Origin of the sequence: Thermincola ferriacetica (assembly GCF_001263415.1) — a bacterium.
GTDB lineage: Bacteria > Bacillota > Thermincolia > Thermincolales > Thermincolaceae > Thermincola > Thermincola ferriacetica.
Genome location: NZ_LGTE01000009.1, coordinates 57,672 through 100,471 on the forward strand (window position 1 = coordinate 57,672; position 42,800 = coordinate 100,471).

Consider the following 42,800-nt stretch of genomic DNA (forward strand, 5'->3'; position numbering starts at 1 on the left):
GACAAATATGCCCTGATTTTGTATCATCTAATTAAGATAAGAATTGCGACAATATTCGAGTAAATTCGAAAAACTTAAACAAAATTTGCGCATTGATTGGAGGGGGTGCCATGTCGGATGGGCTGGTCAGGAAGGATAAAACACTAAGCCGGGTAATGGGGATACTGGCGGTTGTGTTTGTTTTGGCTGGTTCAATTTTTCCTCAACGCATGAATCAGGCTTTGCAGAATGCCCTGCAGTTCATTACCGGTAACTTTGGCTGGTCCTTTTTGCTTATTGTTTTGGGATTTGTTGCTTTTTGCCTGATTTTGGCCTTCAGCAAATATGGTAACGTTAAACTTGGTCGGCCGGAAGATGAGCCCGAGTACAGCACCTTTTCCTGGTTTGCCATGCTGTTTAGCGCGGGTATGGGAATTGGGCTGGTTTTCTGGAGTGTGGCCGAGCCCCTGTCCCATTACAGCAATCCTCCCTTTGGCAAACCTTATTCCGATGAGGCCATAGAAATTGCGATGCGTTATACCTTTTTTCACTGGGGAATTCATCCCTGGGCAGTCTACGGAATCGTGGGTTTGGCCCTGGCTTATTTCGGGTTCAGAAAAGACCTGCCCATGCTGATCAGTTCAACTTTTCAGCCCATTCTCGGTGAGCGGATTAAGGGACCGGTAGGCAAAGCGCTTGATGGGCTGGCCGTTTTTGCCACGATTTTTGGCGTGGCCACTTCCTTGGGCTTAGGTACCATGCAGATTAATAGCGGTCTGAAATACCTTTTTAATATACCTAATTCAATTTGGACTAATATTGGGATTGTAGCAATAATCACAATTTTGTTTACTCTTTCGGCCTTATCGGGAATCGGCCGGGGCATTAAAATACTGAGCAATACTAACGTGGCCTTGGCTGTTCTGCTGCTGATTTTTATGGCCATAATAGGGCCGACGCGTTTTCTGGTTAACCTTATGACGGCTACTGTCGGTCAATATATGCAAAGTTTTTTATCGATGAGTCTGAATACTGATCCCGTAAAGCAAACCGGATGGGTGAACAGTTGGACCGTCTTTTATTGGGCCTGGTGGATTGCCTGGGCGCCCTTTGTTGGGGGATTTATTGCCAGAATATCAAAAGGGAGAACCATCAGGGAGTTTGTTTTGGGTGTTTTGATTGCGCCGGTAGTATTCTGTTTCCTTTGGATGGGCGTGTTCGGCGGGACAGCCCTGCATTTAGCCGGAATCCAGCGGCAGAATATTGTCCCTGCAGTTCTGAAGGATATTGCTTCCGGACTGTTTATGGTGTTCCATTATTACCCCTTAACGGGCTTACTGTCAGGGTTAGCCCTGATATTAATAATAACATTCTTTGTTACATCGGCAGATTCGGCGACATTTGTTGTCGGAATGCTGTTGTCCCATGGGAGTCTGGAGCCTGCAGCTTCAACAAAAGTATTTTGGGGGGTGATACAGGGAGCCATAGCTGTTGTACTCCTGATAACGGGAGGCCTGACGGCTTTACAGACGGCTTCAATTGTTGCCGCTTTTCCTTTCATGTTTGTGATGGTTTTAATGGCCTATTCCATGATCATGGATTTGCGAAGAGAAAAAACGGAGGTGTATTGATTAGTGTTCAGATTTACAACCGAACAGCATGTATATGACATCAACGGAGTAAAGATCGGAGGTCAGCCGGGCGAATACCCTACTGTGTTAATCGGCAGTATGTTCTACCGGGGACACAAAATAGTAAAGGACCCGCAGAAGGGTATTTTTGATGAGGATGCAGCTAAATCCCTGCTTGACCAGGAAGCTGAATTGAGCGCTGAAACAGGTAACCCAAGAATTGTTGATGTTATCGGAGACAGCATTGAAGCTTTGACCCGGCATGCGGAATTCGTTCTCAAGCATACCGATTGCCCTATCCTGCTGGATAGTGTAAGTCCGGAAATTCGTATTGGCGCTCTGAAGAACTTTGCCAAGGACCCATCGGTTATTAACAGGATTATTTATAACTCAATTGAAGAGAACTATACCGAAGAAGAATTGGCGGCCATTAAAGAAGCAGGAGTAAAAACTGCAGTAATACTTGCTTTCAGCAAGAAACACCTGAAGCCTTCTAAGAGGCTTGAACTACTGACCGGTGATGATAAGCATGAAGGCCTTATCGCGGCTGCCAAGAGAGCCGGGATAGAACAGTTCCTTATCGACCCGGGTGTTCTGGACGTGGCCAGCAACAGCTGGACTACTAAAGCTATTTACGATGTGAAAGAGAAGTTCGGTTATCCCGGTGGCTGTGCACCGTCTAACGCTCTTTACCTGTGGAAGAAGATGCGCTCTAAAGGCACGCCGTACTTTGAAGTTGCCGGTGCGTCCGTATTCACTTATCCCATCACCCAGGGCGGAGACTTTATCCTTTACGGTCCAATAGCAAACGCTCCGTGGGTATACCGCGCCGTAGCCACCACCGATGCCATGATTGCTTATGCCAATAAAGTGGTTGGCACCAAGTTAGGTACAACTGAACACCCATTACTAAAAATATTCTAAAAGTGAAGGGGGGGTATTCTAATTTATGTCAATAGGAAACGGCTCGAAAAATAATACAGTTTTATATGTTTCTGCAGCCATAGTCCTGTTGTTCGTAGCCTTCGGTATGTTCCTGCCCAACCAGATGGGTGAAGTAGTTAATAGTGTATTTGCATTTCTGACAACTAATTTTGGCTGGTTGTATTTGCTGGCGGTTGTTATTTTCATTGTTGTTGCTTTCGGCATTGCCTTCAGCCGCTACGGGAACATAAAGCTGGGGAAAGAAGACGACAAGCCGGAGTTCACCAACTTCCAGTGGTTTGCTATGCTTTTTGGCGGGGGCATGGGTATCGGTCTTGTCTTTTGGTCAATTGCCGAACCAATAATGCACTACCTATCCCCTCCCTTTGGCAAAGGCGGTACTCCCGAGGCTATGCATACAGCTATGCGGATTGTGTTCTTCCACTGGGGTATCCATGCCTGGGTTATCTTCGCCATAGGTGGGTTGGCCCTGGCATACTTCCAGTTCCGTAAAGGACTACCCTTCCTGATCAGTTCGGCTTTTTATCCGCTCATTGGCGACCGGATTTACGGACCAATCGGCAAAGCCATTGATATCCTGTCCGTATTTGCTACCGTATTCGGCGTAGCTACCAGTCTGGGTCTTGGTTCCAGTCAAATTGCCACCGGTTTGGAGTATATCTGGGGTATCAAGGCGACACCTGTTACCATTTCTATTATTATCGCGGTAATTACTGTCATTTTTACCCTGGCCACCGTTTCCGGGCTGCATAAAGCCATGCAGGCCGCTGCCAATATCAAGGTCTGGCTCTCCGTTGCCTTTATGGTATTCATCTTTCTCTTCGGCGGTACGGTCTTTATTCTGAATAACTTCACCGATACCCTTGGCGCCTATTTCCAGAACTTTATCGGGCAGAGTTTATGGATGGGCAACATGGATTGGATAAAGGGCTGGACAGTATTTTACTGGGCATGGTGGATTGCCTGGGCTCCTTTTGTCGGACAGTTTGTAGCCCGTGTTTCCAAGGGCCGGACCATTCGTGAGTTTATCCTGGCCGTAACTTTGCTGCCCGTTGGGTTCTCCTTCATCTGGTTGTCCATATACGGCGGGGCGGCCTTCAACCTGGACAAATTGTCCAATGGAGCCATTCAGGCTGCTGTTAATGCGGACTACACTACAGCACTGTTTGCGACCCTGAAACAGTTGCCGGTATATTCACTTACTGCTCCCCTGGCAATTGTCTTGATTGTTGCTTCCTTTATCGGGGCTGCAAACTCTGCAACTTACGTGCTGGCCATGCTCACTTCGGGCGGAGATATGAACCCCAGTGAAAAACTGCGTGGTTTCTGGGGGATCGCGCAAGGTGTTTTCACCATTATGCTGATCCTGGTTGGTGGTACCGCTGCGTTAAAGGCCCTGCAGACAGCTTCCATAGCCGCTGCGTTTCCATTTATGCTCATCATGTTAGTAATGTGTTACAGCATTTACAAAGCCTTGCGGGAAGACAGTGCAGCAATCTAGCCTGGGTATATGCAAGTTTCTAATTTATAATTGAGCAGCCGGGGTAAAAGTATCGGCGGATAGAAGGAAAATTAATAAAAGAGAGGTGTTCATTATGCTACCAAAATTTAATATTTTAACCCCTGAACAAGTGCAGGCCGTACACGATCACACCATGAAAATATTGGAGGAAATTGGTGTCGAGTTTTTGTACGAACCTGCCCTGGAGGTGTTCAGAAAACACGGCCAAAAAGTAGACGGCCACAGGGTGTACTTCAAACGGGAATTTGTTGAAGAACAGGTGAAGAAGGCCCCTGCCCAGTTTACCCTGCATGCCCGCAATCCGGAAAACAATCTGATTTGCGGCGGAGAGCACATTATTTATATGCCCGGTTACGGCGCTCCCTTTATCCATGAGGCTGACGGGACGCGGCGGAATGCTACCATGGCTGACTATGATAATTTTGTTAAGTTGGCGGGCGCCAGCAAAAACATGCACATGACCGGCGGCACTGTGGTTGAACCAACTGATGTAGATGACCGTATCCGTCACCTGAAAATGATATACAGCCATATTAAAAACTCTGATAAGTGCTTTATGGGTAGCGCCTCGGGACGGGAAAGAGCCGAGGATTCCATTGAAATGGCTGCCATGCTCTTCGGGGGAAGGGATGTAATAAAAGAAAAACCCGCTTTGATTTGCCTGATCAACTCAGTGACTCCTCTGAAATATGATGACCGCATGCTGGGAGCATTAATGGCTTATGCCGAGGCCGGACAGGCCATGGTCATTGCTTCCCTGGTTATGGCAGGTTCAACAGGACCGGCTACCCTGGCCGGAGCCTTAGCTTTGCAAAATGCCGAAGTACTGGCGGGCATTACCCTCGCTCAATGTATAAACCCTGGAACTCCGGTGGTTTACGGCTCAACTTCCGCCATCACTGATATGGCCACAGGTTCACTGGCCATCGGCAACCCTGAATGTGCCCTCTTCACTTCGGCCAGCGCCCAGCTAGCCAGGTTTTATGGAGTACCGAGCCGTGGGGGTGGCGGTTTATCGGATGCCAAGATTGCCGATGCCCAGGCCGGCTATGAATCAATGATGACTTTACTGGCGACCAGTGCAACAGGCATTAACTTTGTACTGCATACAGCGGGCATACTCCAGTACTTTATGGCTATGTCCTACGAAAAATTCATGATTGACGACGAGATAGCCGGTATGGTTTTGCGGTACCTTAACGGTATTGACTTTGCTGAAGAAAAGTTTGCCTTTGACGTAATTGCTGATGTAGGCCCCGGCGGTCACTTCCTGACCCAGAAGCATACCAAGAAAAACCATAAGTTCGAAATGCGGCGGGCCCTGTTAAGCGACAGGCAGTCTTATGACGGCTGGGCCAAAGAAAAACTTGATACCAATGCGCGCGCAAACAGGAAATGGCAGGAAGTTTTGGCCAACTACGAACCACCGGCTCTTGATGCGGGGCTTGACGAAGCATTAAAGAATTTTATCGAAAAACGTACAGCAGAACTTCTTAAGTAGTTTTAAACTATAAACAATTTAAACAACGGAGGGATAGGTTATGAGCCAATTATTTGAAGAAATCAAAGAAGCGGTTATTGATGGTGATGAAGATTTGGCGGCTGAACTGGCACAAAGGGTGTTGGATGAAAACATCAACCCTGTTGAAGCCGTAAAAAACGGTTACATTAAAGGAATTGAAGAGATCGGTAACAGTTGGAAAGCCGGTGAGGCATTCCTGCCCGACGTTATGATGGCTGCCGACGCCATGAAAGCAGGAATGGCTGTTCTGGAACCTGCTATTGCCGAGATGGGTAGTGCTGAAGATGAAGCAGCCGGAAAAATTGTTATAGGAACCGTTGCGGGAGATATCCATGATATCGGGAAAAATATAGTCGCAGCTCTTCTTACGGCTGCCGGTTTTAAGGTATATGACCTGGGTATCGATCAGAAACCCGAGAATTTCCTGGCCAAAGCCGAAGAGGTTGGCGCTCACATTATTGCTGCCACTGCTTTATTAACCACTACCATGAATGCCCAAAGAGAATTAATCGAATATCTGGAAGCCCAAAACGTGAGAGACAAATATAAGGTAATTGTCGGCGGTGGGCCCACCAGCCAGGCTTGGGCCGATGAAATAAAGGCCGATGGTTGGGCAGAGACCGGCGATGAAGCAGTTGAATTATGCAAAAAACTGCTTGCCTAATAGGCTCTATGGATAATGTAAGAATATAAAGAAAATATAATAAAATTATTCATATTCTGAATATCAGCAAGATAGTACAAGAATGGGGCAATATTAGTTCTGTTTTTAGCCGGTGGTTAGTGGTATAAATAAACTAGACAATTTGTTCACAATTTTGTTAATGTCAAATATCTTGACATTAACTTTACCCTCCCTCATATCTCCTTAAAGGCTAAGGCAAAGCAAAAAACCCAGAGTAAATTCTGGGTTTTTTGCTATAATAAAATTAATTTTATCATTGAATTTAGCGAAGGAGTAGAAAAATGAAAATTAAGCTTATCGGCTGCGCTTCTTCAAAAAATGAAGTGGAGTGGCTTGGCGCCACTGACAATATCGACTGCGAATTTCTTGATTACTCATATCATGCCAACCCCAAAAAATTGCATAACAAACTGCAGGAGATTATAGACAGGAGCCAGGATTACGACCTCATAATTTTGACTTACAGCCGGTGTTCAAATGCGGTAGTAGGCCTGGTTTCTCCCAGGGTGCCAGTGCTTTTACCGGCGACCCATGACTGTATAGGCCTTTTAATTGGCTCCAACGAGAAACATGAAAGAATAGCGAAAGAAAACGTGGACGCTTACTATTTTAGTCAAGGGTGGCTTGATTATGGCCGTACGCCTTATGCGGAATACCTGGAGTACGAAAAAAAATACGGTGAAAAGCAAGCCCGGCATTTGATAGAAAGCTTATACGGGCGTTATTCAAAGGCGATACTGATAAAGACTCCTGGTATGAAGAATGTCGACTATTACCGCCGTAAAGTAAAAGAAATTGCAGATTTTTTTGGGTGGCAGGTCGATGAGATAGATGGAGATACAAGGTTGTTGGAGTCTGTTGTAAAAGGGTGCAGGGTTCCCGGTGTTATTTACGTTCAGCCCGGTGAGAAAGTGACCGAGAGCCATTTCCGGTCTGCTGCCGGAAACTGTTAGCAAGCCATATTCCAATAAAGCGGAGTGTGAAAATATGGACAAAAACATAGCTCTAGTAATTGCCTGTGAAGCATTCAGGGGCGAGCTGGATTATTTTAAGGATTCCATAGATGTGGAAGTTTTATGGGTTCGGCATTCGTTGCATAATACGCCTGACCAACTTAAACTGGAGCTGATGAAAAAAATTGAAGAAGCTGAAAAAAAGCTAAAACCGGGAAGTACCGTATTACTAATGTTTGGGAACTGTGGAGGAGCCTTAAACGGTCTGAAATCGCGGACCCTTACCTTGATATATCCTGACGTAGCAGATTGCATTCCGGTTATCCTGGGTTCTATGGACAGATACAAGCAACTGCAAAGGGAAAAACCAGGCACTTTCTACCTCAACAAAGCCTGGATAGATTCCGGTGAGGATCCTTTGGGCTCCAGTAAAAAATATATCAATATCTACGGTGAGGAAAAAGGGTGGAAAGTCACCAAAAGAATGTACAAAAACTATACCCACTTCACACTTATTGATAATGGCTGTTACGACCTGGAAAAATACAGGCAATATACTATGGCTGCCTGCGAGAAGTTTGGTAAGGCTTACTCCGAGGAAAAGGGCGATCTGAGTTTTGTGGAGGCCATTTTGAACAGGCAATGCCCGATGGTCAGCATACCGCCCTGTAACAGTGAAACAACCGTTGCTCCAACTTATTGATTCACCGCACAGCGGCTACACCTGCAATTTCGGAGCAACGGTTTTTTGCTACATAAAACTTTGTTTGAAGATGGCGAAGGCCGCCGGGAAGTCCGGCACTCAACTCAAGTTGAGTGTTTTGGACGCCAATCCTTTTTTTATTTTCCCAGCATTTTTGGTAAATCTTTTTCTACGGTATCAATGAGCTGTACGTTAAAGGTATCCTGCAGAACTTTTACCACGCCGGGGGTAAGGAATCTCGGCAATTTTGGTCCGATGTACATATTTTTCACTCCCAGGCTAAATAGGCCAAGTAGAATAGCCACAGCCTTTTGCTCGAACCAGGACAGTACGATGGTTAACGGTAGGTCGTTTACGGTACAGTTAAAGGCATCGGCCAGGGCCAGAGCTACTTTTACTGCTGAGATGGAGTTGTTGCATTGACCGAAGTCGATAAAACGTGGAATTTCTGTTCCCTCAATGGTACCAAAGTCTATGTCGTTAAAGCGGAATTTACCGCAGGAAGTGGTAATCAGAATGCAGTCTTTTGGCAGCGCCAAAGCTAATTCCCTGAAATAATCCCTTCCCGGAGTAGGAGAATCGCATCCGGCGATAACAAAAAACCTTCTGATTTTGCCTGCTTTCACAGCCGCGATAATTTGTGGCGCCAGCGCCAGTACTGTTTCATGGTGGAACCCGGTAATCATGAATTTGTCAGAGTTGACATTTGCTGCCGGTAATGATAAAGCTTTTTCGATAAGCGGAGTAAAGTCGTTGTTTTCAATTCTTTGCACGCCTTCCAAACCGGCAACACCGTAACTGAAGAAACGGTCTGCATAGGAGCCCCGGATAGGCATTACACAGTTGGTAGTGCCGAGAATGGCGCCAGGGAATTCTTCAAAGAGCTTTCTCTGGTCGTACCATGCTTTGCCGATATTACCTTTGAGGTGCGGATATTTTTTCAGTTCAGGATAACCGTGAGCCGGCAGCATTTCGGAGTGGGTGTATACATTTACTCCCTTGCCTTCACTTTGTTTCAGCAATTCTTCCAGCGCGAAGAGGTCGTGGCCGGTAACTAAGATGGCTTTGCCTTCAATTTTATCGGAAGTCACTTTCACGGGCTGTGGAATGCCAAATTTTTCGGTATGGGCTTTGTCCAGCAATTCCATGGCCTTTACCGTTGCTTTACCTACTTTCAGCGCTGTATTAATAGTTTCATTAACATTGAAGTTTACGTTGGTAAGAGTAGTAAATAAAGCTTCGTGGGTGATAGCATCGATTTCCGGGTCAGTATAGCCCAACTCCCTGGCATGGTGCGCGTAAGCAGCAAGGCCTTTCAGGCCGAAGATAATGGTATCCTGCAGGCTGGCCAGGTCTTCGTTTTTACCACATACACCCACTTTGGTGCAGCCGGTCGGGGGAGTCTGTTCACACTGGTAGCAGAACATCTTTCTTTCCTCGTTGGGGGCCTCATTTTCAGGTTTTTTAAAAAGCTTACTAATCATTCCTATCGTCCTCCTTAATGTGTTTTTTTCAAAATTTGTACCCGGGCACGAATTTCGTTTCGTTATGATTTCATTTTACAGTTATCCGTTCGTAGCAGATATGATATAAATCACTTTTGGGTGTGTAATAACCCACATTTAGGTGTGAGAAGTTTCCTGATTCATACATAACTGGACGTTATTTCAGGAAACAATAAGCACAAAAAGAGAGGTTAAAGTTACTTTGAATAATCAAGAAGTGATAGCAAAGTTAAACTGGTTTTATTCCTTGGAAGTACACCAGGTAGACATTTATAAGACACAAAGTAATTTGGTGAATGACGAATATCTGTCAAGGGCATTGCGGAAGTTTTCAGATATTGAGCAAACCCATGTTGAAAATATAGCACGCCTCATAGAACGTTTGGGGGGAACGCCCACGGTAATAGGTGAAGTTGTTGGAGAAATTTTTGGCAAAATATCAGGGAGAATTGTCACCATAACAGGCCTGGAGAACCAGCTAAAGTTCAATATAGCTCTGGAGAAAAAGGCCATGGAGGATTATAAAGATTTAATCCTTAAGGCGGGCCGGGAAGATATTTTCGAGACCCTTTGGAACAACCTGCTTGATGAAGACCTTCATACAGCTTGGATGGTTAACAAAATAGAAGAATTGGCCAAAAATCAATCGTTGAAAGTATAAAACCTGTCTTCGGTAACAAAATAAAAACACGGTAAAAAACAGTAAAATCGTTGAAATCCAGGTAATGAAGGGACGGTCGCGATGAAAAACAAAAAGGTGTTGATATTGTCAATAGTGCTTGCAACCCTTTTCAGTGGCACGCTTTTTTGTGTCCATTTATTTGCCCAGCCGGCAACTTTGTACTGGGGGAGCAAAGGCTCAGATGTAATTAAGCTGCAGACTCGTTTGAAGGATTGGGGTTATTTTAAAGGCCCGGTAGATGGCGTTTTTGGTGCAGCGACGTCCAGGGCCGTAAAGAATTTCCAGAGAAAACACGGTCTTACTCCTGATGGGGTAGTAGGGCCGGCCACCTGGCGGGCGTTGGGTATTTCTGCTTTTTCCAGAGGCAGCAACTATACTCCGTCGCGTGGGGTATCCAACCGTGACGAAATAACCTTGTTGGCCAGAGTTATCAACGCCGAAGCCGGAGCGGAGCCTTATGAAGGTAAAGTGGCTGTGGGCGCTGTAATATTAAATCGGGTGGAAAGCCCTTCGTTTCCCAATACGCTGGCTGGCGTAATATATCAACCAGGGGCCTTTGAATCGGTTTCTAACGGAACTATCAACAAGCCGCCCAGCAAAGAATCTTTAAGGGCAGCGCAAGATGCCATGAATGGATGGGACCCCGTTTATGGCGCCCTTTACTTCTGGAATCCTGGCAAACCGGTGAATAAATGGATTTGGTCCAGAAAAATTATTCAAAGAATCGGCGACCACGTCTTTGCCCGGTAAGGGGAAGGAGGATATAAATTGAGGGAAATTTCACGTCGGACATGGTTATTAACGGTTTTGACAGCAGGCCTTTTGGTGGTTGGAACGGGTTATTGGGGATATACACAACACCAATATAAACAAAGGCTGCTGACCTATCTTAACAACCGTAATCAAAAAGCCTTTTTTGAAATGGTCAGTCAGGTGGAAAACATGGAAGTCCTCCTGGCCAAAAGCATAGCCAGCGGATCGCCGCACCAAAGAAGCCTATTGTTTTCCAACCTCTGGATGCAAGCCAACGGAGCCCAAAACAACCTGGGCACCTTGCCCCTAGCGCATTTCCAGGTTGCTAGGACAGCGAAATTTTTGAACCAGGTTGGCGATTTTGCCTATGCTCTGGCTAAAAAAGACCCGGATAAACAGCAAATTACCGCCAGTGAAGAAAGAAAGCTGGCTCAACTGCACAGGGAAGCGGGTTACCTGGCCGTTGAACTCCAGCGAATAAGAGCTAAGGCGGTAGAAGGGCTGCTGACCTGGGGTGAAGTTGAAAACCAGGCGCCCAAGTTGAAGAAAGCCGGTCTGACCGGCATTAGTGCCGGTTTTGAGAAAATAGATGGGCAGATGCAAAAATTCCCCACTTTAATTTATGATGGTCCCTTTTCAGACCACATAGAACAAAAAGCGCCAAAGGGACTGACGGGAGCGGTTGTTTCAGCGACGGAAGCCAAGAACATCGCTGCACAGTACCTGGCCAAAGGGAATAAACCGCTATTTAGGCCTGTCCGTGTCAGAAGCGTAACAGGAAAAATTCCTGCCTACCGGGTTTATTTTGACCCGGCTGCCGGGACAGGCCCAAATGCCGTAGTAGATGTCAGCAAAAAAGGCGGCCATGTGGTTATGTTGATGGTTAATCGGGACACCGGAGGTAAGACTTTTTCACTCCGACAGGCGGAAAATAAAGCGGATGGTTATTTGAAAAGCAGAGGTTTAATCGACATGGTGCCTACTTATTCATTAGTGCAAGGAAACAATGCAGTAATTTCTTACGCGTACCGGCAGAAAGGCGTGTTAATTTACCCGGACCTGATAAAAGTTAAAGTGGCTCTGGATAATGGCGATATACTTGGGTTGGATACGCTGGGATTTCTAATGTCTCATCATAAGCGCAACCTGCCGCAACCTAAAATTAGTCAGGCGGAAGCTCGAAGGGCGGTAAACCCCAATTTAAAAATCCGGGAAGCGAGGCTGGCGGTTATACCGACAGATACTCTTGGCGAGAAGCTGGTTTACGAATTCAAAGGAAAACTTAACGGCGACACTTTTATAGTTTATATAAATGCCATGGACGGTACGGAAGAAAAAGTATTGAAAGTAATAGAAACCAAAGACGGTCCTATGACCATGTAATGGAGGTTGATCAAAAAGCCTGATTAAAGAACCATTCCAGGAACTTTCTGCCTCTGGGGAAGCGTCTGGGCATTTGGAAAAAGTCTTCTACATTTTTTTCTTCCTGTTGTTTGCCGCCAAAAGGCAGGTTTTCTGTCAACCCTCCGTGAATTGGGCAATATTGAGTGGGTTCCGTGCCCTGGATAAAAAATGCTTTAATTGTTTTTTCCGAGTAAGGGGTGGCCAGGAGCCCTGTATCTGCGCAAATTGTTTTTTCCACAACACCGGGAGGTTTTGGAAAGTCTTGGACCGGTCTGTCCTTCAGGGCCCTTGCGGCAAACTCGGCCCATATGGGAGCAGCGAGGCGGCCCCCTGTACTGCCGACGGATTTACGGTTGTTATCGTAACCAATATAGACAGCCGCTACTAATTCCGGCGTGTATCCGACAAACCAGGCATCGGCGTAGTTTTGGGTGGTACCTGTTTTTCCGGCTGCCGGCCGGGGCAGGATGGAACTGACGATACTGGCTGTTCCGCCGGGCTGGACAACACTTTTTAGCATATCGGTCATTATATAAGCAATCTTTTCATCGAGAACACGGGTCCTGGAAGGCAGGTTCTTTTCCAATACCCGGCCCTGGCTATCAGTAATTTTTTTAATGAAAACCGGTTTGATTCTAAAGCCGCCGTTGGCAAAGGCCGCATAAGCCGCAGCCATTTCCAGCGGGTTTACTTCGGAAGTGCCCAGGGCGATGGAGATATAAGGCCGTAAAGAACTGTTAATGCCCATTTTTTTGGCCACATTTACCGCATTTTGAGGGCCTACCTGGCCGGCCAGTTTGACTGCGATTACATTATCGGAGACGGTAACAGCCTCTTTTAAAGTAAAGGGTCTGTAGTGGTACTGCTGAGAACCAAAATCTGTCGGTTTATATATCCCGCTGTTTGTACGGAATTCCACCGGTTCGCAGGTAAGGGTGGTTGCGGCCGTGTAACCCTGTTCCAAAGCGGCTGTGTAAACAAAAGGCTTGAAGGCCGAGCCCGGCTGCCGCAAAGCCTGCAGAGCCCGGTTGAATTTAGAAGTTGCATAGTCTTTGCCGCCTACCATAGCCAGGACATACCCGGTTTTAGGGTCTAAAGCAACCAGACCTCCTTCAAGGTCCGGATCCCGACCTTGCAAGCGCTTTAAAAAAGCAGTTTCTGCAGCTTTTTGCGCTTCAAGGTCCAGCGTGGTTTCAATCTTCAGTCCCCCGGTATACAACAGTTTGGCGCCGTCTTCGTATTTGTCAGTAACATATTTAACAATTTCATTGATAAAGTAAGGCGCCCGGCTGGCTGGTTTCCGGTTGCTGTTTAAGTGCAGTTCTTCTCTGTAGGCTTCGTCAGCCTGTGTTTGATTGATAACCTTCGTTTCAACCATCCTGCCTAAAACGATTTTCTGCCTGTTTTTGGCTGCTTGCCAGTTAACAAAGGGAGAATATTTGCTGGGAGCTTTCGGCAATCCCGCCAGCATGGCGCTTTCGGCAAGGTCCAGTTGACTGGCCGGTTTGCCGAAATAGGTTTGCGCCGCTTCTTCGATTCCGTAAGCGCCTTCACCGAAATAGATCTGGTTGAGATACATTTCCAGAATTTCATCTTTCGAATACTTTCTTTCCAACTGAATTGCATACCAAAACTCCAGGAATTTGCGACTAAATGTGCGTTCATTACCCAGAAAGAGATTTTTAGCTGTTTGCTGGGTTATTGTGCTGCCGCCTTCTATAACTTCGCCGGCCCGGAGGTTTTTCCAGGCAGCCCTGGCAATACCGGTAAAGCTAATGCCGTGATGTTGATAAAACCGGCTGTCCTCAACGGCTATAATAGCTTGGCGGGTAATCGGAGAGACTTCCTTCAGTTTGACGGTAGTTCTTTTTTCCTTAAAAAGAGTGGTAATCAGCTTACCGTTGGTATCATAGACCTTGGAACCCTGGTTAAACCTGGGTTCCGGCAACCGTGGTCCGACGGTGCAGCCAGAGAGAAATAAGAAGAGTAAAGTCATTAAGGATAAAGTTAGGAATAGTAGTTTCTTAATTTTCAAAATCAGCACCGGCCTTTTTCGGATTTTCTTTTATTATACCAGACCGCGTCAAGCATAGTGAATCGAATAATGGCGGTTGTTGGGGAAAATAATTTTAGAAAATTTCGTATATTTATGCAGGAAAAGTTTCCAGCATGACGAATACTCCATTGTATATTTTTTCACAATGCAATTTGCCTTAATTCCAACATATGGTATTTATGATGCCTTGGGAGGGGATGTTTCTGTTTCAGTCTCCGGAATCGCACTGCTTATATGGAGTTATGAAGGGTGTGCCTGCTTTGAAGCGTGTAGTTATCATCGATGTTTTCGGGAAATTAAAACTTGCCAAATGGCGGTTGATGGGTGACAAAATCGATGTAATGTATTTAACCCAATTACCGGATCCCGAACAAATTATATCAGAAGCACCCGGTTTAATATTAATGCACCTCAATGGTTCCCCAAAAATAACTTTTCTGTTTAGCCAAATCAGAGAAATTGCTCCCTATATACCTGTTATTACAGTAGTGAAAAATGAAGATGAACAGTTAATTAAATATGTCTTCTCGAAAGGGGCCAAGGCCGTTTTATTCCTGCCGCTGGATCTGCCTAAGTTAAGTTACATTTGTACAAAAGAGCTTGCGGCTTTTTATGAAAGGCGCCATGGACAGGAATCAGGAAAAGAAGTTTCTCCGCCCGCTGAAAAAGGGACCCTGGCAAATCTTAAGGGCAGATATGGACCCTCCAGTGGAGAACTTGTTTTCAACCAACTGGATATAGGTGTTGTATACATAGGGTTAAATGGTAAAATTATTACTGCCAATAAAGCTTTTAAGAAAATGATGGATTTGGAAAATACAGAGATAGAGGGCTATACCTTAGCAGAATTGGCAACTATTAAGGCCAGTCCATTCTGGCATACCCTAAGGGATATGGCAGAGGACTGTTTACAAAAGGAAAGCGGAATTAAAAATATGGAAATTAGCTTACGGTCGGCCCAAGGAGGGACCATTTACGGAAAAGTGGCAGTAAATAGTGTTCCAGGTGAAAATGGCCTACAGGCAGGGGTTTTGGCAACCATTATTCCGTGTGACTTTCTTAAAGCATCCGATGCCGATATGGCGCGTTCGGAAAAACTGGCCGTAGCCGGTCAATTGGCTGCCGGGGCTGTACATGAGATTAAAAATCCTCTTACTTCTGTCAGGGGTTTTATACAATTACTGCAGCAGGAATTGTCCGGTAATCCGAAAGCAGAATATATTGATATTATAATTGCCGAAATAGACCGGGTGAACAATATTGTTAACGAGTTCTTGAAGCTGGCTAAACCGGCTGTACCAAAGAGAAGCTCCTGTTCGATAACGGCCTTGTTTGAAGAAATTAGGGTACTTATGGAGAGCGAGGCCTTTTTGAAGAACGTAATTATAGAAGAAAACTTTTGCCACCTTCCTTCCGTTAACATTGATAAGGAGCAGATAAAACAGGTTCTCATTAATATTATTCAAAACTCCTTTGATGCCATGCCGCAAGGCGGGCGCTTGACAATTCACGCCGAGCCTTTGGAAACAGAAAAGAAGATAAAAATTCAGTTTAATGATACCGGCTGTGGTATGGACAAAGAAACTCAGAGCAGAATATTTGAACCCTTTTTTACAACCAAAGAGCAGGGAACCGGTCTGGGCCTTGCCGTTTCACAACAAATTATAGAAAGCCACGGTGGGCAAATAGAAATAGACAGCGAACCCGGTGTTGGGACAACCACCGTTATCTTCCTGCCATATTGAAAATCCTCGGTAAAAACGGGATAAGTAGTAATGTAAGCGGTAAAAAGCCGCTTTTTTTTATTAATGTGGTAAAAGGTTTCCGGCCACAGTTACGGAGTAATGGCTGTTTCATCTTAAGTATAGTTCAATTCCTCCCCTGAATGTTTGCCGTGAATAAGGTTAAACTAACTTCGAAAGGGGGTGTGGTAATGACTTCAACGATATTTACCGTTGAGGGTGTGGCCTGTCAGCATTGCAAAAAAGCAGTGGAAATGGCATTACAAACGTTGGAGGGGGTAAAAAACGCCAGCTTGAATCTGGAAGCAAAAACTGTAGATATAGAGTTTGACCCCCGGATAACCAATGAGCAGCGCCTGAAGGATGCGATAAAGGATGCCGGGTATGCAGTGAAATAATAAACCCCGCAAACATTGAAACGATATGACAGATGGTTGGGGGTTCATTTGGTGCGTAAAATCAAGAGTTTTGCAAGGTATCAGGAAATAGCAGGCATATTGATAAGACATGGATTTGGATATCTGATTGACAATTTTGAAACAAAAGCGAAGCAAGACGGTATCCCCAAAAACATAAAAAATCCCCTGCCCAAAAGGGTGAGGCTGCTTTTTGAGGACTTGGGACCTACCTTTGTCAAACTGGGACAACTGCTAAGCATGAGACCGGACCTGATACCGGAAGAATACGTGAAGGAATTTGAAAATCTGCAGGATAAAGTTGAAGAGGTTGACTATACGGAAATAGAACAGCAAATAAAAGCTGAATTAGGAGATTCTCCGCACCGATTGTTTAGGGAGTTTTCTTGCACGCCTTTGGCTACAGCTTCTATTGGCCAGGTGCATAAGGCGGTTTTGCATTCGGGCGAAACCGTTGCTGTGAAGGTACAGCGCCCTCAATTACCGCAGTTGATCTCCGGAGATATTGCCATTATGAAAAACATTGCTCCGGTGCTCCAGGAGAAGACAATTGTCGGAAAGGTATGTGATGTTGAAGAAATAATCGATGTTTTTGAAAGGCAGATAACTAAAGAGATTGATTATAACATTGAAGGACTTAACACCGATTGCTTTTTCAGGCAGTTTGCCGATGATGAAGAAGTGTCTGTACCGAAAGTTTTCTGGGAATATACCAGCGAACGGGTCATTACCATGGAATTTCTTCAGGGAATGCGTGTTGAAGAATTCCTGAAGGTAACAAAGAACATCGGGACCAGGGAACGGGCGGCGAGGAACCTGATCGGGGCCGTATTTGAACCGCTATTGACCAAAGGGATATTTCACGGAGACCCGCACCCGGGAAATGCCATGTTTGATGCTAGCGGTAAGGTTATTATGCTTGACTTTGGTATAACGGGCCGCCTTGATGCCAAGCTCAGAAACCAGATATCCCAGCTTATTCTGGCATTGGATGACCGGGACATATATGCCGTCATGGAAATCATCAAAGATACGGGAAATGTAACCAGGCGCATTAATGACCAGCATTTTTATGAAGACGTGGCTGAACTTGTTGAACGGGCCAACGGTGTTACTACCGGTGGCATGGAACTTGGTCAATTGATTTACGGCATGTTAAAAATATCCCTGCAACATGGTATAAAAATGCCTGACAACATGTTTATTTTGGGTAAAGTTGTTATGATTACGGAAAGTATGGCCCGGAAACTGGCTCCGCACCTGGACCTAACAGAAATCCTGCAGCCTCTGGCTCTTTCCCATTTAAGAGATGCTCTGCAGCCTGATTTTAATACAGGGCAATTTTACCGTCAGTTATCGGAGGCCATCCGTGGGTTATTTGCCCTGCCCAGGAACCTGGCCCAGGCAGTGCAGTCGCTGGCCAGGGGTGATACAAGAATAACTTTTTACCATCGCAACCTGAACTGGTTATATGAAATGTTGGATGAATCCTCTTCCCGGATATCCTACAGCTTGATCATTGCTTCCCTTATTGTGGGATCGGCTCTGATTATGCATACGGGCAAAGGGCCCCTTTTTTTGGGTTATCCGGCATTGGGGACAATCGGATTTATATTTTCTACCGTGCTGGGGATTTGGATTGTTTTTGAGCTTTTACGCACCAGAAAATAAATGTAAATAAAATTTGTATTATTTTGCTGGCACCACAAAGTTTTTTCTGGCATAATGTTATTATTGACACAAAAAAATACGGCATGATATAATACAAAGAAATTTATAAATGACAAAACAATGATGGGGATAGTAGATATTGCGGGCTTTTCCAGAGAGCCGGGGTAGCTGGAAGCCGGTAAAGCTGCAATATGGAATGCCACCCTGGAGTTGCTGTTTTGAAAAACGGAGTAAAGACAGTCGGATTCCCAACCGTTATCTGGGACAAAGAGTGGGCTGGGCAAGCCAACTAGGGTGGTACCGCGTGAGTGAAACTCTCGTCCCTTGGGGATGAGGGTTTTTGCTTTTGATAAAATAATTATTTTAGATTTTATTTGCTACTGGGGGGTTAGGTTTATGGAAGAAACAAAAAAGCAAATACTGGAAATATTGCAAGGAAACAGCCGGCTTCAACCGGCCCAGATAGCGGCCATGTTAAATATTGAAACGGCACAGGTTGAAAAACTTATTAAGGAACTGGAAGACGAAAAAATAATTGTCAAATATCATACCATCATTAACTGGGAGAAGGTAACAGATGATAAGGTTACTGCCTTTATCGAGGTGCGCGTTACCCCGGAAAGGGGCGTAGGCTTTGATACAGTGGCCGAACGTATCTACCGGTTTCCGGAAGTAAAAACCGTCTACTTGATGTCCGGCGGCTTTGACCTGGCAGTCTTAATTGAGGGAAAAACCATGAAAGAGGTGGCCCTCTTTGTTGCTACAAAGCTGGCCACTTTGGACCACGTCCAAAGTACTGCTACTCATTTTGTGCTGAAAACTTACAAGCAACAGGGTGTCATTTTTGAGGACAAGGAAGCAGACAGAAGGTTGGTGGTTTCACCTTGAACTGGAACCAAAAGTTATCACCCAGGGTTAAAAGCATTCCACCGTCTGGTATAAGACGGTTTTTCGATTTAGTTTCCGAAATGAGCGGGGTTATATCACTGGGAGTTGGTGAACCCGATTTTGTTACTCCCTGGCATATCAGGGAAGCCTGTATTTATTCATTGGAAAAGGGCTATACCATGTATACATCCAATTATGGCTTGCCGCAATTGCGGGAGGCTATTGCCCAGGATATTTACAAAAACTATAAAGTAAAATATGAACCAAAGAACGAAGTGCTGGTCACGGTAGGGGTCAGTGAAGCTATGGACCTGGCGCTTAGAGCCGTATTGGACTCCGGCGACGAAGCACTCATACCCGAGCCTTGTTTTGTATCCTATTCACCATCGACCGTTCTGGCGGGCGGCGTTCCCGTAGCCATTCCCACTACCCTGGAAAATGAATTTCGGGTTACCGCCGCACAAATAGAAAATGCGATTACACCCAAAACAAAAGTTTTAATCCTCAGTTACCCCAACAATCCAACTGGAGCTACTATCACCAGGGAAGAACTGGTCGAAATCGCCAAGGTTGTAGAAAAACACGACTTAATAGTTATATCGGATGAGATCTACGACAAGCTTACCTATGAAGGTTGCCATACCTGTTTTTCTTCCCTGTCCGGCATGCGGGACCGGACAATTCTGTTAAACGGTTTCTCCAAGGCTTATGCCATGACCGGGTGGCGGATTGGTTATGCGGCTGGGCATCATGAAATAATTGCGGCCATGACCAAAATACACCAGTATGCCATGCTTTGTGCGCCTGTCATGGCCCAAATGGCGGCTCTCGAAGCGCTGACTAACGGTGAAGAAGAGATGCGCAGGATGGTTGAGCATTACGACCGGCGGCGCCGACTGGTTTTGAAAGGTTTTGCGGAAATCGGCCTGGATTGTTTTGAACCGAAAGGGGCTTTTTATGCTTTTCCTTCTATCAAGAAAACGGGCCTGACTTCTGCGGAATTTGCCGAGCGGCTGTTGAAGGAAGCAAAAGTTGCGGTGGTTCCGGGGGATGTGTTCGGCGCCAACGGCGAAGGGCATATCCGGTGTTCTTATGCTGCTTCCGTGGAAAACCTATCGGAAGCTATCGAAAGAATAGGCAAGTTTTTAAAGAACATTACATAAACATGGCAAAAACTTCTAAAACAAATTTGCCAAATTTGCAGGAATATTCACATAAATGTTGAATAAATAATGTCTAAACTTCTGACACCGATAGAGGTATGAAAAAAAGAAGAATGGGAGGATGGTAGAATATGAAGTTGGCGTTAGTTCTTGCCTACGTATTGGTGTTACTCGGCTGCGGTTTTATCAGTATGAAAAAGACCCGAACTGTCAATGACTTTTTTTTGGGAGGTCGGGGGGTAGGACCGTGGCTTTCTGCTTTTGCGTACGGAACAACCTATTTTTCTGCTGTACTGTTCATCGGTTATGCTGGTAAAGTAGGGTGGGGCTTTGGGCTTTCGGCATTATGGGTGACTGTTGGCAACAGCATTATAGGCTGCTATCTGGCATGGCGTTTATTGGCCAAAAGAACCAGAGACATGACGCTGCGCCTTAATACTATGACGATGCCCGAATTTCTGGAAAAACGCTATGACAGTCCTAATTTTAAAATATTTGCCGCTTTGCTGATTTTTATTTTTCTCGTACCGTATACAGCTTCTGTTTACATGGGGTTAAGCTACCTTTTTGAAACGGTTTTCCATATTCCTTATAATTATGCTTTGATTGCCATAGCCTTGCTCACAGCCGTTTATCTTACCATGGGCGGATACTTTGCCGTAGCCCTTACTGATTTGGTACAGGGCATTATAATGATTTTCGGTGTTGGGATGCTGCTTTATTATATAACGGGAGCGCCGGAAGTAGGCGGTTTTGCGGAGGCTGTTTCCCGGCTGGCCGCAATAGACCCGAAACTGGCCGGACCCGTTGGGCCTCCTGGTATAATACCCCTCGCTTCACTGGTGATTTTGACCAGCCTTGGCACTTGGGGACTTCCTCAGATGGTACAGAAATTTTACGCCATTAAGGATGAAAAATCAATTAATGCAGCTACCTGGGTCTCTACTTTCTTTGCCATCATTATTGCTTTCGGAGCGTACTTTACCGGCGCTGTTTCCCGGTTATTCAATTCTGTTTTAATGGAAAAAGGTGTTAACCCGGCGTTGGACCCCAAATACTTTGATATGGTTATACCCACAATTTTAACATATGCCTTGCCGGAAATAGCTGTCACAATCATTCTGCTTCTGGTATTGTCAGCGTCTATGTCTACACTTGCGTCCCTTGTTCTGGTTTCCAGTTCGGCTATCTCCATCGATCTGGTACAGGGCAGGCTCGCTCCCAATATCTCAAAAAGAACTGCCGTCTTATTAATGAGAGTGTTGTGTGTGGTCTTTGTAGCCGTTTCACTCGGTATAGCCATTATGAAGCCCCAGATAATCCTAACTCTGATGGCTTTGTCATGGGGGACAGTAGCAGGGGCTTTCCTGGCGCCTTATCTGTACGGCCTGTTTTGGAAAGGCGTTACCAAGGCCGGAGCCTGGGCCGGCGCCTTGACGGGGTTCGCTGTTTCCTTGGGTGTTTCCGCTTATTTTAAATTCGACCCGCAAATGCTGAATAAATTTAGCCCTATGATTGGGTCGGCGGCTATGTTGATACCGCTTGTTGTGGTACCTGCTATCAGCCTGGTAAGCGAAAAATTTCCGGAACCCCATCTCCTTAAAGTATTTGGTACCAAAGCCGTTGAAGAATATGATTTAACTTTTGCGAAAGGGACTGAGGAGTTGGTTAACTAATGATTTGGGACCCGCATTACGAATGCATGAGCAGGGAAGATTTGCAGGCTATCCAGTTGGATCGCCTGCAGGCAACAGTTAATTATGCTTATGAAAAAGTGCCTTATTACAAGGCGCTTTTCGATGAACACGGGGTTCATCCGCAAGATATCAAACGTTTGGAAGATGTTCATAAATTGCCTTTTACCGGCAAAGAGGCCCTGGCCGAAAACTACCCTTTTGGGATGTTTGCCGTTCCCATGAAGGATGTTGTGCGGCTCCATGCGTCATCCGGAACCACCGGCAAGCAGAAAGTAGTGGGATATACAAAACGTGATATCCGTACCTGGGCTAACCTGGTGGCGCGGATTGCGACCATGGCCGGCGTAACTGACGAAGATATTGCCCAGATTTGTTTCGGTTACGGTTTGTTTACCGGCGGTTTTGGATTACACTATGGTCTGGAAAAAATCGGAGCAACTATAATTCCTGCCTCTACGGGGAACACAGAACGGCAAATTACCATGATGCAGGATTTCGGGACTACCGCTTTGGTGGCCACCCCTTCTTATGCGCTTTATATGGCGGAAGTTGCTGAAGATATGGGTGTGGATACATCGAGGTTAAAGCTGCGGGTAGGGTTATTTGGGTCGGAACCTTGTACGGAAAGCATGCGCAAGGAACTGGAACGCCGCTGGCATATACGGGTTACTGACAACTATGGGCTGACGGAAATTGGTGGGCCCGGGGTAGCCGGCGAGTGTGAGTGCGGTGAAGGAATGCATATCAACGAAGACCATTTTTACCCCGAAATAATTAACCCTGAAACAGGTGAAGTATTGGGATATGGTGAAGAGGGGGAACTGGTCTTTACTTCACTGACAAGAGAGGCTTTTCCCATAATCAGGTACCGGACCAGGGACATTTCCATGCTTATTAACGAACCGTGCAAATGCGGCCGGACAACTATCCGCATGAAAAAGTTGACGGGCCGGACCGATGACATGCTGATTATCCGGGGCGTAAATGTGTACCCGTCACAAATCGAGACGGTATTATTGGAGACGGAAGGGGTAGCCCCTCACTATCAGTTAATCGTAACCAGGAAAGGTTATATGGACGATTTGGAAGTACTGGTGGAAGTATCGGAAAATTACTTTACCGGCAAATTTAAGGAACTGGAAGAATTGGAGAGTTCTTTACGGAGCAAGCTGAACAGAACTTTGGGCATCAGCGCCAGGGTAAAACTGGTGGAATCCCGGTCAATTGAAAGGACTATGGGTAAGGCCAAACGGATTATTGACCTGCGCTCGAAAGATTAAGAATAGGCAAAAATTTCTCATGAGGTGAAAAGATGAGGGCATTACTGACAGGGAACGAAGCAATTGCCCGAGGGGCATACGAATACGGAGTCAAAGTCGCTGTGGGATACCCCGGCACACCCAGCACGGAGATATTGGAAAATATAGCAAAATATGAAGGTATCAAAGCCCAGTGGTCGCCAAATGAAAAAGTAGCCATGGAAGTCGGCGCCGGAGCTTCTATTGGCGGGGCCAGGGTTATTGTTACAATGAAGCATGTGGGCGTAAACGTGGCGGCCGACCCGCTTTTTACTTTTTCTTATACCGGTGTAAACGGGGGATTGGTATTAATTTCCGCCGATGACCCCGGGATGCACAGTTCACAAAATGAACAGGACAACCGTAATTATGCCAGGTTTGCCAAAATTCCCATGTTTGAGCCCAGTGACAGCGGGGAATGCAAGGAAATGATGGGGGAAGCCTTAAAGGTTAGCGAAGTATACGATACACCCGTCATGCTGAGAACGACTACCCGCATAGCGCATTCCCAAAGCCTGGTGGAACTTAAAGAACCCGGTGAAATTACCGTTAAAGAATATGTAAAAGACAGCGGAAAATTTGTCATGATTCCCGCCCATGCCCGGCAAAGGCGCGTTATAGTGGAGGAACGCCTGGCCCGGCTTAAAGAATATGCGGAAAGTTGTCCCTTCAATGAAATTCAGATGAGAGATGCCAGAGTGGGCATTATTGCCAGCGGGGCAGCTTACCAGTACGTTAGAGAAGTTATGCCCAATGTATCCGTATTAAAATTGGGCATGACCTATCCCCTGCCCGAAAAGCTGATTAAGGACTTTGCCGCCAGGGTTAAACACCTCTTCGTTGTAGAGGAGTTGGACCCATTTCTGCAGGACCAGGTTGCTCTTATGGGATTAAAGGTCAGGGGCAAAGACCTGTTTTCCAATATTGGCGAGTTAAGTCCGAAATTAATTGCCGAGAAATTTTATTCCCTGGAAGAAACCCGTGACTTTGTGGAAAAAGCCTTCCTGGCTCAGCCGCAGGCCTGGGCGCTGCAGGATAATATTCCTGTCAGGCCTCCTGTTATGTGCCCCGGCTGTCCGCACCGAGGAGTATTTTATGTTTTGAATAAAATGAAGCTGACTGTTATGGGCGATATTGGCTGCTACACCCTTGGCACACTGCCTCCTTTGGAAGCCATGGATGCCTGCATATGTATGGGCGCCAGCATCGGCAGCGCCTTGGGTATGGAAAAGGCCCATCCGGAAATGCGCAGTAAAATAGTATCTGTTATCGGCGATTCTACCTTTATGCATTCCGGCATCACGGGATTACTGGATATTGCTTACAATAAAGGGACCACTGCTACTATAATTTTGGATAACCGGACCACTGCCATGACCGGACACCAGGAACATCCCGGAACAGGAAAGACCCTGCAGCAGGAGGAGACCTTTGCAGTAGATATTCCCAAACTGGTGCAGGCCTTGGGGATACGCCGCATCAAGGTAGTGGATCCCTTTGATTTGGATAACCTGCAAAAAATTTTGGCTGAGGAAACAGAAGCTGCGGAACCTTCTGTAATAATTGCGCAAAGGCCGTGCGCTTTGCTGGATAAGTCCGGTGGCAAACCCTTAACGGTCGATGCCGGTGCGTGTATCGGCTGCAAAAGGTGTATGAAATTAGGATGCCCAGCCCTGGTGGCCGGCCCTGAAAAGGTTTCCGTTAATGCCGCTCTTTGCACGGGGTGCGGATTATGTGCCCAGACCTGTAATGTAGGGGCTATCAGGAAAGAGGGTGAAGGCATTGCTTAAAGAAATGAACATTTTAATAGTAGGCGTAGGGGGGCAGGGAACTATCCTGGCCAGCAAAATTTTAGCCGATGTTGCCCAGCAGCAGGGATATGACGTAAAGGTTTCCGAGATACATGGGATGGCCCAGCGGGGGGGTAGTGTTGTTACCCAGGTACGCATGGGTGAAAAGATTTATGCGCCGATAATTTCCGAAGGGCAGGCTGATATAATTTTGGCTTTTGAGCAGCTTGAAGCCTTGAGATGGGTGCATTTCCTGAAAGAAGAAGGTACTCTAATTGTTAACAGGCAGGTTATCGAACCGGTACCTGTATTACTCGGCCTGCAGCCTTATCCGGCAGGTATTATAGAAAAATTAAAGGCCCACGTAAAAGACGTAATTGACCTGGATGCTTTGGACATTGCCGGTAAGTGCGGCAACAAAAAGGCGGTTAATGTGGTCCTGATGGGAGTTTTGGCCAAAAAAATGAACATACCCAGGGAAGTATGGGACAGGGCTTTAGATAACAAGGTTCCGGCCAGGTTCCTTGAATTAAATAAGCAGGCCTTTGAGGCCGGCTGGATGGCAGGCTAAAGGTATTGGGGGGCTGTCTCAAAATGAATTGAGACAGCCCTGAATTTATCTAACTTTTGTGAAAAAATACATCTTTCTGGTATAATATAATATTGAAAAAAAAAGAAAGGCCGAGGATAATGCGAAAGGATATTTTGGTCACGGTAAAAGCCAAGCAAATCAATGAATATGGGGAAGAAGACAGTCAGGATTTTTTTACGACGGGCACTCTCTTTCAAAAGAAAGGCGCTTTTTTTATTGTTTATAACGAATCGGAAGTAACCGGGATGGCGGGAACCACCACTTCCCTGAAAGTGGAGCCAAACAGGGTCACTCTTAACCGCATGGGCTCATCGGAACAAAAACAGGTTTTTGAAGAGGGTTTGAAACATCGGGGAAATTACATCACCCCTTACGGGGGTCTGTCTGTGGCTGTGCTGCCTTCCAGGGTAGAGGTTAACTTGACAGACACAGGGGGAAGTATTAAGCTAGAATATGAATTGGAAGTGGAAAACCAAAAAATAAGTGATAATGCTTTGATTATTACTGTCAGGGAGGCCGGAAATGAAAAGTGTTCTGGAAAGACTGAAAGATAATCTTATTGAAGTAATCAAAATTGCGGTTATAAAAGCAAAAGAGGCGGGAGATATCTCCTTTGAAGAAATTCCTGATTTTGTTTTAGAGGTGCCAAGGGAGAGGGGGCATGGCGATTTTGCCACCAATATTGCCATGTTGTTGACCAGGCAGGCCAGAATGGCGCCGCGGCAAATTGCGGAAGCGATTGTCAAACAACTTGATAAGTCTGATTTGCCCATTGTTAACATAGAAGTAGCTGGGCCGGGGTTTATTAATTTTTACCTAAGTGCAGAATGGTTATATGATGTTTTGCCGGAGATAGAGGACCAGGGAGCTAAATACGGTTACAGTTCCGTAGGAAATGGCCTTAAAGTCCAGGTTGAATTTGTCAGCGCCAACCCTACCGGGCTTTTACATATGGGCAATGCCAGGGGGGCCGCTTTGGGCGACAGTATGGCCAGCCTGCTGGCGGCTGCCGGTTTCGACGTACAAAGAGAGTTTTATATAAATGATGCCGGTAACCAGATCGAAAACTTCGGCAAATCGCTGGAGGCGAGGTATTTCCAACTTCTTGGCCGGGACGTGGCTTTTCCGGAAGACGGATACCACGGGCAGGATATTATAGATACGGTGCAGGGAATCATTGACCGGGAAGGGAATAAATACCTTTCTTTGGATTCCCGGTTAAGAAGGGAATTACTGGTCAAGGAGGCCCTAAATGAAAAACTGGACGGTATCAGGAAGTCTCTGGCAGATTTTGGCGTGAAATACGATGTTTGGTTCAGTGAACAAACCCTACATGATTCCGGCGCGGTGGAACAGGTTTTAAATGAACTGCGGGAAAAAGGTTACATATACGAGCATGAGGGCGCATTGTGGTTTAAAGCTACAGAGTTTGGGGACGAAAAGGATGAAGTAGTGGTTCGCAGTAATGGGACACCGACTTATTTTGCAGCGGACATAGCTTATCATAAAAACAAGTTTGACCGCGGGTTTCAGTGGGTCATCAATATCTGGGGAGCGGACCATCATGGACATGTCAACCGCTTAAAAGGAGCCATGCAGGCTTTGGGATATGACCCTGACAAACTTCAGGTTGTTATAATGCAGTTAGTCCGGTTGTTCCGAGGCGGGGAAATCGTCAGGATGTCCAAACGCAGCGGCGAGTTTGTGACCCTGGATGACCTGGTGGAGGAAGTGGGTAAAGATGCGGCCAGATATTTCTTTGTTATGAGAAGTCCTGACAGCCATTTGGATTTTGATATGGACCTGGCCAAGTCTAAATCTAATGATAACCCTGTTTATTATATCCAGTATGCGCATGCCAGAATTTGTAGCATTTTCAGGCAAGTACAGGAAAGCGGTATTTCTGTTCCTTCGGCCCGAAACATAAATCCTGCCGTCCTGAAGCAAGCTGCGGAACTGGAACTATTGCGCAAGCTGGCCGATTTTCCGACAGAAGTGGCGGAAGCGGCTGTTAACCTGGAGCCGCATAGAATGGCTCGCTACCTGCATGAATTAGCAGGCATTTTCCACAGTTTTTATAACAGTAACCGGGTTATAATCGAAGACAAAGACATCCGGGATGCCAGGTTAGTTTTAGTCAAGTCTGTTCAGCAGGTATTAAAGACAGGTCTTGCTTTGTTAGGCTTGACGGCGCCGGAAAGCATGTAAGATATTACTACAATTTTCGCCAATTTTTTTCAATTTCAGAAGGAAATTGTTCCCACCGGGTAGAATATCATCACCATATCTTTAATCCGGCTGCGGCCGTTTGGAAGGTGATGATATGGGCAATACGGTTGGTTTACATGCTCAGATGTCTGAAGTGGATTTAGCCCACGCTATTTTAAAAGCAAAGGGTCAACCACTTTATTACAGGGAATTGATAGAGCAGGTGTTGGAAGTAAAACCGGTGACAGGAAAAGACCTGGGACATATTATAGCCGGAATTCACACAGAACTGAATCTCGATGGGCGATTTGTCCATATTGGCCATGGTGTATGGGGCCTGCGGGAATGGGCGCCGGACAAAGGTACACATATCGAATCGTTAGATGACGATTATGACAATTAAAATTGCGTGGAAACACCACGCAATTTTGCTTGACAGGCATTTATTGAACAAGATAGAATGTTATAGATAGTTCAAGGACAAGCTACATTTTGACGAAGAGGTAGAAGGAGGAACCGGTATGGCTAAATTTATTTTTGTTACCGGAGGGGTGGTTTCCTCACTAGGCAAAGGAATTACTGCAGCTTCTCTGGGGTGCTTGCTGAAAAGCCGTGGGTTAAAAGTAGCTATTCAAAAATTTGACCCATATATAAATGTTGACCCTGGTACCATGAGTCCATATCAGCACGGTGAGGTATTTGTAACTGACGACGGAGCGGAAACAGACCTGGACTTGGGTCATTATGAGCGGTTTATTGACATAAACTTGAGCAAAAGCAGTAACGTGACTGCCGGTAAAATATACTGGTCTGTAGTTTCCAAAGAACGCAAAGGCGATTATCTTGGCGGCACCGTACAGGTAATTCCGCACGTTACAAACGAAATAAAGGAACGTTTGTACAGGGTAGTCAAGGAAAGCAACCCTGATGTGGTCATTACCGAAATAGGCGGCACTGTGGGCGATATAGAGTCTTTGCCTTTTTTGGAAGCTATTAGGCAGATGAAAAGTGATATTGGCCGTGAGGATGTAATGTACATTCATGTCACTTTGGTACCTTATATGAGGGCGGCCGGAGAGTTGAAAACCAAACCCACTCAGCATAGTGTTAAGGAATTGCGCGGCATAGGCATACAACCCGATGTTATTGTGTGCCGGTCGGAGATGCCTCTGTCAAAGGAAATGGAAGAAAAACTGGCCTTGTTTTGCGATATTGACAAAGAAGCCGTCATCCAGGCCGTTGATGCTTCCACTATTTACGAAGTTCCGTTGGTTTTGGAACAGGAAGGTCTCGACGACATTGTTATCGAACGGCTTGGTCTGAAGTGCCACGAGGCTGACATGACCGAGTGGAAACGGATAGTTGAAAAGATTAAAAATCCGAAATATTCCACTACTATTGCCCTGGTCGGTAAATATGTTGAGCTACCTGATGCCTATATGAGTGTGGCCGAGGCTTTAAGGCATGCCGGGTTATTTCATGAATCGGCTATAGAAATCCGCTGGGTAAATTCCGTCGATTTAGAAAAGTCCAATGTGAATCTGGATGAGCTTTTTACGGGGGTTGACGGGATTTTGGTACCCGGAGGTTTTGGTGACAGAGGTATAGAAGGTAAAATTGCGGCTATTAATTATGCCCGGACGAAGAAAATTCCCTTTTTGGGTATCTGCTTGGGTATGCAGTTGGCAGTGGTTGAGTTTGCTCGTAACGTATTGGGACTGAAAAAGGCCAACAGTTCCGAGTTTGACCCCAAGACTCCATATCCGGTTATAGACCTGCTCCCGGAACAAAAAGATATTGAAGAAAAAGGGGGCACGATGCGCCTGGGACTTTATCCATGTAAAATATTGAGTGAAAAGTCCCTGGCTTTTAAGGCCTATAATGATGAGATAATTTATGAACGCCACAGACACAGATTTGAATTTAACAACGAATTTAAAGACAGGTTAATATCCAAAGGTTTAATGATAAGCGGCGTTTCTCCTGACGGCAGACTGGTCGAAATGATAGAGTTAAACGATCATCCGTGGTTTGTGGCTACGCAGTTCCATCCCGAATTCAAATCAAGGCCGCACAGGCCGCACCCGTTGTTCAGGGATTTTGTGGGGATGGCTTTAAGTATAAAAAGGGGCAAAGCTCTGGAATAACCAGAGCTTTCTTTGCGTAAATTCGGACCAAATACATATTTATACAAGATATTTAGTTCAGTTGCGGGGAATTTTAATATTATGGGTTTGATAAATTGTTTAATGATCCATAAGGAGGGTTTTATAGTGCAGAAAAAGCTGGTCGTTGGTATTATTCTGGGCATATGCATTTTATCTCTGGTTATTGCCCTGGCTGTGGAACCGGGAGAAAAACCGCTGATTTCCGGCCCAAAGTACGATAACGCTATCGGGCTGATTTCCATAGAAGGGCCCATCACGGGTGGTGATGCGGGAGGACTTTTTGAAGTTAGCGCCGGCGCAGAATCAATAATGGAACAACTGCGGGAGGCCGCCAGGGATAAATCATTGAAGGCGGTGATTATCAGAATTAACAGTCCCGGGGGAACTGTTGCCGCTTCCCAGGAAATTGGGGAAGAAGTTGAAAAAGTCCGCAAAGCCGGGAAAAAAGTTGTAATCTCTATGGGAGATGTAGCCGCTTCGGGAGGATACTGGATTGCTGCCAAGGGTGATAAAATTGTGGCCAATCCGGGTACTGTTACCGGGAGTATCGGGGTTATTATGGAATCCCTGAATATGTCTGACTTATATAACAAAGTAGGGATAGCCGACCAATCAATAAAAAGCGGCGCCCACAAGGATATGGGCAGTCCAAGCAGGCCGTTAACCCAGGAAGAAAAGGTTATATTGCAGTCGATGGTTGACGACATGTTTAACCAATTTGTTGATGTAGTGGCCAAGGGACGCCGGATGAAAAGAGAAGATGTGTTAAAAATTGCTGACGGACGGGTTTTTACCGGGCGACAGGCAAAATCACTGGGCTTGGTTGACGAACTGGGGAATTATTATGACGCCGTCAGATTAACTGCCAAACTGGCCGGTATAAAAGGCGAACCGGAAGTGGTTGAATTGAAGCCGAAAGATCCATGGGCAAGCTTTTTTGGTAAAGCAATGCTAAGCTTTGGTATTAGAGATTATGAAGGGATTCTGAAAGCGGCAGAGACCAGGGATTTGCCCAGATACATGTTGCTATGGCCTGATCTGTTAAGACGGTAAGAGGGTGAATATAAATGGAAGATATGAATGAGACTGTGGAAACAGTACCTGCCTCTGTAAATATTACCTTTACCGAACTTATTTATGGAACGTTATTTAAGCCTGGTGAAACATTCCGTAAAGTAGCCAAGGCAAAGCCGGTTTTTAAATGTTTCCTGGTATTTAGTGGGGTAATATTACTAAATATGCTCACCGGCATTATTTTAGCGCCACATTCGCTGGCGAAAGGTGGATTACCTGCGAACCTTGCTGAAGTTATTGGGGGCATACTGCCTTTTTTGGCGATTATCGGAGCCGTTTTTGCATATTTGAACTGGGTTGTGCTGGCAGGGTTGTTTAGTTTATTCGCGGAGTTTTTTACTGGTCAGGGTTCGGCTCTTGGGATTTTCAGCGTGATGGGATTGGTAGAACTGCCAAGGCTGGCGACTTTACCGTTGCAAGTAATCGGAGTGGTAAGTGGCAAACCTTTTCTGACGACCTTTTTTTCAATCTTGGCTGGGTTTATTTACTTTATCTGGTGGGCTGTGCTTATGGTGATTGGCATTAGAGAGGCCCATTCCTTAACAACAGGTAGGGCAGTTGCTGTTGTTGCGGCGCCCGTATTTTTGATAGCTTTAGCATTAATAGTTATTTCCATAGCCGGGCTTGGGCTGATGATGCCGCTGTTGAATGTATTAAATGCAGGTGGAATAATGTAGGGGTAAAAAGGTATTAAATGGAGGTCAAAATTTGTCGAAAAACAGCGCAATATTTTGCGTTGTTTTTTTTTGCAATTAGCAGGATAATACAATGCTCTTACCGAAATAAATGCATAAATAGCAATATCTAGCTATTTCATACAAATGAAAACCCTACCCGACCTTGAAAGAAGGTGGAACCGGTGACAAAAAAAGTGGAGCTTTTGGTTGTGGACGACCAGATAGGTGTAAGGCGGCTTCTGTTTGAGGCTTTTCGACAGGATGATTATAATGTGGAACTGGCCGGCAGCGGCCTTGAGGCTATAGATAAAATAAAGCAAAAAAAGCCGGATGTAATTTTGATGGACATGAAGATGCCGGGTATGAACGGCCTGGAAACATTAAAAGAAATAAAGAAATTAGATTTCAATCCTAATATAATAATGATGACGGCATATGGCGAAGTGGATATAGTTTCCGAAGCGATGAATCTGGGAGTAAAAGAATATGTCACCAAACCTTTTGATATTAACGAATTACGGGAAATGGTAAAAAAAGTGGTGGAAAACAGCGAAAAGGCCAGTTAGGAAGTTTGTCCGGTTTAAAGGACAAACTTTTTTTTTAGCGTGCTGTCCTATCTTAGATTAAGGAGTTACAATAAAACTGCCATTAAGCTTGCCAAAGCTAATAAGAGGATATCAATAGTGCGCAAAAAAGAGGAATTTTTTGTTTAGTGGCGAAGTAAGAATACTTGAGGAGGTCATTCTATGATTATCGCTACTGAAACTGTGATTGCAATGCGCTGCCCGTCTTGCGGGAAGCTTGAATTTCATAAACTGTCACGGTTCGATTTTGCCGGAACCAATACTGTAAAGGTTTCTTGCACTTGCGGAGCGCCCAAACTGATTATCGGGACGAAAAACCGGCAACAATTCTGGCTGCAAATTCCCTGTGTTTTGTGTGAAACAAACCACCTGGTTTACTATAGAGCCAGACAACTGTGGAATGAGCAAGTTAATTTCTTTTATTGTTCCGACACCAACGTGGAGTTGGGTTTCTTTGGCCCTGATGAAAAAGTACGCGCTGTGGCGGAGAACTATGAACATAACCTGGAAACCCTGGTGGACGAATTGGGATACGATGACTATTTCTTCAATCCGGAAGTTATGTTTGAAGTGTTAAATTACCTGCATGATTTTGCTGAAGAGGGGTATCTTTACTGCGAATGCGGCAGTTTTCAGATTGAAATTGATATCTTTCCTGACCGTATCGAGCTGCAGTGCAAGGATTGTGGAGCCGAATCGGTAGTCTATGCGGAAACCGACGACGATTTAATCAATATCCAAAATATCAAGAAAATTGAATTGGTTAAAAACGGCTTTAAATTTCTTAATTCCATAAAGAATAACAATTCCAATTCCGGTAAAAACAGCGGTCCTAAACCGAAAAAAAGAAATAAACGGTAATTGCCGTTGACGGGTTTTGGATATGAGCTTTTGGAGATAATAGAAAAGACAAATACATAAGTTTAAATATTTTAAGGGGGTTGTTCAATTAATGTCACTGGTTCCTGTTAGTGATTTATTGCGGAAAGCAGAGGAAGGGAAATATGCTGTCGGCGCATTTAACTGCAACAACATGGAAATAGTTCAGGCCATAATTGCCGCGGCAGAGGCTGAAAAGGCGCCGGTTATCATGCAAGCAAGTCAGGGGGCTATTAAATATGCCGGCATAGATTACATAACCGCCATGGCCAGGGTTGCCGCCGAGAAGGCTTCCATACCCGTGGCTTTGCACCTGGATCATGGGACCAGTTTTGAACAGGTAATGCAATGTATCAGGCATGGTTTCAGTTCTGTTATGATAGATGGTTCCAAGCTACCTTTGGAAGAGAACATTGACCTGACCAACCGGGTGCTTGCCGTGGCAAGAGCCGTCGGCGTTTCTGTCGAGGCGGAGTTAGGAAAAATCGGCGGAACAGAAGACGATATATCTGTGACAGACCGGGAAGCCCTTATGACTGATCCCGAGGAAGCTAAATATTTTGTGGAAAAAACCGGTGTTGATTCTTTGGCGGTCGCCATCGGGACGGCCCATGGCAGGTACAAGGGCGAACCCAAGCTGGACTTTGAACGGCTGCAAAAAATCAGGTCTCTGGTGAATATCCCCATTGTGCTGCATGGTTCATCGGGCGTACCCGATGATGCTATCAAAACAGCTATCGAACTAGGGGTTAGAAAGGTAAACATAGATACAAATATCAGGGAAGCATTTGTTGATAAATGTCGCGAAGTATTGGCCAAGTATCCGGATGAAATTGACCCACGCAAGGTTTTGGGGCCTGCTAAAGAGGCGGCAATTGAAATTATCAGGGAAAAGATAAGAGTCTTCGGCAGTAATGGCAAGGCATAATAGAGCAGGACAACCTGCTCTATTTTACTAACTTATTGAAAATATGCCGCAGTCTATTTTTTTCGACATTTTTCTTAACTGACCAGTTGTATAATTGGTAACAAGGAAAAAGGAATGGCTTTTTATGGGACTTATCAACTGGCCGGAAGGGGTGGTTATGTAAAAAACTCACAGTGTTTATGAAAAACTTACTATGTAAGTAATAAAAAATGGGGGGAAAAACTGTGTTTAATAAAAAATTGTTATTAGTGTTTGCTTTATGTTTTGTTGTCTTTTTAGGGGCTTCGCCGGCTTTTGCCGGAGAAGTGGGGCTGCAGTTCAATAACAAACCTCTGCAGGGGGATGTGGAACCGGTCATAGAATCGGGACGGACACTGGTTCCGTTAAGAGCAATCTGCGATGCTTTGGGAGCCAACATTGTTTGGGAAAATGATTCCGGCACCGTTAAGATTCAAAAAAGCGGTAAGGAAATAAAATTGAAGCTGGACAGTAAAGAAGTATATGTCAATGGTCAGCGGAGCGGAAATTTAGAAGTGCCTGCCAGGTCGATAGACGGTCGGGCCATGGTTCCTGTCCGTTTCGTATCCGAAACCCTGGGAGCCCAGGTAAATTGGGATGCTCAGACCCGGACCGTCAGCATTATCCACGAAGAGAAAAAAGACAATATGCTGCCCAAAGAACTTTACGCAAAATCGAATCAGGCCATGCTGAATGTAAAAAGTTACAGGTTTAACGGCAAAGGAACAACAAAGACTACCACATTAGGGCAGACCATGGAGGGCGAGGTCACGTTAGAAGGCGCTTTCAAGGCGCCGGCAGAAATGTATTTAAAAGAAGTAGTCAAGTCGGCCAATGAGTTTATAAAAATGGATATTCCCATAGAAATGTATGTCCGTAATAATAAGGAAGTATATACCAGGGTCATGGACCAGGATTGGCAAAAGATCGATATAGAACTACCAGATAATTTAAACAACGAACCCGGTGCACAAAAACAGGACCCCACTCAGGTGCTTAAGGAATTGGAGGAATTTGGCCTTATCTTCAGTTACGGCGATGAAGCCGTGATAGAAGGGAAAAGTTATTATGTCCTCCATACCAGGATAGATCAGGAAAAATACAAAAATAAACTTATAGAAACGGTTGACCAGATGAAATTACCTGCCGGGGATAAAGGAATAGTAATAGACGAAGCCAAAATGAAAGAAGAATTAAAAAATACCTACCGTAATATGAAGTTTGATGTTTCATACAAGATATTTATAGATAAGCAAACCTTTTACATAACGAGGATGGAAGTCGGCAGCTATACGAAAATGAAAATGGCTGGATTCTCCGGTACCAAAGGGGAAATTGTCACGTATTTAGACTTGGTCATGAACCTGACAGACTTTGGCCAAGAAGTTACCATGCCACAGGTAAACTAGCACAGACAGTTTTTCTAGCCGGACCAATGAACGGGTTTTCGTAATAAAAACCCGTTTCTTTTTAAAAAATAAACATTGATGAAACAAGTCAAGGAGGGAGCAAGGCTTTGAAAATATTCATTGACACAGCTAACGTGGAAGAAATCCGAAAAGCCAACCGTTTAGGGGTTATAAGCGGTGTCACCACAAACCCTTCGCTGATAGCAAAAGAAGGGCGGAATTTTCAGGAAGTGGTGGAGGAAATATGCTCAGTTGTGGACGGGCCAATCAGCGCAGAAGTCATCAGCCTGGAAGCTGAAGGTATGGTCAAAGAAGCAGAAGAACTGGCCAAAATTCATCCTAATATAGTTGTAAAAATCCCTATGACTTCCGAAGGGTTAACCGCCACCAAAATTCTCAAAGGTAAAGGAATAAAAACGAACGTGACTTTGGTTTTCTCGGCCAACCAGGCATTGTTGGCGGCCATTGCCGGGGCGACATATGTCAGCCCCTTCGTTGGCAGGCTGGATGATGTGGGTCAGAACGGCATGGATTTGATCAGGGATATCGTGGATATTTTTGATATTTATGGATTTAATACGGAAATTATTGCTGCCAGCATCCGACACCCCATGCATGTTACCGAAGCAGCCAAAGCCGGGGCCCATATAGCGACGGTTCCTTTTAAGGTAATTATGCAGATGACAAAGCATCCCCTGACGGACATAGGGATTGAAAAATTCCTTGCTGACTGGGAGACGGTGAAAAATAAATAAGTTGATGCAGGAACATAAACTTATTAGTAGAATGAATATAGTATAACACATCAACAAATTAATGCTATACTTTTTTGGGGGGGAGTACCTTGGAAAGAGAATTGGCGCTGGAATTTGCTAGAATTACAGAAGCAGCGGCTCTTGCTGCGGCCAGATGGATGGGCAGAGGGGATAAGGAAGCCGCTGATGAGGCTGCGGTAACCGCTATGCGGGCAGTTTTTGATACCGTTTGCATTGATGGGACAGTGGTGATCGGAGAGGGAGAGATGGATGAGGCTCCTATGTTATATATAGGGGAAAAAGTGGGCAATGGAACCGCCCCCTCTGTTGATATTGCCGTTGACCCTGTAGAAGGGACTAATAACGTAGCCAAGGGACTACCCAACAGCATTGCCGTTGTGGCGGCCGCAGAAAAGGGCGGTCTCCTGCATGCGCCTGATATGTATATGGATAAAATAGCCGTTGGCCCCAAGGCAAAAGGTAAAATTAACCTCGACGCACCCGTTAAGGAAAACCTTAAAGCTGTGGCTGATGCATTAGGAAAGTCCATTGAGGATTTAACGGTGGTAATTCTAAACAGGCCGCGCCACGATAAGCTTATTCGAGAAGTGCGTGAAGCCGGTGCCCGTATTCAGTTAATTCAGGATGGCGATGTGGCTCCTGCTGTTGCGGCAGGTATGGCCGGTACCGGGGTTGATATTTTGATGGGTATTGGGGGGGCTCCGGAAGGTGTAGTAGCAGCTGCGGCCCTGAAATGCCTGGGCGGGGAAATGCAGGGGCGACTTTGGCCCGAAGATGATGAAGATGTTGAAAGGGCCAAGAAATTGGGAATTAATGATATCAATAAATTGCTGACCATGGATGATTTAGTTAAATCTGATGATGTGATATTTGCCGCTACCGGAATTACTGACGGAGATCTGTTAAAAGGTGTAAGGTTTTTTGCTCACGGCGGACGAACCCATACAGTAGTTATGCGTTCTGTAACGGGTACCGTAAGATTTATTGATGCTATCCACAGACTCGATTTGAAACCTTTTGTTTTCCGCAGGTAATATGCAGGTAATATACAGATGATATACAAACCGGCAATGGTTTTCGGCCCTGCAGCCATCATTTGAAAGGATGGCTGCAGGTTTTTTTTTTCAAAAATCCGTTCTTTCTTGACTGACTATTTTTAAAAGTGTTATAATCATTGAGTAACAGCCTTCTCTTAACTGTTAAAGCAGAATAGAAGGAGTTAGGGGGAGGTCTGCTTGGTTCGCTAATAGGTATTTTGTATTTTGTTCCTACCTTCCGTTTGGCAATTCTTTTCGCCGCTTTTACAGCAGGTCTCATTTCTTCCGGTATTTCCGAAGATATTTTTGGCGAGGCAATTTTCTCCCTGTAGCATTTGTATTTTGAATGGACAACCAAGTTGTTTTTTGCTTAATTGTTGATAAAAAGATACAGACTAACTTTGTGAAAACCCTTGACCTTATGATTATGGACCGGGAGGAAATATCCGTTGAATATAAAGAGGTACTTGAGATATCATTACCTGAAAATGATTAGGTTAAAAGATGCTCCGGCCAGGGTTGCTCAGGGTTTCGCCCTTGGGTTGGCAATGGATTTTGTGGTTCCCATACCACTGGTGAGTATATTTATAGCCTTTGTGGCAGCCAAATTCCTTAGAATGAACAGCCTGGCAGCCGTTATGTCGGCTACAGCATTTAAACCGCTGTTTGCCGGAATTGTCACGTTGAACATATTGATGTCTAAGAAACTGATTGCTCTTCTCCCCAGTCTTAAAGCTGTTTCGATTACTGCGCCACAAGGAAATTCTTTGTTGCACAGGATTTTTGGGGAGATAATCAGTTATGGTTTCCCGTACTTACTGGCCGGTTCTGTCAACGGCATGATTATTGGTCTAATTTCTTACCTTTCCGTATATTATTTTTTACAAGGAAGACAAAGGCGTAAGGCTAAAATTCATTAAATATTGTATAATTTTTACCTCTTGGGGCAATGATACAGGTATTACCAACTATTGGGAGGTATTCTATGAACGAAGCTATGTTGGAAGCTATGACAATGGTCGAACTTTATAAAATCGCAAAAGAACTGGAAATCACCGGATATTACAAACTTAGGAAAAAAGAACTCATTTTCGAAATAATGAAACACAAGACAAAAAACGATGAAGTTCTAACTGCGCAAGGAGTTCTGGAAATTTTGCCGGACGGCTACGGTTTTCTTCGTCCCTTTGGTTATTTGCCCAGCCAGGATGATATCTATGTATCCCCATCACAGATCAGGCGATTTGATTTAATGACAGGTGATTTAATCAGCGGACAGGTGCGGCCGCCGAAGGATAATGAAAGGTATTTTGCCCTCCTCAGGGTGGAAACGGTAAACGGTTTTGATGCGGAGGCAGCAGGCGACAGAGTGCATTTTGATGCTTTAACCCCAATTTATCCTACGGAAAGAATTACTCTGGAAACCAGTCCCGATTTGTTATCTACCCGCCTTATAGACCTTATTGCTCCCCTGGGCAAGGGGCAGCGGGGGCTGATCGTATCACCGCCGAAAGCCGGTAAAACCGTTTTGTTAAAGCAAATTGCCAATAGCATTACTAAAAACTATCCGGATATTCATTTAATGGTACTGCTTATTGACGAGCGGCCGGAAGAAGTTACAGATATGCAGAGATCGGTGCGGGGTGAAGTTGTCAGCTCAACTTTTGATGAACCTGCCGAAAACCATGTCAAAGTATCGGAGATGGTACTGGAGCGGGCTAAACGGTTGGTGGAACATAAAAAGGATGTGGTGATTCTGCTCGACAGTATTACCCGTCTGGCCAGGGCATATAACCTGGTAGAGCCGCCCAGCGGTCGTACTTTATCGGGCGGTGTGGATCCCAGCGCTTTACATAAGCCCAAAAGGTTTTTTGGCGCTGCGCGAAATATAGAGGAAGGCGGCAGCCTGACCATACTGGCCACGGCCCTGGTTGATACCGGCAGCAGAATGGATGACGTGATTTTTGAGGAATTTAAAGGTACGGGCAATATGGAATTGATTCTGGACAGGAAATTGGCCGAGCGGAGGATTTTCCCGGCTATAGACATAAAACGTTCCGGCACCCGTAAAGAAGACCTGCTGCTGAGCAAAGAGGAACTGGAATTAATGTGGGGTTTCAGAAAGAGCTTTGCCAATGTTACAAATGGCGAAGCTATCGAGATACTGGCCGAAAGCCTGAAGAAAACGAAAACCAACAAGGAACTGCTTGTACGCGCAGTCAGTTAGGCTAAAGCCGTATAGAACTACACGAAGAGTAACTGCAATTTGCTATGTCTAATTGCAGTTACTTTTTTTTTATTTCTAACTAAGTTAGAGCAGTTCACTGGGCCTGACGGTAACCTTAAAATGTTTCAAAACCAAATGTTGGCATAAAAAGGGAAAACATTAACAAAGATATGGAAAAACAGACAATTTAATGGTAGACTTAAGACAGACTAAGGTAAAACCGGGTGTCAAAGAAAGGAAGTTTTTAAATGCAGCAGAAAGTCGAAGAGATTGCGCTCATGCGCGGCCTGGCTATTATGGGCATTGTTTTGCTACATGTTACTGCCTATTTCTTGGTTGCTGAACGAGCGGATTTTTTATCCTTTAAGTTGGCCTTGGTCCTTAACCAATCCGTCCGTTTTTGTTTGCCGCTTTTCCTGATAATATCCGGTTTCGGCTTGGCTTATAACTACAGAAAAACGGGTGATATCAAGCTTTCCCGGTTTTTCACAAAAAGATTTAATAAAGTGTTCATACCCTATATAATATGGTCTGTGGTTTACTTCGGTTTTTATCTGACCGTCCTTGGGAAGATTCCCAATGATGCGAAAATAATGGACTTTAACTCATTTTCTGCAAACTGGGCGGAAATAGGTCTCATATTTACCAAAAATCTGCTCTTTGGCCGGAATTATGTACACTTGTATTTTGTAATTTTAATTGTACAATTTTACCTGCTTTACCCGTTTTTAATTAAAAGGCTGAGCAAGTTCAGGGATCACACAGTTATTTTATTGATGGCCTTTTTTGCTTACCTGTTGTTAATGGTCTACTTTTTCCATTTTAGAAAACTGACCGGAATTTACCTGGTTGACTGGTTTGTAAAATATTATTGGAAAACTTTTGTGGCATGGTATTTTTATTTCTTACTTGGTTTAAGCATGGGACTCCGTTTGGATACATTCCAACGGTTTGCAGAAAAGTACTTTGTGGCCAGTGGCATTTTCTATCTGGTCACCCTTGCCCTCGTAGTTGCAGAGGCCTTCTTGCATCCGCCTTATGACATAGGACGGCTGACGTCATTAAGAGTATCGGTGCTTTTAAACACTTTAGCGGCTGTTCCTTTTTTCTTTAAATCGTTAAACATGTTAAAAGATAAGCTTCGCCTTCCGGTAGGCATTCTTGAGCAAATGGGGAATAATTCCTTTGGCATATATTTTATTCACCTGGTGGTAATTTACTTTTTCTCAACAATCATGTGCTACTATGCCCCAGGTCTTTTTAGCTTTTACAGGACTTCGTTTATAATTTCACTCTTTTTGGTTTCAATACTTTTTTCGTTACTAGCGGTAAAATTATTTAACCGGTTACCCTTTGGGCATCTGTTAACAGGGGTGAAAATAAATCGCTCGAAAGCCTACGAATAAACATGCTCATGTGAAATTTGAAGGCCGGGCGGAACAATAATTTGCCGCTGTACGGTAAAACAAGCGTTGCTCGGAGGCTACGCCTTCCTTCAACCACGGAAGGGGTGGGTGGGGTTCTCCGCTACCAAGGAGCTTTGTGCTGCAAAACCTGGCCAAGAAAACAAATAGCCGCTGTAGAGGTAAAACAATAAGTTGCGACTTGGTGGAGGGCGGGTAGACAGTGTTAACGACAGTGAGGGCTTGAAATCGCTGTTTCCGGCATGGACGCCGGAAACCCGGCCACGAGCCATGGACGGCGATTTGGCCGGGTTCAGCGATTTCAACCGAACGGAGTTTTACACTGTCTCCGCCCGTAACCTCGGAGCAACGGTTGTTTTACTTCCACAGCGGCAGTTTTTTCCTTAGCACAGCGCCCTTCGCCATCTTCAAACATGCGGGAACCCCCTGCCTGCCTGGCTGCGGTTTTGCGGGCGCAGTCGCTCCTTAACGGTAGCCTGCGAACCCCACCCACCCTTCACCAACTCTTCACCCACCCTTCCAATAGGCCGGTCCCACCGTTACAGCGGCTCAAGTTACTACAGCGGCCTCTCTTATCAGCCGTAAAATTTTTGTATACATACCGATTTTCATGGCTAGAATAGAAAAAGGTTCCTCAAAAGGAGGTAGCTTACATGAATAAAACAGCTAAGAAAAGTATACGAATTTTAATATGCATAGGTATTATATTGTCGTCAACTTGTCCGGCCTTTGGCGTGCCGCGGGCGGGATCGTCAATTGCTGATCAAACCATGTTATACGTGGTGCAGCCCGGGGACACTTTATGGGATTTAGCAGCGCAAAGAGATATAGACAGAGAATTACTGGCCGGCATAAACGGCCTGGACCCGGAAGCCAGGCTAATAGAAGGGCAGGTTTTAAAAATACCGCTCGGCCAACTCATAACCCACGAAGTGCAGGAAGGCGAAACCATATGGCGTATTGCTCGGAATTACCACATAGATTACCAGATAATCATGCGGGAAAATGAAATGACCGACCCGCGCCAATTGATGGCTGGGCAGAAAATAGCCATACCCATACCTCCGGAAAGGGTGGCGATCAGTATTTCGCCCATGCGGAAAGTATGGAGTTTTGATTTATGGCCTGTCAACGGCGAGGTTAGCAGCATGTATGGAATGCGGGACGGACGTATGCATGAAGGATTGGACATTGCCGCCCCGGAGGGGACCCCTATTTACTGTGTGCAGGAAGGGGTAGTTGTATTTGCCGGGGAAAGAGGAACTTACGGCAATGCCGTTATTGTTGACCATGGCGATGGCCTGAGAACCCTATACGCCCACGCTTCTAAAGTCCTTGTCAGTGAAGGCGAAGTAGTGGAAAAGGGACAGGTTATTGCTCTGGTAGGCAACACAGGTCGGTCAACGGGTCCGCATACGCATTTTGAAGTGCTGGCCGGCGGGCGGCCCCTTAACCCGGCTTATTACTTACCGGTTAACCGGTAACGCCGGTTAGCGGTGGCTGGTAAGAATACCTATGTAATGGTGAAACAACGGTGCCCCGTGCACGCCTGCACTGTGCGCGCCGCTGTACGGTAAAACAAGCGTTGCTCGGAGGCTGCGCCTTCCTTCGACCACGGAAGGGGTGGGTGGGGTTCTCCGCTGCCAAGGAGCTTTGTGCTGCAAAACCTGGCCAGGCAGGCAGCGTTCCCGAACTCGATGGCTCATGTTGCATTTCTCAAAAGCCAGGCCGCCTCCCGTCCGGTCACTCAACTTGACTTGAGTGCCGGACTTCCCGGCGGCCTTCGCCATCTTC

Annotated in this window: 38 protein-coding genes and 1 other annotated feature; of the genes, 36 read left to right on the forward strand and 2 right to left on the reverse strand. The window is 45.4% G+C overall.

The window, feature by feature from the left end; genetic code table 11:
• Positions 1–110 precede the first annotated feature (110 nt).
• From Tfer_RS07585 to Tfer_RS07615, 7 genes are all read left to right on the forward strand, one after another.
• Positions 111–1,610, forward strand: a complete 1,500-nt coding sequence (locus tag Tfer_RS07585; RefSeq protein ID WP_052217762.1) for a glycine betaine uptake BCCT transporter — start codon at positions 111–113, stop codon at positions 1,608–1,610.
• Positions 1,611–1,613: 3 nt separating this feature from the next.
• Positions 1,614–2,534 carry a [methyl-Co(III) glycine betaine-specific corrinoid protein]--tetrahydrofolate methyltransferase MtgA gene (gene mtgA / locus Tfer_RS07590; RefSeq protein WP_052217764.1) on the forward strand — a complete coding sequence of 307 codons (921 nt, stop codon included), beginning with the start codon at positions 1,614–1,616 and terminating at the stop codon, positions 2,532–2,534.
• A 25-nt stretch (positions 2,535–2,559) separates the two neighbouring features.
• On the forward strand, positions 2,560–4,056 hold the full coding sequence (locus Tfer_RS07595) for a glycine betaine uptake BCCT transporter (RefSeq protein WP_052217766.1): 1,497 nt from the start codon (positions 2,560–2,562) through the stop codon (positions 4,054–4,056).
• Positions 4,057–4,126: 70 nt separating this feature from the next.
• A complete protein-coding gene (mtgB, locus tag Tfer_RS07600; RefSeq protein ID WP_282432060.1) occupies positions 4,127–5,578 on the forward strand; it encodes a glycine betaine--corrinoid protein methyltransferase in 1,452 nt (483 codons plus the stop codon).
• 40 nt (positions 5,579–5,618) lie between these two features.
• On the forward strand, positions 5,619–6,263 hold the full coding sequence (gene mtgC / locus Tfer_RS07605) for a glycine betaine-specific corrinoid protein MtgC (protein ID WP_052217771.1): 645 nt from the start codon (positions 5,619–5,621) through the stop codon (positions 6,261–6,263).
• A 302-nt stretch (positions 6,264–6,565) separates the two neighbouring features.
• Complete coding sequence (locus Tfer_RS07610; protein WP_052217773.1) at positions 6,566–7,237, forward strand: DUF1638 domain-containing protein; 672 nt, start codon at positions 6,566–6,568, stop codon at positions 7,235–7,237.
• A 34-nt stretch (positions 7,238–7,271) separates the two neighbouring features.
• Entirely contained in the window at positions 7,272–7,940 is a 669-nt protein-coding gene (locus Tfer_RS07615; RefSeq protein WP_052217775.1) for a DUF1638 domain-containing protein, read from the forward strand.
• Positions 7,941–8,077: 137 nt separating this feature from the next.
• Here Tfer_RS07615 and hcp read toward each other — a convergent pair whose 3' ends face one another.
• Positions 8,078–9,367 (reverse strand): hydroxylamine reductase, encoded by a 1,290-nt coding sequence (hcp, locus tag Tfer_RS07620; RefSeq protein ID WP_052217828.1) that lies wholly within the window; start codon positions 9,365–9,367, stop codon positions 8,078–8,080.
• Between the two features lie 280 nt (positions 9,368–9,647).
• On the opposite strand from hcp, the gene Tfer_RS07625 reads away from it, so the two are divergent.
• The 3 genes from Tfer_RS07625 (at position 9,648) to ypeB (ending at position 12,263) form a co-directional block, all read left to right on the forward strand.
• On the forward strand, positions 9,648–10,106 hold the full coding sequence (locus Tfer_RS07625; RefSeq protein ID WP_052217777.1) for a demethoxyubiquinone hydroxylase family protein: 459 nt from the start codon (positions 9,648–9,650) through the stop codon (positions 10,104–10,106).
• Between the two features lie 81 nt (positions 10,107–10,187).
• The gene (sleB, locus tag Tfer_RS07630) at positions 10,188–10,877 is read left to right on the forward strand and encodes a spore cortex-lytic enzyme (RefSeq protein WP_013121759.1); all 690 of its coding nucleotides are present in this window, start codon (positions 10,188–10,190) and stop codon (positions 10,875–10,877) included.
• Positions 10,878–10,895: 18 nt separating this feature from the next.
• Positions 10,896–12,263, forward strand: a complete 1,368-nt coding sequence (ypeB, locus tag Tfer_RS07635; protein WP_052217779.1) for a germination protein YpeB — start codon at positions 10,896–10,898, stop codon at positions 12,261–12,263.
• Between the two features lie 10 nt (positions 12,264–12,273).
• Here ypeB and Tfer_RS07640 read toward each other — a convergent pair whose 3' ends face one another.
• A complete protein-coding gene (locus Tfer_RS07640) occupies positions 12,274–14,319 on the reverse strand; it encodes a transglycosylase domain-containing protein (protein WP_083436845.1) in 2,046 nt (681 codons plus the stop codon).
• A gap of 281 nt (positions 14,320–14,600) precedes the next feature.
• Here Tfer_RS07640 and Tfer_RS07645 point away from each other — a divergent pair, with 281 nt between their 5' ends.
• The 26 genes from Tfer_RS07645 to Tfer_RS07765 all read left to right on the forward strand — a co-directional run bounded on the left by Tfer_RS07645 (position 14,601) and on the right by Tfer_RS07765 (position 42,490).
• Positions 14,601–16,085: a two-component system sensor histidine kinase NtrB gene (locus tag Tfer_RS07645; RefSeq protein ID WP_160315539.1), complete on the forward strand. Its 1,485-nt coding sequence runs from the start codon at positions 14,601–14,603 to the stop codon at positions 16,083–16,085.
• A gap of 188 nt (positions 16,086–16,273) precedes the next feature.
• On the forward strand, positions 16,274–16,480 hold the full coding sequence (locus Tfer_RS07650; RefSeq protein WP_013121755.1) for a heavy-metal-associated domain-containing protein: 207 nt from the start codon (positions 16,274–16,276) through the stop codon (positions 16,478–16,480).
• 51 nt (positions 16,481–16,531) lie between these two features.
• Positions 16,532–18,169, forward strand: coding sequence for an ABC1 kinase family protein (locus tag Tfer_RS07655; RefSeq protein WP_052217784.1), 1,638 nt, complete (start codon positions 16,532–16,534; stop codon positions 18,167–18,169).
• Positions 18,170–18,280: 111 nt separating this feature from the next.
• Positions 18,281–18,497, forward strand: a binding site (T-box leader).
• Between the two features lie 68 nt (positions 18,498–18,565).
• The gene (locus Tfer_RS07660; RefSeq protein ID WP_052217832.1) at positions 18,566–19,057 is read left to right on the forward strand and encodes an Lrp/AsnC family transcriptional regulator; all 492 of its coding nucleotides are present in this window, start codon (positions 18,566–18,568) and stop codon (positions 19,055–19,057) included.
• Complete coding sequence (locus Tfer_RS07665) at positions 19,054–20,220, forward strand: aminotransferase class I/II-fold pyridoxal phosphate-dependent enzyme (RefSeq protein ID WP_013121752.1); 1,167 nt, start codon at positions 19,054–19,056, stop codon at positions 20,218–20,220. Before Tfer_RS07660 ends, Tfer_RS07665 begins: the two co-directional genes overlap by 4 nt.
• Positions 20,221–20,351: 131 nt before the next feature.
• Positions 20,352–21,896: a sodium/proline symporter gene (locus tag Tfer_RS07670; RefSeq protein WP_052217785.1), complete on the forward strand. Its 1,545-nt coding sequence runs from the start codon at positions 20,352–20,354 to the stop codon at positions 21,894–21,896.
• Entirely contained in the window at positions 21,896–23,197 is a 1,302-nt protein-coding gene (locus Tfer_RS07675; protein WP_052217787.1) for a phenylacetate--CoA ligase family protein, read from the forward strand. Before Tfer_RS07670 ends, Tfer_RS07675 begins: the two co-directional genes overlap by 1 nt.
• 32 nt (positions 23,198–23,229) lie before the next feature.
• Entirely contained in the window at positions 23,230–25,005 is a 1,776-nt protein-coding gene (gene iorA / locus Tfer_RS07680; protein WP_052217789.1) for an indolepyruvate ferredoxin oxidoreductase subunit alpha, read from the forward strand.
• Complete coding sequence (locus Tfer_RS07685; protein ID WP_052217791.1) at positions 24,998–25,576, forward strand: indolepyruvate oxidoreductase subunit beta; 579 nt, start codon at positions 24,998–25,000, stop codon at positions 25,574–25,576. The genes iorA and Tfer_RS07685 overlap by 8 nt, the downstream gene beginning before the upstream one ends.
• Before the next feature lie 119 nt (positions 25,577–25,695).
• The gene (locus tag Tfer_RS07690; RefSeq protein ID WP_013121747.1) at positions 25,696–26,151 is read left to right on the forward strand and encodes a YwiB family protein; all 456 of its coding nucleotides are present in this window, start codon (positions 25,696–25,698) and stop codon (positions 26,149–26,151) included.
• Positions 26,120–27,805, forward strand: coding sequence for an arginine--tRNA ligase (gene argS, locus Tfer_RS07695; RefSeq protein WP_052217793.1), 1,686 nt, complete (start codon positions 26,120–26,122; stop codon positions 27,803–27,805). Before Tfer_RS07690 ends, argS begins: the two co-directional genes overlap by 32 nt.
• A 115-nt stretch (positions 27,806–27,920) precedes the next feature.
• A complete protein-coding gene (rpoE, locus tag Tfer_RS07700; protein ID WP_052217795.1) occupies positions 27,921–28,208 on the forward strand; it encodes a DNA-directed RNA polymerase subunit delta in 288 nt (95 codons plus the stop codon).
• Between the two features lie 118 nt (positions 28,209–28,326).
• On the forward strand, positions 28,327–29,952 hold the full coding sequence (pyrG, locus tag Tfer_RS07705; protein ID WP_052217797.1) for a CTP synthase: 1,626 nt from the start codon (positions 28,327–28,329) through the stop codon (positions 29,950–29,952).
• Positions 29,953–30,078: 126 nt separating this feature from the next.
• Positions 30,079–31,026 (forward strand): signal peptide peptidase SppA, encoded by a 948-nt coding sequence (gene sppA / locus Tfer_RS07710; RefSeq protein ID WP_052217799.1) that lies wholly within the window; start codon positions 30,079–30,081, stop codon positions 31,024–31,026.
• 14 nt (positions 31,027–31,040) lie between these two features.
• Positions 31,041–31,724 (forward strand): Yip1 family protein, encoded by a 684-nt coding sequence (locus Tfer_RS07715; protein ID WP_052217801.1) that lies wholly within the window; start codon positions 31,041–31,043, stop codon positions 31,722–31,724.
• A gap of 182 nt (positions 31,725–31,906) precedes the next feature.
• A complete protein-coding gene (locus Tfer_RS07720) occupies positions 31,907–32,290 on the forward strand; it encodes a response regulator (protein ID WP_052217803.1) in 384 nt (127 codons plus the stop codon).
• Between the two features lie 180 nt (positions 32,291–32,470).
• On the forward strand, positions 32,471–33,169 hold the full coding sequence (locus tag Tfer_RS07725) for a hypothetical protein (protein ID WP_052217805.1): 699 nt from the start codon (positions 32,471–32,473) through the stop codon (positions 33,167–33,169).
• Positions 33,170–33,260: 91 nt separating this feature from the next.
• Positions 33,261–34,115 (forward strand): class II fructose-1,6-bisphosphate aldolase, encoded by an 855-nt coding sequence (locus tag Tfer_RS07730; protein ID WP_013121739.1) that lies wholly within the window; start codon positions 33,261–33,263, stop codon positions 34,113–34,115.
• 224 nt (positions 34,116–34,339) lie between these two features.
• Entirely contained in the window at positions 34,340–35,542 is a 1,203-nt protein-coding gene (locus Tfer_RS07735) for a copper amine oxidase N-terminal domain-containing protein (protein WP_052217807.1), read from the forward strand.
• A gap of 107 nt (positions 35,543–35,649) precedes the next feature.
• The gene (gene fsa / locus Tfer_RS07740) at positions 35,650–36,297 is read left to right on the forward strand and encodes a fructose-6-phosphate aldolase (RefSeq protein ID WP_052217809.1); all 648 of its coding nucleotides are present in this window, start codon (positions 35,650–35,652) and stop codon (positions 36,295–36,297) included.
• 89 nt (positions 36,298–36,386) lie between these two features.
• On the forward strand, positions 36,387–37,352 hold the full coding sequence (glpX, locus tag Tfer_RS07745; RefSeq protein ID WP_052217811.1) for a class II fructose-bisphosphatase: 966 nt from the start codon (positions 36,387–36,389) through the stop codon (positions 37,350–37,352).
• 452 nt (positions 37,353–37,804) lie between these two features.
• On the forward strand, positions 37,805–38,275 hold the full coding sequence (locus tag Tfer_RS07750; protein ID WP_013121735.1) for a DUF2062 domain-containing protein: 471 nt from the start codon (positions 37,805–37,807) through the stop codon (positions 38,273–38,275).
• 65 nt (positions 38,276–38,340) lie between these two features.
• The gene (rho, locus tag Tfer_RS07755; RefSeq protein WP_052217813.1) at positions 38,341–39,582 is read left to right on the forward strand and encodes a transcription termination factor Rho; all 1,242 of its coding nucleotides are present in this window, start codon (positions 38,341–38,343) and stop codon (positions 39,580–39,582) included.
• 248 nt (positions 39,583–39,830) lie between these two features.
• Positions 39,831–40,988 carry an acyltransferase gene (locus tag Tfer_RS07760; RefSeq protein ID WP_052217815.1) on the forward strand — a complete coding sequence of 386 codons (1,158 nt, stop codon included), beginning with the start codon at positions 39,831–39,833 and terminating at the stop codon, positions 40,986–40,988.
• A 192-nt stretch (positions 40,989–41,180) separates the two neighbouring features.
• On the forward strand, positions 41,181–41,393 hold the full coding sequence (locus Tfer_RS16300; RefSeq protein ID WP_152909004.1) for a hypothetical protein: 213 nt from the start codon (positions 41,181–41,183) through the stop codon (positions 41,391–41,393).
• Positions 41,394–41,659: 266 nt separating this feature from the next.
• Positions 41,660–42,490: a peptidoglycan DD-metalloendopeptidase family protein gene (locus tag Tfer_RS07765; protein ID WP_052217817.1), complete on the forward strand. Its 831-nt coding sequence runs from the start codon at positions 41,660–41,662 to the stop codon at positions 42,488–42,490.
• The last annotated feature ends 310 nt before the right edge of the window (positions 42,491–42,800 follow it).

Bases quoted from the DNA above. Each gene is read 5' to 3' on its own strand.
- Tfer_RS07760 (WP_052217815.1), top strand. From the start codon at position 39,831: ATGCAGCAGAAAGTCGAAGAGATTGCGCTCATGCGCGGCCTGGCTATT.
- hcp (WP_052217828.1), bottom strand. From the start codon at position 9,367: ATGTTCTGCTACCAGTGTGAACAGACTCCCCCGACCGGCTGCACCAAA.
- Tfer_RS07715 (WP_052217801.1), top strand. From the start codon at position 31,041: ATGGAAGATATGAATGAGACTGTGGAAACAGTACCTGCCTCTGTAAAT.
- Tfer_RS07585 (WP_052217762.1), top strand. From the start codon at position 111: ATGTCGGATGGGCTGGTCAGGAAGGATAAAACACTAAGCCGGGTAATG.
- Tfer_RS07725 (WP_052217805.1), top strand. From the start codon at position 32,471: ATGATTATCGCTACTGAAACTGTGATTGCAATGCGCTGCCCGTCTTGC.
- Tfer_RS07595 (WP_052217766.1), top strand. From the start codon at position 2,560: ATGTCAATAGGAAACGGCTCGAAAAATAATACAGTTTTATATGTTTCT.
- Tfer_RS07615 (WP_052217775.1), top strand. From the start codon at position 7,272: ATGGACAAAAACATAGCTCTAGTAATTGCCTGTGAAGCATTCAGGGGC.
- Tfer_RS07650 (WP_013121755.1), top strand. From the start codon at position 16,274: ATGACTTCAACGATATTTACCGTTGAGGGTGTGGCCTGTCAGCATTGC.
- argS (WP_052217793.1), top strand. From the start codon at position 26,120: ATGAAAAGTGTTCTGGAAAGACTGAAAGATAATCTTATTGAAGTAATC.
- mtgC (WP_052217771.1), top strand. From the start codon at position 5,619: ATGAGCCAATTATTTGAAGAAATCAAAGAAGCGGTTATTGATGGTGAT.
- Tfer_RS07660 (WP_052217832.1), top strand. From the start codon at position 18,566: ATGGAAGAAACAAAAAAGCAAATACTGGAAATATTGCAAGGAAACAGC.
- rpoE (WP_052217795.1), top strand. From the start codon at position 27,921: ATGGGCAATACGGTTGGTTTACATGCTCAGATGTCTGAAGTGGATTTA.
- iorA (WP_052217789.1), top strand. From the start codon at position 23,230: ATGAGGGCATTACTGACAGGGAACGAAGCAATTGCCCGAGGGGCATAC.
- Tfer_RS07610 (WP_052217773.1), top strand. From the start codon at position 6,566: ATGAAAATTAAGCTTATCGGCTGCGCTTCTTCAAAAAATGAAGTGGAG.
- Tfer_RS07670 (WP_052217785.1), top strand. From the start codon at position 20,352: ATGAAGTTGGCGTTAGTTCTTGCCTACGTATTGGTGTTACTCGGCTGC.
- pyrG (WP_052217797.1), top strand. From the start codon at position 28,327: ATGGCTAAATTTATTTTTGTTACCGGAGGGGTGGTTTCCTCACTAGGC.
- Tfer_RS07675 (WP_052217787.1), top strand. From the start codon at position 21,896: ATGATTTGGGACCCGCATTACGAATGCATGAGCAGGGAAGATTTGCAG.
- Tfer_RS07765 (WP_052217817.1), top strand. From the start codon at position 41,660: ATGAATAAAACAGCTAAGAAAAGTATACGAATTTTAATATGCATAGGT.
- Tfer_RS07730 (WP_013121739.1), top strand. From the start codon at position 33,261: ATGTCACTGGTTCCTGTTAGTGATTTATTGCGGAAAGCAGAGGAAGGG.
- sleB (WP_013121759.1), top strand. From the start codon at position 10,188: ATGAAAAACAAAAAGGTGTTGATATTGTCAATAGTGCTTGCAACCCTT.
- rho (WP_052217813.1), top strand. From the start codon at position 38,341: ATGAACGAAGCTATGTTGGAAGCTATGACAATGGTCGAACTTTATAAA.
- Tfer_RS07690 (WP_013121747.1), top strand. From the start codon at position 25,696: ATGCGAAAGGATATTTTGGTCACGGTAAAAGCCAAGCAAATCAATGAA.